This is a genomic window from Streptomyces sp. NBC_00019 (assembly GCF_045041015.1).
In the GTDB taxonomy this organism is placed as follows: Bacteria; Actinomycetota; Actinomycetes; order Streptomycetales; family Streptomycetaceae; genus Streptomyces.
This window is the reverse complement of record NZ_CP108302.1, coordinates 7,842,459-7,900,129: the sequence shown is the minus strand read 5'-3', so window position 1 is coordinate 7,900,129 and position 57,671 is coordinate 7,842,459. Positions and strand designations below refer to the sequence as shown.

47 protein-coding genes (2 of these 47 cut by a window edge) are annotated in these 57,671 nt (G+C 69.8%); 23 read left to right on the top strand and 24 right to left on the bottom strand.

The window, feature by feature from the left end; genetic code table 11:
• The 3 genes from OHU89_RS37080 to OHU89_RS37070 form a co-directional block, all read left to right on the top strand.
• Positions 1-362, top strand: partial view of a PhoX family protein gene (locus OHU89_RS37080; RefSeq protein ID WP_405649315.1) — the end only. It extends 1,006 nt beyond the left edge of the window; only the last 362 of its 1,368 coding nucleotides appear in the window; its start codon lies off the left edge, out of view; its stop codon occupies positions 360-362.
• Between the two features lie 245 nt (positions 363-607).
• Positions 608-1,450, top strand: a complete 843-nt coding sequence (locus OHU89_RS37075) for a polysaccharide deacetylase family protein (protein ID WP_405649314.1) — start codon at positions 608-610, stop codon at positions 1,448-1,450.
• An 18-nt stretch (positions 1,451-1,468) separates the two neighbouring features.
• On the top strand, positions 1,469-1,648 hold the full coding sequence (locus OHU89_RS37070; RefSeq protein ID WP_095046541.1) for a hypothetical protein: 180 nt from the start codon (positions 1,469-1,471) through the stop codon (positions 1,646-1,648).
• Here OHU89_RS37070 and OHU89_RS37065 read toward each other — a convergent pair.
• Together OHU89_RS37065 and OHU89_RS37060 are read right to left on the bottom strand one after the other, a co-directional pair.
• On the bottom strand, positions 1,640-2,311 hold the full coding sequence (locus tag OHU89_RS37065) for an ABC transporter (protein ID WP_405649313.1): 672 nt from the start codon (positions 2,309-2,311) through the stop codon (positions 1,640-1,642). The genes OHU89_RS37070 and OHU89_RS37065 overlap by 9 nt on opposite strands.
• Positions 2,308-3,168, bottom strand: a complete 861-nt coding sequence (locus OHU89_RS37060) for an ATP-binding cassette domain-containing protein (RefSeq protein WP_405649312.1) — start codon at positions 3,166-3,168, stop codon at positions 2,308-2,310. The genes OHU89_RS37065 and OHU89_RS37060 overlap by 4 nt, the downstream gene beginning before the upstream one ends.
• A 122-nt stretch (positions 3,169-3,290) precedes the next feature.
• On the opposite strand from OHU89_RS37060, the gene OHU89_RS37055 reads away from it, so the two are divergent.
• The 7 genes from OHU89_RS37055 to OHU89_RS37025 all read left to right on the top strand — a co-directional run bounded on the left by OHU89_RS37055 (position 3,291) and on the right by OHU89_RS37025 (position 10,565).
• Positions 3,291-3,992: an aminoacyl-tRNA hydrolase gene (locus tag OHU89_RS37055; RefSeq protein ID WP_405654811.1), complete on the top strand. Its 702-nt coding sequence runs from the start codon at positions 3,291-3,293 to the stop codon at positions 3,990-3,992.
• Entirely contained in the window at positions 3,989-4,627 is a 639-nt protein-coding gene (locus tag OHU89_RS37050; RefSeq protein WP_405649311.1) for a TetR/AcrR family transcriptional regulator, read from the top strand. Before OHU89_RS37055 ends, OHU89_RS37050 begins: the two co-directional genes overlap by 4 nt.
• A 127-nt stretch (positions 4,628-4,754) precedes the next feature.
• The gene (locus tag OHU89_RS37045) at positions 4,755-5,336 is read left to right on the top strand and encodes a TIGR03086 family metal-binding protein (protein WP_405649310.1); all 582 of its coding nucleotides are present in this window, start codon (positions 4,755-4,757) and stop codon (positions 5,334-5,336) included.
• 216 nt (positions 5,337-5,552) lie between these two features.
• A complete protein-coding gene (locus OHU89_RS37040; RefSeq protein ID WP_405649309.1) occupies positions 5,553-6,950 on the top strand; it encodes a DUF692 domain-containing protein in 1,398 nt (465 codons plus the stop codon).
• A 249-nt stretch (positions 6,951-7,199) separates the two neighbouring features.
• A complete protein-coding gene (locus OHU89_RS37035) occupies positions 7,200-7,967 on the top strand; it encodes a DUF4142 domain-containing protein (RefSeq protein ID WP_405649308.1) in 768 nt (255 codons plus the stop codon).
• Between the two features lie 85 nt (positions 7,968-8,052).
• Entirely contained in the window at positions 8,053-8,844 is a 792-nt protein-coding gene (locus OHU89_RS37030) for a TIGR04222 domain-containing membrane protein (protein WP_405649307.1), read from the top strand.
• 98 nt (positions 8,845-8,942) lie between these two features.
• On the top strand, positions 8,943-10,565 hold the full coding sequence (locus tag OHU89_RS37025; RefSeq protein WP_405649306.1) for an alpha/beta hydrolase: 1,623 nt from the start codon (positions 8,943-8,945) through the stop codon (positions 10,563-10,565).
• Here OHU89_RS37025 and hemQ read toward each other — a convergent pair whose 3' ends face one another.
• Both hemQ and hemG read right to left on the bottom strand, forming a co-directional pair.
• Positions 10,566-11,297: a hydrogen peroxide-dependent heme synthase gene (hemQ, locus tag OHU89_RS37020; protein WP_266886867.1), complete on the bottom strand. Its 732-nt coding sequence runs from the start codon at positions 11,295-11,297 to the stop codon at positions 10,566-10,568. It lies immediately after the preceding gene.
• 5 nt (positions 11,298-11,302) lie between these two features.
• Complete coding sequence (gene hemG, locus OHU89_RS37015) at positions 11,303-12,754, bottom strand: protoporphyrinogen oxidase (protein WP_405649305.1); 1,452 nt, start codon at positions 12,752-12,754, stop codon at positions 11,303-11,305.
• 157 nt (positions 12,755-12,911) lie between these two features.
• Here hemG and OHU89_RS37010 point away from each other — a divergent pair, with 157 nt between their 5' ends.
• Both OHU89_RS37010 and OHU89_RS37005 read left to right on the top strand, forming a co-directional pair.
• The gene (locus tag OHU89_RS37010; RefSeq protein ID WP_405649304.1) at positions 12,912-13,895 is read left to right on the top strand and encodes a DUF4349 domain-containing protein; all 984 of its coding nucleotides are present in this window, start codon (positions 12,912-12,914) and stop codon (positions 13,893-13,895) included.
• Between the two features lie 27 nt (positions 13,896-13,922).
• Positions 13,923-15,308 (top strand): FAD-dependent oxidoreductase, encoded by a 1,386-nt coding sequence (locus OHU89_RS37005; protein ID WP_405649302.1) that lies wholly within the window; start codon positions 13,923-13,925, stop codon positions 15,306-15,308.
• Between the two features lie 3 nt (positions 15,309-15,311).
• On the opposite strand, the gene OHU89_RS37000 is transcribed toward OHU89_RS37005, so the two are convergent.
• Positions 15,312-15,635 carry a hypothetical protein gene (locus tag OHU89_RS37000; protein WP_046260007.1) on the bottom strand — a complete coding sequence of 108 codons (324 nt, stop codon included), beginning with the start codon at positions 15,633-15,635 and terminating at the stop codon, positions 15,312-15,314.
• A 125-nt stretch (positions 15,636-15,760) separates the two neighbouring features.
• Here OHU89_RS37000 and OHU89_RS36995 point away from each other — a divergent pair, with 125 nt between their 5' ends.
• Positions 15,761-16,579, top strand: coding sequence for a rhomboid family intramembrane serine protease (locus OHU89_RS36995; protein WP_405649301.1), 819 nt, complete (start codon positions 15,761-15,763; stop codon positions 16,577-16,579).
• Position 16,580: 1 nt separating this feature from the next.
• On the opposite strand, the gene hemE is transcribed toward OHU89_RS36995, so the two are convergent.
• Positions 16,581-17,639: a uroporphyrinogen decarboxylase gene (hemE, locus tag OHU89_RS36990; RefSeq protein ID WP_267014673.1), complete on the bottom strand. Its 1,059-nt coding sequence runs from the start codon at positions 17,637-17,639 to the stop codon at positions 16,581-16,583.
• A gap of 123 nt (positions 17,640-17,762) precedes the next feature.
• Here hemE and OHU89_RS36985 point away from each other — a divergent pair, with 123 nt between their 5' ends.
• From OHU89_RS36985 to OHU89_RS36975, 3 genes are all read left to right on the top strand, one after another.
• Positions 17,763-18,431, top strand: coding sequence for a DUF3000 domain-containing protein (locus tag OHU89_RS36985; RefSeq protein WP_405649300.1), 669 nt, complete (start codon positions 17,763-17,765; stop codon positions 18,429-18,431).
• Between the two features lie 246 nt (positions 18,432-18,677).
• On the top strand, positions 18,678-19,340 hold the full coding sequence (locus OHU89_RS36980; RefSeq protein ID WP_046260003.1) for a response regulator transcription factor: 663 nt from the start codon (positions 18,678-18,680) through the stop codon (positions 19,338-19,340).
• A 169-nt stretch (positions 19,341-19,509) separates the two neighbouring features.
• Positions 19,510-20,814: a ribonuclease D gene (locus tag OHU89_RS36975; RefSeq protein WP_405649299.1), complete on the top strand. Its 1,305-nt coding sequence runs from the start codon at positions 19,510-19,512 to the stop codon at positions 20,812-20,814.
• 18 nt (positions 20,815-20,832) lie between these two features.
• Here OHU89_RS36975 and OHU89_RS36970 read toward each other — a convergent pair whose 3' ends face one another.
• Genes OHU89_RS36970 through OHU89_RS36960 form a run of 3 tightly spaced genes read right to left on the bottom strand, consistent with a single transcriptional unit; the run spans position 20,833 to position 23,930 of the window.
• Positions 20,833-21,663: a carbohydrate ABC transporter permease gene (locus OHU89_RS36970; protein ID WP_266886884.1), complete on the bottom strand. Its 831-nt coding sequence runs from the start codon at positions 21,661-21,663 to the stop codon at positions 20,833-20,835.
• Entirely contained in the window at positions 21,660-22,613 is a 954-nt protein-coding gene (locus OHU89_RS36965) for a carbohydrate ABC transporter permease (RefSeq protein ID WP_266886886.1), read from the bottom strand. The genes OHU89_RS36970 and OHU89_RS36965 overlap by 4 nt, the downstream gene beginning before the upstream one ends.
• A 3-nt stretch (positions 22,614-22,616) precedes the next feature.
• Positions 22,617-23,930 carry an ABC transporter substrate-binding protein gene (locus tag OHU89_RS36960; RefSeq protein WP_405649298.1) on the bottom strand — a complete coding sequence of 438 codons (1,314 nt, stop codon included), beginning with the start codon at positions 23,928-23,930 and terminating at the stop codon, positions 22,617-22,619.
• 161 nt (positions 23,931-24,091) lie between these two features.
• Here OHU89_RS36960 and OHU89_RS36955 point away from each other — a divergent pair, with 161 nt between their 5' ends.
• From OHU89_RS36955 to OHU89_RS36940, 4 genes are all read left to right on the top strand, one after another.
• On the top strand, positions 24,092-26,473 hold the full coding sequence (locus OHU89_RS36955) for a glycoside hydrolase family 2 protein (protein WP_405649297.1): 2,382 nt from the start codon (positions 24,092-24,094) through the stop codon (positions 26,471-26,473).
• Positions 26,470-27,507 (top strand): LacI family DNA-binding transcriptional regulator, encoded by a 1,038-nt coding sequence (locus OHU89_RS36950; RefSeq protein ID WP_405649296.1) that lies wholly within the window; start codon positions 26,470-26,472, stop codon positions 27,505-27,507. Before OHU89_RS36955 ends, OHU89_RS36950 begins: the two co-directional genes overlap by 4 nt.
• 122 nt (positions 27,508-27,629) lie before the next feature.
• On the top strand, positions 27,630-28,856 hold the full coding sequence (locus OHU89_RS36945; protein ID WP_405649295.1) for a thiolase family protein: 1,227 nt from the start codon (positions 27,630-27,632) through the stop codon (positions 28,854-28,856).
• Positions 28,853-30,991, top strand: a complete 2,139-nt coding sequence (locus tag OHU89_RS36940) for a 3-hydroxyacyl-CoA dehydrogenase NAD-binding domain-containing protein (RefSeq protein ID WP_405649294.1) — start codon at positions 28,853-28,855, stop codon at positions 30,989-30,991. Before OHU89_RS36945 ends, OHU89_RS36940 begins: the two co-directional genes overlap by 4 nt.
• A gap of 164 nt (positions 30,992-31,155) precedes the next feature.
• On the opposite strand, the gene OHU89_RS36935 is transcribed toward OHU89_RS36940, so the two are convergent.
• The gene (locus OHU89_RS36935) at positions 31,156-32,175 is read right to left on the bottom strand and encodes a hypothetical protein (RefSeq protein WP_405649293.1); all 1,020 of its coding nucleotides are present in this window, start codon (positions 32,173-32,175) and stop codon (positions 31,156-31,158) included.
• Positions 32,176-32,281: 106 nt separating this feature from the next.
• Here OHU89_RS36935 and OHU89_RS36930 point away from each other — a divergent pair, with 106 nt between their 5' ends.
• Complete coding sequence (locus tag OHU89_RS36930) at positions 32,282-32,653, top strand: NTP pyrophosphohydrolase (protein ID WP_405649291.1); 372 nt, start codon at positions 32,282-32,284, stop codon at positions 32,651-32,653.
• A gap of 6 nt (positions 32,654-32,659) precedes the next feature.
• Here the strand turns inward: OHU89_RS36930 and OHU89_RS36925 are convergent, their stop codons facing one another.
• The 9 genes from OHU89_RS36925 to ngcE form a co-directional block, all read right to left on the bottom strand.
• A complete protein-coding gene (locus OHU89_RS36925; RefSeq protein WP_405649290.1) occupies positions 32,660-34,183 on the bottom strand; it encodes an amino acid permease in 1,524 nt (507 codons plus the stop codon).
• A gap of 142 nt (positions 34,184-34,325) precedes the next feature.
• On the bottom strand, positions 34,326-36,245 hold the full coding sequence (dxs, locus tag OHU89_RS36920) for a 1-deoxy-D-xylulose-5-phosphate synthase (protein ID WP_405649288.1): 1,920 nt from the start codon (positions 36,243-36,245) through the stop codon (positions 34,326-34,328).
• Positions 36,246-36,460: 215 nt separating this feature from the next.
• The gene (locus OHU89_RS36915; protein ID WP_405649287.1) at positions 36,461-37,795 is read right to left on the bottom strand and encodes a sugar ABC transporter permease; all 1,335 of its coding nucleotides are present in this window, start codon (positions 37,793-37,795) and stop codon (positions 36,461-36,463) included.
• On the bottom strand, positions 37,792-38,583 hold the full coding sequence (locus OHU89_RS36910) for an ATP-binding cassette domain-containing protein (protein ID WP_405649286.1): 792 nt from the start codon (positions 38,581-38,583) through the stop codon (positions 37,792-37,794). Before OHU89_RS36910 ends, OHU89_RS36915 begins: the two co-directional genes overlap by 4 nt.
• Positions 38,584-38,826: 243 nt before the next feature.
• Complete coding sequence (locus tag OHU89_RS36905; RefSeq protein WP_405654809.1) at positions 38,827-39,906, bottom strand: sugar ABC transporter substrate-binding protein; 1,080 nt, start codon at positions 39,904-39,906, stop codon at positions 38,827-38,829.
• 133 nt (positions 39,907-40,039) lie between these two features.
• Positions 40,040-41,239, bottom strand: coding sequence for an ROK family protein (locus OHU89_RS36900; protein ID WP_405649285.1), 1,200 nt, complete (start codon positions 41,237-41,239; stop codon positions 40,040-40,042).
• Positions 41,240-41,433: 194 nt separating this feature from the next.
• Positions 41,434-42,369, bottom strand: coding sequence for a carbohydrate ABC transporter permease (locus OHU89_RS36895; RefSeq protein ID WP_327719951.1), 936 nt, complete (start codon positions 42,367-42,369; stop codon positions 41,434-41,436).
• 20 nt (positions 42,370-42,389) lie between these two features.
• Positions 42,390-43,319 carry a carbohydrate ABC transporter permease gene (locus tag OHU89_RS36890; protein ID WP_307024741.1) on the bottom strand — a complete coding sequence of 310 codons (930 nt, stop codon included), beginning with the start codon at positions 43,317-43,319 and terminating at the stop codon, positions 42,390-42,392.
• A 72-nt stretch (positions 43,320-43,391) separates the two neighbouring features.
• Positions 43,392-44,837, bottom strand: coding sequence for an N-acetylglucosamine/diacetylchitobiose ABC transporter substrate-binding protein (ngcE, locus tag OHU89_RS36885; RefSeq protein WP_405649284.1), 1,446 nt, complete (start codon positions 44,835-44,837; stop codon positions 43,392-43,394).
• 346 nt (positions 44,838-45,183) lie between these two features.
• Here ngcE and OHU89_RS36880 point away from each other — a divergent pair, with 346 nt between their 5' ends.
• Complete coding sequence (locus OHU89_RS36880) at positions 45,184-48,954, top strand: GH92 family glycosyl hydrolase (RefSeq protein WP_405649282.1); 3,771 nt, start codon at positions 45,184-45,186, stop codon at positions 48,952-48,954.
• 20 nt (positions 48,955-48,974) lie between these two features.
• Positions 48,975-50,927, top strand: a complete 1,953-nt coding sequence (locus OHU89_RS36875) for an alpha-glucuronidase (protein ID WP_405649281.1) — start codon at positions 48,975-48,977, stop codon at positions 50,925-50,927.
• 6 nt (positions 50,928-50,933) lie between these two features.
• Here the strand turns inward: OHU89_RS36875 and OHU89_RS36870 are convergent, their stop codons facing one another.
• The 5 genes in view from OHU89_RS36870 to OHU89_RS36850 are tightly spaced (at most 37 nt apart) and all read right to left on the bottom strand, a layout consistent with a single transcriptional unit that may run on beyond the window.
• Positions 50,934-52,934, bottom strand: coding sequence for a beta-galactosidase (locus tag OHU89_RS36870; protein WP_405649280.1), 2,001 nt, complete (start codon positions 52,932-52,934; stop codon positions 50,934-50,936).
• Positions 52,931-53,611: a hypothetical protein gene (locus OHU89_RS36865; RefSeq protein WP_405649279.1), complete on the bottom strand. Its 681-nt coding sequence runs from the start codon at positions 53,609-53,611 to the stop codon at positions 52,931-52,933. The genes OHU89_RS36870 and OHU89_RS36865 overlap by 4 nt, the downstream gene beginning before the upstream one ends.
• Complete coding sequence (locus OHU89_RS36860; protein WP_405649278.1) at positions 53,608-55,119, bottom strand: GH39 family glycosyl hydrolase; 1,512 nt, start codon at positions 55,117-55,119, stop codon at positions 53,608-53,610. The genes OHU89_RS36865 and OHU89_RS36860 overlap by 4 nt, the downstream gene beginning before the upstream one ends.
• Positions 55,116-56,771, bottom strand: a complete 1,656-nt coding sequence (locus OHU89_RS36855) for an extracellular solute-binding protein (protein ID WP_405649277.1) — start codon at positions 56,769-56,771, stop codon at positions 55,116-55,118. The genes OHU89_RS36860 and OHU89_RS36855 overlap by 4 nt, the downstream gene beginning before the upstream one ends.
• A 37-nt stretch (positions 56,772-56,808) precedes the next feature.
• Positions 56,809-57,671 carry the 3' portion of a carbohydrate ABC transporter permease gene (locus OHU89_RS36850; protein ID WP_405649276.1) on the bottom strand. It continues 10 nt past the right edge of the window, so the window shows 863 of its 873 coding nt (coding positions 11-873); the start codon falls outside the window, past its right edge; the stop codon is at positions 56,809-56,811.

The following is a 57,671-nucleotide window of genomic DNA, read 5'->3' as shown; positions in this document are numbered from 1 at the left end:
CGGACCACTTCGGCCAGATCTGGCGCTACGACCCGTCCTCGCGCCGCCTGACCCTGGTGATCGTCTTCGGCCCGGACACCGACATCCAGCTGCCCGGCGAGTCCCCCGACAACATCTGCCTCGCCCCCAGCGGCGGCCTGATGGTCTGCGAGGACGGCAACGGCGCACAGCACGTCTACGGCGTCACGCGCCGGGGCGAGGTCTACGCGATGGCCCGCAACGCCCAGAACATCGGCACACCCGAGGCGCCGGAGTGGGGCGAGTTCGCGGGGGTCACCTTCTCCCCCGACGGCGACACGATGTACGTCAACTGCTACACGCCGGGAACGACGTTCGCGGTGACGGGGCCCTGGCGCAGGTAGGGCCCCTGCGCCGGGAGGCGGACCCCCGCCTCCCGGCGCATGATCGAGGCACGACCGGACCGAAAGGGACGCCCCGCGGCCAAGAAGAAACACTGCCGTATCACTGGACCCGCAGTACCCGAAGGCAGACTTCGACGTGGCGGAGTGCCGGGAGCGGCTGCTGAAGGGGGCATGACGGGCACCTGAGCGGCGCGTGAGCGACCACAATCCGGGGCATGCCCGATTCATCCCGTTATGTTCATACGGTGATCATTCGAGTACGACAAGCAGCGGCCGCCTGCGCACTCGGCGCCGCGCTCACCGCCTGCACCGCCGCCCCCGAGGCACCCCGCGCCGCCCGTCCGGCCCCCTCCGCCCCCGCCGCGCCCTCCCGGCCTCCGACCCTCGCCCCGGGCCCCGCCGGGCTCACCCCCGTCTTCAAGAACGGCCCCCGCACGCACGGAAAGACGGTCGCGCTCACCTTCGACGCCGACATGACCGCGGACCAGGGACCCCGGGCCGCGGCCGGCGAGCGCTTCGACAACCCGCGGCTCATCGCGGCGCTGCGGACGCTGAAGGTGCCGGCCACCGTGTTCATGACGGGGCGATGGGCCGAGGAGTACCCGACGCAGGCGCGGTCGATCGGACGGGACCCGCTCTTCGAAGTGGCGAACCACTCGTACAGCCACTACGCCTTCACCGGCGACTGCTACGGGCTGCCGACCGTCTCGCAGGACCGCATGCGGGCCGATGTCGAGCACGCGTACGCCGCCTTCCGGAAGGCGGGCGTCCCGGACGCGCGGCCGTACTTCCGCTTCCCCGGCGGCTGCTACGACCGCGAGGCCCTCAAGACGCTCACCCCGGCCGGTGTCACCGCCGTGCAGTGGGACGTGGTCAGCGGGGACGCCTTCGCGACGGACGCGGACGCCGTGGCCCGGCAGGTGCTGGACGGAGTCCAGCCCGGTTCCGTGGTCGTCATGCACTGCACCCGCAGCGCCGCCCCGACGACCGAGCGGGCCGTACGGAAGATCGTGCCGGAGCTGCGGGCCAGGGGGTACCGGTTCGTGAAGGTGTCCGAGCTGATCGGGGCGGGCGGCGGTCGGCACTGACCGTCCTACGCTGGGGGTATGAGCGAGGACTACTGCACGATCAGCGCGGCGCCGAAGCCACCCGTCGCCGACGGTCCGCCGTACGCGGAGTGCGTGCTGTGCCGGAAGCCGACGGAGTATCCGGAGTCGTACAAGGGGATCACCATGTGCCCCGTCTGCGAGTGGCAGGAGGCCCAGCGGACCGCCTGCTCAGGGTGATCTCCGGGACGTCAGCACGCAGGCCACGGCGGCCGCGCCCGCGGTGAGCAGGGCCGCCGCGGCCAGGGGCAGCAGCGGCAGTGGAACCGTGCCCTCACGGGAGCCGGTGACCAGGCCCTGGACCGCCGCCTGGGCCGGGGAACCGGTCGTCACCATCGTCAGCAGAGCCGCGAGCAACATCGTGGGGACCGCCCGTCCCGGCGAGCGCAGCAGCGGCCACGTGGTGAGCGCCCCGACAGCCGTGCCGAGCAGGGCGCACGCGAGGGTGGCGATCAGCCCGGCCGCACCGGCAGGGAACCGTGGCACCCGCATCTGGTGGTCGGCGCTCACCGGATCGCTGATCAGCGTCACGACGAGAGTCGCCGCCGTGCCGAGCAGCGCCGCGGTGGCGAATGCCACCAGCAGAGCGGCGAGGTGCGCCCGCGCGGGTCCGACCGCCGCGGACACACAGGCACGGGCCGCGGGCGGCTCGTTGGACACACAGATCCGCACCAGCCAGGCGGCGACGGGCAGCAGCGCGGCGGCCGCGTACCCGAGCGAGTCGAGGATCGGCTGGCCGCTCTGCACACCGATGCCCAGGAACGCGACGTACAGGATGATCGGCGGCAGCCAGCGCTGGGAGCGTACGAGCAGGGCGGCCTGGTAGCGGAGCAGAGCGGTCATCGGCCGCCTTCCTGTGTCTCGTGGCTCACGCTCACCACATGCCACGGCGGACGGGCCGCCAGCAGGGTGCGGAGCAGGACGTCCGAGTGGGACGCGGGGACGGTGACCCGGTAGGTGCCCGGTTCCGTCTCCTCGGCGGCGGTGGCGGTCCGGTGCGCGTCCGCGGGCAGCCGGCCGCCGGCCGGACCCTGGGCCACGACGGTCACATGCGGGCCGGAGGGTGCGGCGGCTTGTGCCGTACGACGGTGGAGGCCGCCCTCGTGCACCGCGTACGTCGCGTCGGGCACCCCCGCCAGCCGGCTCGGGTCGTGGTCGACGAACACCACCGCTCCGCCCGCCGCGGTGCGCTCGGCGACCGCGCGCTCCAGTTCCGCCCGGGCGTCCGCGTCGAGGCCGGTCCACGCCTCGTCCAGGACGAGCAGCTCCGGTTCGGCGAGGAGGGCCTGGGCGACGGCGACCTTCTGGCTGCTGCCCTTGGAGAGCTGGGCCATGGGGGTGCGGGCGTAGGGGGTGGCGCCGAATCGCTCCAGGGTGTCGGCCGCGGCTCGCTCGGCCGAGGTTCGGGTGAGGCCGTGGATCGTGGCCAGGTGGGTCAGGTAGCCGAGGGCGGTGAACGGGAGGGCCGAGGGGAAGCGTTCGGGGACGTAGGCGGTGCGGGGGCGGCCTGTGATGCGGCCCTCCGAGGGGGCGTCGAGGCGGGCGAGTACGCGGAGGAGCGTGGATTTGCCGGAGCCGTTCGGGCCTTCTACGCGGGTGAGGGTGCCGGGGGTGAGGGTGAGGTGGATGCCTCGTAAGACCCAGGGGCCGCGTAGGCCGTAGCGGCGGCCCACGTTGTCCAGCTGTAGATCGCGTTCCATAGTGGTCATGATGTCGTGTGGCGGCCAACGGTTGTCTGTGGCTGGTCGCGCCCACGCGGCGGCAGCCGCAAATCGACACAGCCCCGCGCCCCTTAGGGTTGGCTGGTGTGAGCTCTGATTCCATGCCGCCCGGCGACAGTCCGTTCCAGCACTCGGCCACTGCCCGCGATCACGCGCCGCAGTTTGTGCTGCCGTTGGTCGTGCGCATCGAGCGGGATGCACCTCCCGCCCGTACCGACGCCCTCGAGACCGCCGCACGCGCCGTGCTCGTCATGCTCAGCGACTCGCGCTCCCTCGGGGACGGCGAATGGGCTCAGGTCATGCGGGACTGGCAGGACGCGCGTATCCGGAAGGTCGTGCGGCGGGCCCGTGGGGGCGAGTGGCGGAAGGCCGAGGCGCTGCCCGGGATCACGGTCACCGGGAAGTCCGCGGAGGTGCGGGTGTTTCCGCCGGTGCCGTTGGACGGGTGGCCCAAGGAGTTGGCCAAGCTTCAGGTGTCGGGTACCGATCTTGACGACCCCGAGCCGCCGGTGGACGCCGATCCGGGTGTCCCCGTGCTGTGGATGAGCCCGGACGTCGACATGTCGGCCGGGAAGGCGATGGCTCAGGCCGGGCACGGGGCTCAACTCGCCTGGTGGGAGCTGTCGGACGAGGAGCGGGCCGCTTGGCGGGACGCCGGGTTCCCGGTCGCCGTACGGACCCCTGGACGGGACCCTTGGCGTGAACTCGTGGGCAGTGGGCTGCCGTTGGTGCGGGACGCCGGGTTCACCGAGATCGCCCCGGGCTCGTGCACGGTCGTCGCCGACCATCCGGCGCTGCGGTGACCCGGCTCGACGGCAGGGTGGAACGGGGCAACCGGACCCGGCAGTCGGTGCTGCGCCGTACCGTCGAGATCGCCTCCGTGGAGGGTCTCGAGGCGCTGTCGGTGGGACGGCTCGCGACCGATCTGCGGCTCAGCAAGAGCGGCGTGTTCGCCCTGTTCGGCTCCAAGCAGGAGCTGCAGTTGGCCACGGTGCGGGAGGCCTCGCGGGTGTTCGTCGCGGAGGTCGTGGAGCCCGCCGCGAAGGTTCCGGCGGGGATCGGACGGGTGTGGCGGCTGTGCCAGGCGTGGCTGGCGTACTCGGAGGAGCGGGTCTTTCCCGGCGGCTGCTTCTTCTACGGCGTGATGGCCGAGTTCGACGCCCGGGAGGGGGCCGTGCACGATGCGCTGGTCGGGGCCCAGCGGTACTGGGGCGCGCATGTGGAGGGCTGTGTCGAGGAGGCGCGGGCCGCGGGTGAGCTGCGCGCCGACACCGATGCCGCGCAGCTCGCCTTCGAGTTGATCGCCCTCATGGAGTCGGCGAACGCGCTGTCCGTGCTGCATGGGGAGAACGTCGCCTATCGGCGGGCGCGGGTGGGGATCGCGGCGCGACTGCGGGCGGTGGCGGTGGACGTCGCGTCGGTGCCTCAAGTGGGCTGAGGACAAGGAACGTTGGCTTCTCGCCATTCGGTATCGGCCATCGAAAACAAGTAGCACGATCGTTCGCTTACTTTTATTCTTGGCCCTCTTGGGCCTACGCCCTGGACCTGATCGCCGAGGAGCAGTGATGGACGTCGTGGAACTCGACCGGATCGCCGTGTACGAGGCCCTGCGGGTGGTGGAACTCGCGCAGGACGGGGACTGGGAGCGGGACAGTCCCTGCGCCGGGTGGACGCTGCGGCGGCTGGTGGCGCACATGGCCGCGCAGCACCACGGGTTCGCGGCCGCCGCGCGGGGTGCGGGCGGCGATCCCGCGTACTGGACGGAGCCGGCGGACATGCGCGAGCCGGCCAAGGTGCATCGGGCGGCCGCGACGAGCCTCTTCGGGGCGTTCGCCGAACCGGGCGCCGTGGAGCGGGAGTTCACACTCCCCGAGCTGGGCGGGCGGTTTCCCGGGCGGCTCGCGATCGGCTTCCACTTCATCGACTACGTGGTGCACGCCTGGGATGTGGCCGCCACGCTGGGGGTCGGGCTCGAGCTGCCCGACGAGGTCCTGACGGCGGCCCTGGCCGTGGCCCGGTTCGTCCCGGCCGATCCGGCGGGGCGGGGTCCGGGGTTCGCGTTCGCCGCGACGCTGGACGTTCCGCCGGGCGCCGGGCCGCTGGAGGAGACGCTGCGGCTGCTGGGGCGGTCACCGGAGTGGGGGTGAGCGGTCCGCCCGCTTGAACGGGCGGCCGCTGCGTTACGTACCTCCTGGCACGGATGGGCCGGAACCTCAAATGTTCCTCTGAACGACGGGGTGGGGGGATTCGAGGCCGGACACCGGGGCCATACCCCCGTCACGCCGGAAACAGCGAGCCGTCGAAGGGGACGACACAGCGGATCCAGGTGGAGCGGAGAGTCGGCCGGAGGAGGGACGGGGACGATGGAGCGACTGGGTACGGGAATCGGATGGCGACCGGAGATCGCGGACGCCGTGGAGCGCATGCCGGGTATCGACTGGGTCGAGGCCGTGGCGGAGAACGTCTGCCCGGGGCACCTCCCCGAATCGCTGCTCCGGCTGCGCGAGCGCGGGGTGACCGTCGTCCCGCACGGCGTCTCCCTCGGGCTCGGCGGCGCGGACCGGCCCGACGAGGACCGGCTGACGGCCCTCGCCGAGCGCGCCACGGCCCTGGGCGCACCGCTGGTCACCGAGCACATCGCGTTCGTCCGGGCAGGCGGGCCCCTGACGGCCTCACCGCGCCTGGAGGCGGGTCATCTGCTGCCGGTGCCGCGCACCCGCGACGCGCTCGACGTGCTCTGCGAGAACGTCCGTATCGCCCAGGCCGCGCTGCCCGTGCCGCTCGCCGTCGAGAACATCGCCGCGCTGATCTCCTGGCCGGGCGAGGAGATGACGGAGGGGCAGTTCCTGTACGAGCTGGCCGACCGCACGGGCGTACGGCTGCTGATCGACGTCGCGAACCTCCACACCAACCACGTCAACCGCGGCGAGGACCCCGCCGAGGCCCTCGCCGACCTCCCTCTGGAGGCCATCGCCTACGTCCATGTGGCGGGCGGCTTCGAACGCGACGGCGTCTGGCACGACAGTCACGCCCACCCCGTCCCCCGCCCGGTCCTCGACATCCTCACCGACCTCGCCTCCCGCGTCTCCCCGCCGGGGGTCCTGCTGGAACGGGACGAGAACTTCCCCGAGCCGAGCGAGCTGGAGCGGGAACTGACGGCGATACGGGGCGCGCTGGAGAAGGGGCGCGAGCAGGCCGGGGGCAGCTCCGAGGAGGGCGGCGGGGAGGCCGTGACGGATGTCGCGGGGCGGGTCACGAGGACCAGCCCCGACACCACCGCCGACGCCCCCCTCGACACCACTGCCGATGCCCCCCTCGGCGCCGCTGATGGCGCTCCCACCACCGCCCCCGCCCGTCAGCGCCTCGCCCTCGCACAGACCGCTCTGCTCTCCGCGCTCGTCGCCGGGACGCCCGTGCCCGAGGGGTTCGACCGGGTGCGGGTCGGGGTGCAGGCGCGGGCGCTCGCCGGGAAGCGGGCGGATGTCGTGGCGAAGGTCGCGCCCGAGCTGCCGGAGATTCTCGGGGCTGGGTACCGGGCGGCGTTCCTCGGGTACGCCCACGGGCACCCGATGGGCGCCGGCTACCGGCGGGACGCGCTGGACTTCGCCGGGTACCTCCTCGGTTCCGGCCTGCCGGAGGACCCACACGCCCGGGCCGGGCTGCGGGAGTGGTGGCTGGAGCGGTCGGGCACGCGGCCGCGGTCCCACCGGCCCGCCGTACGGCTGGCACGGGCGACGCGGCGGGTGCTGCTGCGACGGTGACCAGCCGCCGTCGGTACCGACACCGCGGCCGAGTGTGCCGGGATTAACACCTCGCCTCGACACAGCTCCCACACACTCGGTTGGCCACCCTTTGATGCCATATGCCACCAACTCTCCCCTCACCATTCGCCCTTGGTGTCCGGGATGCAACCATTCGCTCCTGTACGGCAGTTGGCGCGGACCGCGCAGTAACATGCCAATCCCGCACTCGAAATCTCACTAGCGTGCGGTGCCGTAACAGGAGGCACCATGCGACCGCGACCCCCCGTCAACGGCCGAGGAATTCTCAGCGGCACGGGGCTCATCATCACCGGCCTGACAGCGACCCTGATGGCGCTGATCTTCCCGATCTGGTCGTACGCCGACCGGTCGGGGACCGCAGCCGACGTACTCAACGCCGATACCGTGTCGACGCAGTACGGGCCGCTGTCCGCTCTCGACCGGGAGTTCGTCACGAAGGTCCGGCTGGCCGGGCTGTGGGAGCTGCCCGCGGGCCAGCAGGCCCAGCAGAAGGGCACGACACAGGCCGTACGGACGGCCGGACAGCACCTCGTCGAGGGGCACACCTTCCTGGACGAGCGGGTCCGCGACGTCGCCTCGCAGCTGGGCCTGGCGCTTCCCAACGAGCCGAACGACCAGCAGAAGGGGTGGCTCGCCACCCTGAACGCGGCCCAAGGCGTCGGCTACGACCGTGAGTTCGCCAACATCCTGCGTCTCGCACACGGCAAGGTCTTCTCCGTCGTCGCCCAGGTCCGCGCGAGCACCCGCAACTCCCTGGTCCGCACCCTCGCCGACGACGCCAACACCACCGTCCTGGACCACATCAAGATCCTGGAGGCCACGGGCTACGTCGACTTCGACGCCCTGGCCCAGGACATGGCCGCCGGCAGCACACCCCCGATCACCAACTCCCCGGCCCCGCCCGCCTTCACGGCAGCCCCGACCCCGGCCGTCCCGGTGACCCCGAGCTACGCACTGCCCCCACCCGCCACCAGCCCACCCCCGCGCGAGCCCTAAGGGGAACGTCACATACCGGCAAACACTTGTCCGGATTGTGAACAAGGCATGGCGCAGTCCAGACCATCTCGCATAGAACAGCGTCATGTTCTGGGTCCTTCTCCTGCTGCTGGCCTGGGCCGCCGCCGGAACCGCGTGCACCCGGCTGTGCCTGGCCGCCGTGCACGCCGCGGCCGACGATGTGGACGCGGGCCACGGACACGACCTCACGCTGTACGAGGCGGCGTTCCTGTCCGGCGGCCCACGCCGGGTCGCCGACCTCACCCTCGTCTCCATGGCCCGCCAGCGCCGGCTGCTGCTCGCGCACACGGGCTGGGCGACGGTCGTCGACCCGCGCGGCCGGGACGAGATCGAGCGCTCCGTCATAGGGGCGATCGGACCGGAGGGGCAGTCCCGTATCGCCCCGCTCCGGGACGCCGCCGCCACCGCGGCCCCCGTACGCGGTCTTGCCGACGGTCTCGTCCGCGCCGGCCTCGCCGTGCCCGACGGGGCGCGCACGACGGTCGCGGACGCGGTCCGCCAGGTACAGATCGCCGCGGTCGTGGTCCTCGCACTGGGCGCGACGGCGCTGCTGACGCCCGCCCCGTCGGACGTACCGCGCCATCTGATCGCCGTCTGGTTCGCGCTCCCCCTCGCACTGACCCTGAGCTGCCTGGCCATCGCGCGCATCGAGGTGCACCCGTACTCGCGCTGGGCCTCCCCGGCAGGTCAGCGGCTGCTCGGCGCCCTGCCCCGGCGTGCCGCCGGCGGCGACGACCGTACGTACCTCACCACCGTCGCCGTACGAGGCGTCAGCGCGGTCGGCGAACCGGACCTGCGCGCGGCCTTCGCCGACCGCGAGCAGCACTGGCGCACCGGGCACACCAGGGGCGCATAGGGGGCATTGGCGCCGACACCGGCCGGGTGGTGCTTGCCTTCGCCGACAACCGAACGAAACATCCCTTTTGTTGCTGCCGTGCACCGAAGGGATACGCGATGAGAGCCCCCGCCCTCTACTCGGCCGCCGGGACCTTGCTCCTGACCACTCTCGCGGCCGCCCCGGCCGGCGGCGCGTCGGGCGCATCGGGTGCTCCCGCTGCGGCCGAGGTGCGCGGCACCGCGACGGCCGCCGCGCGCGCCGAGGCCGAGGGCATCGCCTTCGGCAAGTGCGCCGAGGTGGAGGACCTGCCGGGCAACGTCCAGTGCGGCACGGTGTCCGTCCCGCTCGACTACGCACGCCCCGACGGGAAGCAGATCAAGCTCACCGTCAGCCGCGTGCGGGCCACGCACAAGGACCCGCACAACAGCAAGCGCAAGGTGCCCCGGCAGGGCGCCCTGGTCTTCAACCCGGGCGGTCCCGGCGCCTCCGGCATGTACTTCCCGCTGATCGGCGTGGTGCCCGAGTGGAAGCGGCTCGCGGCCGCGTACGACCTCGTCGGCTACGCCCCGCGCGGGGTGGGCCGTTCGGCGCCCCTGTCCTGCCAGGACCCCCAGCACTTCTTCAAGGCGCCCTCGCAGGCGCCGACGCACCCCTCGGAGTCGTACAAGCGGGAGCGCATCGCGCAGGCGAAGGCGTACGCGCGCGGCTGCGCCAAGCGGGCGGGCGGCGCGCTCCGGCACTACACCTCGCTCAACAACGCCCGTGACCTCGACGTCCTGCGGGCCGCGCTGGGCGAGGAGAAGCTGACGTTCATGGGGGCGTCGTACGGCACCTACTTCGGGGCGCTGTACGCGACGCTGTTCCCCTCGCACGTACGGCGGATGGTGTTCGACTCGGCGGTGAACCCGGATCCGACGCAGGTCTGGTACCGCAACAACCTCGACCAGTCGGCCGCGTTCGAGGGCCGCTGGGCGGACTTGCGGGACTGGATCGCCAAGCACGACAAGGTGTACGGGCTCGGCGACACGGCGGAACGGGTGCAGCGCAGCTACGACAGGGCGGCGGCGCAGCTGGCGGCGGAGCCGGCGGGCGGGAAGGTCGGGCCCGGGCAGTTGCAGGGGGCGTTCCTGACGGCCGGGTACTACGACGACTACTGGCCGCACCGGGCGGAGGCGCTGTCGGCGTATCTGAAGGGCGACCCGAAGCAGCTGATCCTGCAGGCGGGTCCGCATCCGGAGGCGGCGAAGGAGGCGGAGAACGGCAACGCGGTCTACACGGCCGTCGAGTGCAACGACGCGTCCTGGCCGACGGACTGGAAGGTGTGGGACCGGGACAACACGCGGCTGGCGCGGGTGGCGCCGTTCGAGACGTGGGACAACGCCTGGATGAACCTGCCCTGCGCGTACTGGTCGGCGCCGCGTCAGGAGCCCCTGGATGTGCGGACCGGTCCCGGTGAGCTGCCGCCGACGCTGATCCTGGCGGCCGAGCGGGACGCGGCGACGCCGTACGAAGGCGCCCTGGAGATGCACCGGCGGCTGTGGGGCTCGGTCCTGGTGACCGAGCGGGACTCGGGCACGCACGGCATCGCGGGCGGCCCGAACCCGTGTGTCAACGGGCATGTGGACGCGTACCTGCTGGAGGGCAGCCTCCCGGTGCGGCGCGCGGCCTGCGCACCGCACCCGGAGCCCAAGCCGCGCGAGCACTCCCGGAAGAAGTCGGCCGCCCGGCCCGCGGCCTGATCAGGCGAGGCCCGCGACCAGCTCCGCGATGTCCTTGCGGCGGCCCGTGTAGAACGGGACCTCCTCACGGACGTGCATGCGGGCCTCGGACGCACGCAGATGGCGCATGAGGTCGACGATGCGGTACAGCTCGTCGGCCTCGAAGGCCAGCATCCACTCGTAGTCGCCGAGCGAGAACGAGGCGACCGTGTTGGCGCGGACGTCCGGGTAGCCGCGGGCCATCTTGCCGTGGTCGGCGAGCATGCGGCGGCGGTCCTCGTCAGGCAGCAGGTACCAGTCGTAGGACCGCACGAAGGGGTAGACGCTGACGTAGTTGCGCGGCGTCTCGTCGGCGAGGAACGCCGGGATGTGCGAGCGGTTGAACTCGGCGGGGCGGTGCAGCGCCATGTTCGACCACACCGGCTCCAGGGCGCGGCCCAGCTTGGTGCGGCGGAAGAGGTTGTAGGCCTCCTGCAGCTGGTCGCTGGTCTCCGCGTGCCACCAGATCATGAGGTCGGCGTCGGCGCGCAGCCCGGACACGTCGTAGGTGCCACGGACGGTGACGTCCTTGGCGGCGAGCTGGTCGAACAGCTCCTGGACCTCGTCGGCGTAGCCCGCGCGGTCCTCGGGGAGCACGTCCTTCAGCTTGAAGACGGACCAGAGCGTGTAGCGGATGACCTCGTTGAGGTCCTTGGCCAGCTTGCCCTTGTTCGGGATCCGGCCGGCCTCGGGGGTGGGGGCGTCGTTGCTCATGGTCCTTATTCTCCTGCTCCTCCGTGCAGACTCTGCACCGGGTTGGCGGTGAGCTCCTGCACACCGCGGTCGTCGCCGTACACCTGGTCCACGGCCGCGTACGCGCTCGCGATGCACGCCGGGATGCCGACGCCGTCGTACTGCGCTCCGCACACCGCGAGGCCCGGGAGCTTGGCCACGTGTTCGCGGATGCGGGCCACGCGCGCGTGGTGACCGACGGGGTACTGGGGCAGGCCGTCGGTCCAGCGGGTGACGCGGGTTTCGAGAGGCGTGGCGTCGAGGTCGGTGGCGGCCTTGAGGTCGTGCCGGGAGACGTCCACGAGCTCGGCGTCCTCGCGCTCCAGGATCGCCGTCTCGCCGTAGCGGCCGACGGAGGTGCGCAGGACGACGACGTCGGGGTTCTCGTCGGCGATCCAGCCCCACTTCTGGGAGGCGAACGTGGATGCCTTGATGGTGCGGCCGTCGACCGGCGGCACGAGGAAGCCGCTGCCCGCGGGGAGGGCGGTGTCGGTTCGGCGGTAGGCGAGGGTGATCAGGGCCATGGAGGCGTACTCCACGGTGGCCAGTTCGGCGGCGGCCTCGGGGGCTTCGGCGCGCAGGAGGTCCGCGGCGGCGGGAGCGGGGACGGCGACGACCACGGAGTCGGCGTGCAGGACGCGGTCACCGGCGACGACCCGCCAGCCGTCGGCTTCTTCGCGGCGCAGCCCGGTCACGGGTGTGCCGGTGAGGATCTCGCCCCCACGCGCGCGTACGGACTCGGCGACGGCGAGCGGCAGGCTGCCCACCCCGCCCTCGATGCCCATGAACACGGGCCCGGTCTGCTGGTTGGCGGGGGCCTTCGCCTGGATCTCGCGGACCGCTTCCGTCAGCGAGGTGTGGGTCTTGGCGGCCTGGAAGAGCTGCGGGATCGCCGAGCGCATCGAGATGCGGTAGGCGTCGCCCGCGTACACGCCGCCGAGCATGGGCTCGATGAGCCGGTCGACGACCTCGCGGCCGAGGCGCTCCGCCACGTACGTGCCCACCGCCACGTCGTCGCCGACCTCGGTGCGCGGCAGGTCGGCGTCGCGATCGATGCGGGCGAGGCCCTTGTCGGACAGGACGCCGGAGAGGGCGGCCGCGGTGCCGGGGACGCCCATCACATGGCCCTTGGGCATGGGGCGCAGGGCGCCGCGGGTCCAGATCGAGGCGGTCGCGGTGGAGGGCGACTGCAGGCGGCTGTCGAGGCCGACCTCGCGGGCGAGCGTGATCGCCTCCGGTCTGCGCGCCAGCATCGACTCGGCCCCTAGGTCCACGCGCGCCCCGGCGATCTCGCCGGGCAACAGCTTGCCTCCGACACGGCCGGACGCCTCCAGGACGGTCACCCGTGCCCCGCGCTGCAGCAGCCGGTGCGCAGCGGCGAGGCCCGCGATCCCGGCTCCGATGACGACGACGTGCTCGGGCGTACCTGATCCGCTCATGGCTCCACCCTCTCAGACGCCACCGAGAGTCCGGCCAGGGCCGTATGGCCCGTCCGAGTCCTGACCGTGACCGCATCGGGACCGTTGTGCTCCAACGTTCCGGTGCGTCCCGGCGTCGAAGGAGCGTCAGTTCGTCACGACCCTCGGGGGTAGGCCCATGCGCGCACGACGTTCCGTACGACCTGTCCGGGCCTTGGCCGGGCTCCTGCTGGCCGCGGCCCTCGCCCTGACCGGCTGCACCGGCTCGGGGGACGATTCCGGCGGCGCATCGGGTGACTCCGACGTCGCCCAGTCGCAGGCCAAGGAGGCCGCGCCGGGCGCCGCCGCGGACGACGCGGCCGGCGGCGGCACGCAGGCCACCACCGCGCCCGAGCTCCCGACGAGCCACATCATCCGCACCGCCGAACTGACCGTGCAGGTCAAGAACGTACCGAAGGCACTGGAAGCGGCCCGTACGGCCACCGTGAACGCGGGCGGCTACGTCGGCAAGGAGTCCACCTTCAGCGACAAGGAGGGCACCGAGGAGACGCAGGTGACCCTTCGGGTGCCCGCCGACCGGTACGAGGAGGTCCTGGCCGAGCTGGAGGGCTCGGGCAAGCTGCTGGAGCGTACGGCGAAGGCGCAGGACGTCACCGAGCAGGTCGTCGACGTGGAGAGCCGCATCAAGACGCAGCGGGCGAGCGTGGCCCGGATCCGGGAGCTGATGGACCAGGCCACCAAGCTGAGCGATGTGGTGACCCTGGAGGGCGAGCTGAGCACCCGTCAGGCCGACCTGGAGGCGCTGCTCGCCCGGCAGGCGTCCCTGAAGGACCGCACGAGCCTGGCCACGATCACCCTGTCCCTGTCCGAGAAGCCGGTCGTGAAGGCCACCGAGGACGACGACCCGGGGGTTCTCGACGCGCTGGCGGGCGGCTGGGGCGCGTTCGTGTCGATGCTGCGCTGGATCGTGGTCGCCCTGGCCGCGGTGCTGCCCTTCGCCGCGGTGCTGGCCCTGATCCTGCTGGTCTGGCTGCGCTGGGTACGCCCCCGGCTGCCCCGCCGCCCGGCTCCGGCTGGCGCGTCGAGCACGCTGGGCCCGCTGCCGACAGCCCGTCCGGCACCGCAGCCCGGACGCACCGAGCAGCAGGGTGAGCAGGACTGAAATGCCCTGCGCACGTAGCGTGTTCGCATGAACATGAGCGCTGCGAGCGAACGGCTTGTCGTGATCGGCGGCGACGCCGCGGGAATGTCCGCGGCGTCGCAGGCACGTCGGCTGAAGGGGCCTGGGGAACTGGAGATCGTGGCGTTCGAGCGGGGCCACTTCACCTCGTACTCGGCCTGTGGCATCCCGTACTGGGTGGGCGGCGACGTCGAGGAGCGTGATGAGCTGATCGCCCGTACGCCCGAGGAGCACCGGGCCCGTGACATCGATCTGCGCATGCGCACGGAGGTCACGGAGATCGACGTGGCCGGACAGCGGGTACGCGCGCGCGACGTCGATTCGGGGGCCGAGTCCTGGACGTCGTACGACAAACTCGTGATCGCGACCGGCGCCCGCCCCATCCGCCCCCAGATGCCGGGGGCCGACGCACCGGGCGTCCACGGCGTGCAGACCCTGGACGACGGCCAGGCCCTGCTCGACACGCTGACACGCACGCGTGGCCGCAACGCGGTGGTGGTCGGCGCCGGGTACATCGGCGTCGAGATGGCCGAGGCCCTCATCAACCGCGGCTACGAGGTGACCGTCGTCAACCGCGGCAGCGAGCCGATGTCCACGCTCGACGCGGACATGGGCCGCCTGGTGCACGAGGCGATGGAGGGCATGGGGATCACCATGGTCAACGACGCCGAGGTCACCAAGGTCCTGACCGGCGAGGACGGCCGGGTGCGCGCGGTGGCCACGGAGGACGCGGAGTATCCGGCGGACGTGGTGGTGCTGGGCATCGGCGTACGCCCGGAGACCTCGCTGGCCAAGGCGGCGGGTCTGCCCGTGGGGCACCACGACGGGCTCCTGACCGACCTGGCCATGCGGGTGCGCGGCCACGAGAACATCTGGGCGGGCGGCGACTGCGTGGAGGTCCTGGATCTGGTCTCCGGACAGGAACGGCACATCGCGCTCGGCACCCACGCCAACAAGCACGGCCAGGTCATCGGCGCGAACGTGGGCGGCGGTTACGCGACCTTCCCGGGGGTGGTCGGCACGGCGGTGAGCAAGGTCTGCGACCTGGAGATCGCCCGCACGGGTCTGCGGGAGAAGGACGCGCGCAGGGCGGGGCTCCAGTTCGAGACGGTCACCGTCGAGTCCACGTCCCGCGCCGGCTACTACCCCGGCGCCTCCCTCATGACGGTGAAGATGCTCGCCGAGCGCCGCACGGGGCGGCTCCTCGGTGTGCAGATCGTCGGGAGGGAGGGCGCGGGCAAGCGGGTCGACATCGCGGCGGTCGCGTTGACGGCCGGGATGACGGTGGAGCGGATGACGGCCCTGGACCTGGGCTACGCCCCACCGTTCAGCCCGGTGTGGGACCCGGTACTGGTGGCGGCCCGCAAGGCCGCGCTGAAAGTGCGGGCCGCCTGACGGCTATGCCGAGCCGTTGATCCTTTCGATGGCCTGGCGGGCCTGGTCGGCGGCCGGGCGCGGCGGCAGGGACGAGACGGAGGCGCTCGGGGCGGCCACCGCCGGCGGCTGCTCCCCCGCCGGTTTCGCGTGGGCCGCGGGCCGGGTCGACCGCAGCCGGTGGCTCACCGCCTCGTCGAGGGTCACGGGTCGCTGCATCTGCGAAGCGAGCCGCCCCGCGTCCTGGCCCAGCCGGGCCACGTCTTCCCAGGGCAGCCGCAGCACGACGGCGACTTCCGCCTCGCCGTCCGGCAGTGCGTGGATCGGAGGGGTAACTCGGTCGTTCATCGCCTGTTCCTCACGTTTACCCCGCGACCCGCCTTCCCCGTGTCGCGGACGGTTGAGGAGTCATACGCACGCGTGCGTGCCGGTGTTCACCGATTCGTGGACCGCATCGGGGGCAGTACTTCCTTGTGGTCATCCCCGTCCATGACGTGAACCCGGTGCGTCGCACCCCCGTGGTGACGTACGCGCTGATCGCCGCGAACGTACTGGTCTTCCTGTACATGCCCGGCCTCGCCGGCTCCGTGGCGGGCGACAGCAGCCTGTCCCAGCTCTGCCATCTGCAGGCGTTCCTGGATCACTACGCGGCGGTGCCGCAGGAGCTGATCCACCATCAGCTGCCGCAGGTGGTCCCCACGGGCGACGTGGGCCCGGGCGGCGCGGGCTGCGCGGTCGGCCCGCCGGCGTACGACAAGTCACCCGTGGTGTCCGTGTTCACCGCGATGTTCCTGCACGGCGGCTGGCTGCACCTGCTGGGCAACATGCTCTTCCTGCTGATCTTCGGCAACAACGTCGAGGACCGCATGGGCCATGTGCGGTTCGCGCTCTTCTACGTCGTCTGCGGCTACGCGGCGTCGTACGGCTTCGCGCTGCTCAACGACGACTCGGGCGACCCCCTGATCGGTGCGTCCGGGGCCATCGCCGGGGTGCTCGGCGCCTATCTGGTGCTGTATCCGAAGGCCAGGGTGTGGGTGCTGGTGCCGTTCCTGGTCTTCCTGCCGCTCAGGCTGCCGGCCTGGCTGGTGCTGGGGTTCTGGTTCGTGCTGCAGGCGGTGTACTCGTCCGGCGAGGGCGTCTCCGACGCCGGGACCGTGGCGTACGCGGCGCACATCGTGGGCTTCCTCGCGGGCATGCTGCTCGCCTGGCCGCTCAAGGCGGGCACGCCTCCGCCGCCGGAACCGCGCGGTCTGCTGTTCGGCAGGAAGGCGCGGCCCCGGCACACCTGGTAGATCAGTGGGCGGTCTGCGTGTGGACGTACTCCACGAGCCGGGTCAGCGCGTCCGGGTCGGTGGACGGCATGACGCCGTGGCCCAGGTTGAAGACATGGCCCTCGAGGCCCTTCGCCGTGTCCAGCACCTCACGGGTCTTGGCCTCGACGGCCTCCGTGCCGGCGAACAGGACGGTCGGGTCGAGATTGCCCTGCAGCGCCTTGCCGGGGCCGATCCGGCGGACCGCCTCGTCGAGCGGGACGCGCCAGTCGACGCCGACGACGTCCGCGCCGGCCTCGCCCATCAACCGGAGGAGTTCACCGGTGCCGACACCGAAGTGGATGCGCGGGACGCCGTACCCGGCGACCGCGTCGAAGACCTTGGCGGAGGCGGGCATCACCGAGCGGCGGTAGTCCACCGGGGCGAGGGCGCCGGCCCATGAGTCGAACAGCTGGACCGCCGAGGCGCCCGCCTCGATCTGCACCTTCAGGAAGGCGGCCGTGATCTCCGCGAGACGGTCGAGCAGGTCGGCCCAGAGCTCGGGGTCGCCGTACATCATCGCCTTGGCGTTCTCGTACGTCCGCGACGGGCCGCCCTCGACGAGGTAACTCGCAAGGGTGAAAGGTGCGCCCGCGAAACCGATCAGCGGGGTGGCGCCGAGCTCGCGGGTCAGCAGGCCGATCGCCTCGGTGACGTAGGAGACGTCCTCGGGGGTGAGGTCACGGAGCTGGGCCAGGTCGGCGCGGGTGCGGATCGGCTTCTCGACGACCGGGCCGACGCCGGGCTTGATGTCGAGGTCGATGCCGATGGCCTTGAGCGGGACGACGATGTCGCTGAAGTAGATCGCCGCGTCCACGTTGTGCCGGCGCACCGGCTGGAGGGTGATCTCGGTGACCAGGTCGGGCCGCATACAGGACTCGAGCATCCCGACGCCCTCGCGGACCTTGCGGTACTCCGGCAGTGAGCGCCCGGCCTGTCGCATGAACCACACCGGGGTGTGCGGCACGGGCTCGCGCCTGCAGGCCTTGAGGAAGGCGGAGTCGTACGTGGCGGTCGGTGGCTGGCTCTCGTTGGCACTCACGGGAGAAAGTCTCGCACGGTGCCAGGGCCGGTTCTCCACGCCGGTCTGCATCTGCGACGGCCCCCTCGCCGGGCCACGGGGTGTCTGGCCCGCGCCGAGCCATGGTTCCCCTAATCTTCCCGCATGGCTGCGGCTCAGGGACGACTGTCGGACGGCGCTGGCGGGATGGACGACGCGAAGGAGGGGGACCGGAATGCGAGCAGTGATGCTCCGCCACTCTTCCGGGCCGCCGTCGATGCATTGAGGGCGGCCCGGCTCCGACCGCAGATCGAGGTGGAGCCGACGCGCGCGCCGCAGCGGCTCGCGCCGTTCGCGTACGCGCTGGAGGCCGCGGTCGTCGACGGCGACCAGGATCTGGCCGACGGCCGGCTGGTGCTGCTGCACGACCCGGACGGCCATGACGCCTGGCGGGGCACGTTCCGGCTGGTGACGCTGGTGCGCGCGGAGCTGGAGCCGGAGATGGCGGCGGACCCGCTGCTGCCCGACGTGTGCTGGTCGTGGCTGACGGGTGCGCTCCAGGCGCGTGGTCTGGCGTGCGGTGAGCCGAGCGGCACAGTCACGCGTGCGAGCTCCCACTACTTCGGCGGCCTCGCCGAGCGTCCGGCCGCCTCCCAGATCGAGATCCGGGCGTCCTGGACACCTCGTGAGGGCCTGGGCGGCGCACCGGACACGGCGGGTCATCTGGCGGCCTGGTGCGATCTGCTGGCCCAGGTCGCGGGCCTGCCGCCGGCCGGTCCGGGCGACGCGTCGGTGGTGACGCTGCCGCAGCGGCGGGGACCGCAGTCCCGCTGACACCACCCCATCGGCATGGTCTTCGCGTCGCCTTTTGACGCCCTTTTTGACATCACTTTGTCGATACGGACACTTTCAGTCGCGAACGAGCCCTCGAACGAACCGATTCGCTCACCGAACGATCGACCGCCTGTCCGAATTGTACGGATTGTTACTCACTAGATCGTGATCTTTCTCTAAAGGCCTACGGGTTTGATGCCGAAGACGTCTGTGACCTCACAGCCGTCCCCCATCCCAGGAGGCCTGGTGTCCGTTCTCCTCGAGCAGCCCGCAAGCCTGGTCGCCTACCGCCCGAACAAGCCGACCGCGATGGTGGTCGTGGCCGACCCGCGCGTCCGCTCCACCGTCACCCGCCACCTCTGGGCGCTCGGTGTACGCGATGTCATCGAGGCCTCGTCCGTCGCCGAGGCCCGTCCCCGTATCGGCAACCCCCGTGACATCTGCGTCGCCGACGTCCACCTGCCCGACGGCTCCGGCCTGACCCTCCTGTCGGAGACCCGCGCCGCGGGCTGGCCCAACGGCCTCGCCCTCTCCGCGGCCGACGACATCGGCGCCGTGCGCAACGCCCTCGCGGGCGGCGTCAAGGGCTACGTCGTCACCGGCACCCGTACCAACGTCGGGCTCCCCTCCCGACCGGGCGCCGCGCCCATCGGCTCCCGTGCCGCCGGAATGCACCGCCGCCCCCCGGGCGCCCCGAGCCACCCGGGCGGCTACCGCGAGCTCTCCGGCCGCGAGGTCGAGGTGCTGCGACTGGTCGCGGAGGGCCAGTCCAACAAGGCCATCGGCGTCTCGATGGGCCTGTCCGCGCTGACCGTCAAGAGCCACCTCGCCCGTATCGCCCGCAAGCTGGGCACCGGTGACCGCGCCGGCATGGTCGCGGTGGCCCTGCGGACGGGCATCATCCACTGACTTTCCACCCTTCACGGACGTGAACCGGATCAGTCCTGGATCCGGGAGCACGCCCCCGATCGGTCGTGAACCCGAGGATTCACCGACCTGACTGGTTTACGACCCTCAGGCGCCCGTCGACGGAACGTTCCGTCGGCGGGCGCTGTCCATACACAGATACCCTTGACATGTGACCGACGCCCAAGAGACCGCAGCAGACAGCTCACTGCGAACCACCGGAGGCGCCCCTCCGGACGACGGCGGATCTTCTGTTACGGGGGCGCCCGAACCTGAACCGGGTCCAGAGCCGATTCCTTTGCTCGAACCGCGCGAGGGCATCCCTCCCGTGGTCGCCGACGAGGACACGCTCGCCCGGGTGATCGCCGCGTTCGCGGCCGGCTCCGGACCCGTCGCCGTCGACGCCGAACGCGCGTCCGGCTATCGCTACGGACAGCGCGCCTACCTGGTCCAGCTGCGCCGCGAGGGCGCGGGGAGCGCGCTGATCGACCCCGTGGCCTGCCCCGACCTGTCCGGGCTCGGCGAGGCGCTCTCCGGCGTGGAGTGGGTGCTGCACGCCGCCACTCAGGACCTTCCGTGCCTGCGCGAGATAGGTATGGTGCCCACCTCCCTCTTCGACACCGAGCTCGCCGGACGGCTCGCCGGGTTCCCCCGGGTCGGCCTCGGCGCGATGGTCGAGGGCGTCCTGGGCTTCGTACTCGAAAAGGGACACTCCGCGGTCGACTGGTCGACCCGTCCGCTGCCCGAGCCGTGGCTGCGCTACGCGGCGCTGGACGTGGAGCTCCTCGTCGACCTGCGGGACGCGCTGGAGAAGGAACTGGACCGGCAGGGGAAGCTGGAGTGGGCGCGGCAGGAGTTCGACGCGATCGCGGCCGCGCCGCCTGCCGAGCCGCGCAAGGATCCCTGGCGGCGGACGTCCGGGATGCACAAGGTGCGGCGGCGTCGGCAGTTGGCCGTGGTGCGGGAACTCTGGCAGACGCGGGACCGGATCGCTCAGCGACGCGATGTGTCGCCGGGCAAGGTGCTGTCCGACCTGGCCATCGTGGAGGCGGCGCTGTCGCTTCCGGCCGACGCTCAGGCCCTTGCCGCGTTGAACGGGTTCGGGCAGCGGATGGGGCGGCGGCAGCTGGAGCAGTGGCAGGCCGCGGTGGATCGGGCCAAGGGGCTGACCGAGGCGCAGTTGCCTGCGCCCGGGCAGCCGGTCACCGGGCCGCCGCCGCCGCGTGCCTGGGCCGACAAGGATCCCGCGGCCGCGGCTCGGTTGTCCGCGGCTCGGGCCGGGGTCTCCGCGCTGGCCGAGCGGCTCAACATGCCTCAGGAGAACCTGATCACTCCGGATACGGTTCGGCGGGTCTGCTGGGAGCCGCCGAAGGGTGTCGATGCGGACTCGGTGGGGGCCGCGTTGTCCGGGTACGGGGCTCGGCCCTGGCAGGTCGAGCTTGTCACTCCGGTTCTTGTGAGTGCCCTGTCCGCCTAGTCGCCGGGTGCGGGTTTCTCACCTCGTCGCTCCTCGCATGAAGCCGTTGTAGATGAAGCGTTGCAGGCTCAGGAAGACCACCAGCGTCGGCAGGATCACCAGCACCGCTCCTGCCGAGATGACCTCCCAGTGCGCCGCGTACGGGCCTCGGAAGCGGAACAACGACGTCGAGATCACGCCAAGATCTTCCGATGGCATATAGAGGAAGGGGATGTAGAAGTCGTTGTATACGGTGATCCCCTTCACGATCACCACCGTCGCGATCGCGGGCTTCAGCAGCGGGAAGATGATCCGCCAGTAGATGGTGAACGTGTTGGCCCCGTCCAGGCGGGCCGATTCGTCCAGGGAGATCGGGATCGATCGGACGAACTGCAGGAAGATGTAGATCGAGACGATGTCCGTGCCCATGTAGAGCGCGATCGGCGCCCACAGGGTGTCGAACATGCCGAAGCTATTGACGATCTGGAAGGTCGCCACCTGCGTCGTGACGCCGGGGACCAGCGCGGCGATGAGGAAGAGCGCCACCACCAGCTTGCGGAAGCGGAAGGTGAAGCGGTCGATGGCGTACGCGGTCATCGAGCCGATGAGGACCGTGCCGCCGATCGAGATCAGCAGGATGATCGCCGTGTTGGCGAAGGCGGAGAGCATCTCGCCGTCCCGGAACGCCGACGCGTAGTTGCCGAAGTTCAGCAGGTTGTCGGGGAGGTCCAGGGCGCCGCTCGAGTTCGCCATCTCCGTCTCCGACTTGAGGGAGGTCAGGAGGACGACGACCAGCGGCAGCAGGACCACCACGGTCGCGGCGATCAGGGACAGGTACACGAGGGTGCGGGACACCGCGTGGCGTGTCATACGAGATCCACCTTGTCGTCGGGCACGAGGCGCCGCTGGACCCAGGTCACCAGCAGGATGATCAGCAACAGGACCACCGCGGCGGCCGAGGCGAGGCCCGTCTTGTTGAAGCGGAAGGCCAGGTTCACCGTCTGGATCACGAAGGTCTCGGTGCCGGTGGCGCCGCCGGTCATGATGTACGGGATCTCGAAGGCGGAGAGCGAGCCGGAGATCGAGAGGATGACCGTCAGGGTCAGCACCGGCTTGATGCCCGGCGCGATGATGTAGCGGAACTGGTGCCAGCGGTTCGCGCCGTCCAGTTCGGCCGCCTCGTACAGCTCCCCCGGGATCGACTGGATCGCGCCCAGGAACAGGACGAAGTTCAGGCCCAGATAGCGCCACATCGAGACGCCGGCGAGCGAGGTGTTCGCGGAGACCGGGGTGCCGAGCCAGGCATGGTCGGTCTTCACTCCGAAGAGGCTCAGGACCGAGTCGAGGGTGCCGCCGTCCTGGAAGAAGTACAGGAAGACGAAGCCGATCGCCACGCCGTTGATCAGATACGGGAAGAACAGCACGCCCTTGAAGAAGTTCCGGAAGCGGATGTTGAAGCTCAGGATCGTCGCGAAGTAGAGCGCGGCGACGATCTGCAGGGCGGAGGCGGCCAGGTAGTAGCCGCTGACCCAGAAGACCTCGAAGAGTTCCGGGCGGGTGAAGATCTCCTCGTAGTTCCCGACGCCCGTGTAGTGCAGTTCGGGGCTCACGCCGTCCCAGTCGGTGAGGCTGTACGCCACCATGTTGGCGATCGGCGCGTAGGTGAAGGTGATCAGCAGGACGAGCGGGGCCAGGAGGAAGAGCCACGGGGTGACCCCGCGCCACACGCGGTGTCTGCGTGCGGCGGGGGCCGGGACGGGGGCGGCCGGTGCCGCCCCCGTGGCGGTCTTCACTGCCGCCTTCCGAGTGGTGTCCGTCATCGGTCAGGACCCCGCGGTCTTCTGGGCGTCCGTCCAGCGCTCGCTGAGGTCGGCGAGGAAGTCGTCGAGGCTGCCCTTGCGCGCGCCCCGGGCCAGGTCGACCAGGTTCTGGCGGTACTCGGGGGCGTAGATGCCGACCTCCGAGGTGTTGTCGATCTGCTTGACCTCGGCGCCCTTGGCGTCGTCCACCTCGATGAGCTCGACGCCCGCCTCTTCGTACGGCTTCAGGACCTCGGGCATGGAGGCGTCCTTGAGCGGGGAGATGGCCAGGTTGTCCTCGACGTAGCTCGACTTGTCGGTGAACCAGTCGACCCAGGCGCGGGCCGCTTCCTTGTGCTTCGAGTGGACGTTGACGGCCTGGTTGTAGTCCGGGGCGACGGTCGCGCAGTGCTTGCCGTTCGTCTGCGACGGGAACGGCATGAAGCCGATGTCGTCGGGGTTGGCCCCGGCCTTCTTGGCGGCGTCCTGGAACTGGACGATGGCCCAGGTGCCCAGCCACTGTGTCGCGATCTCGCCCTTCGCGGTCCGGGGCTTGGACTCCTCCCAGTTGCTCGTCGTGGGGTCCTTCTCGATGAGGCCCGACTTCACGATGTCGTGGAGCAGGGTGTCGCCGACGCGCAGGTCGGCGTCCTTCGCCCACGGGTCGCCCTCGGCCAGTTTCGTGGTCGCCTGCGGGTCGCAGTGGACGGCGCCGTCGACATACGTCCACGAGGTGAGCGTCCAGCCGGCCGAGAAGTTGGTGTAGTACGGGATGGCGTCGGTCTTGGACTTGATGGCCTTGAGGCTTTCGAGGAACTCGGCCGGGGTGGTGGGCCATTCGGTGACCCCGGCCTCCTTCCAGATGCGCTTGTTGTAGACGAACCCGGGCATCACACCGACCGGGCTCTGGCCGTAGACCTTGCCGTTGACGGTGGTGAAGTCGGTGAAGCGGTACTTCTTGCTCCGCTCGGCCTGGGTGCCGAGCGAGGCGAAGAACTTCGGGTAGTCGGCCTTCTTGATGACCGCGGGGATCAGCAGGACGTCGCCGTAGTTCTCCGTGTTCATACGGATCTTGACTTCGGCCTCGTAGTTGGTGAGGGCCTCGAACTCGACCTTGACCTTCGGGTAGGTCTTGTTGAACTCGGCGGCGTACCTCTTCATCGTGCCGTCCTGCACGAGGTCGGTCCGCACCGTGAGGACTTTGATCGTTCCGGTGACCTTTGACGGGTCGTCAGCTGCCTTTGCGTCGGCGCCTTTCGTGGAACCTCCGGTGCCGGTGCACCCCGGAATGAGCAGGGCGGCTCCCACGGCCATGGCCAGGACTGTACGGCGGTTCATGTGCGTCAGCTCCGTTCTTGGGACGGACGAGCACGAGCGGGTTGGCTGGTTCCGAACTCTGACAACGTTTTCTTAACCGGTAAAGTCCCTATCTCGCCAACGATGCCAAACTGTTTCCATCGCTTCTCGGCAACTGGACTTGATCGGTTTAGGGAGTGCGCATGCTTCAGGACACACCGCTCGGCGAGGGATGGATCCTGCGAAACTTCGATGGCACGGCGGGCGAGCTCCCTGCCGCGGTGCCGGGCTGCGTGCACACCGACCTGCTGGCGGCGGGGGTGATCCCGGACCCCTTTCTCGGGCGGAACGAGACCGAGGTGGCGTGGGTGGGGCGGCGGGAGTGGACGTACGAGAGGGAGCTGCGGGCCGGCTCGGGGCACTCTGCTCATGAACAGACCGACCTGGTCTTCGAGGGTCTCGACACCGCCGCCGAAGTCCGTCTGGACGGGCGGCTGTTGGGGCGGACCCGGAACATGCACCGCTCGTACCGCTTCGACGTGACCGGCCTCGAAGGGCGGCTGTCGGTGCGGTTCGCCTCCGCCTATGCCGAGGCCGAGGCGGTGCGCGGGAAGCTCGGGGAGCGGCCGGCCGCGTACCACGAGCCCTTCCAGTACATCCGCAAGATGGCCTGCTCCTTCGGCTGGGACTGGGGGCCGACCCTGGTGACGGCCGGGATCTGGCGGCCGGCACGGCTGGAGCACTGGTCGACGGCCCGGATCGCACGGGTGCGGCCGCTGGTGACCGTTGACGTCGAACGCGGTCTGGGTGTCGTGGAGTTGGCCGTCGAGGTCGAGCGGACCCGGGTCGAGGCGTCGCTCGCCGTCCAGGCGACGGTGGACGGGGTGCGGGTGCGCGCTTCGCTCGACGGGGCGAGCGGGGTCGTACGGCTCGAGGTGCCCGACGTGCGGCTGTGGTGGCCGCGTGGGTACGGCGAACAGCCGTTGTACAACGCCGAGTTGACGTTGCTGCACGGTGACGACGTGCTGGATGTGTGGCGTCGGCGGGTCGGTTTCCGCACGGTGGAGCTGGACCGGTCGGCCGATGAGCACGGCACCGGTTTCACCTTTGTCGTCAACGGTGAGCGGCTCTTCGCGCGGGGCGTCAACTGGATCCCCGACGACGTGTTCCCGTCGCGGATCACGCGGGAGCGGTATCGGGAGCGGCTGGCGCAGGCCGCCGGGGCGGGGGTCGATCTCGTCCGGATCTGGGGCGGCGGGATCTACGAGAGCTCGGACTTCTACGACGCCTGCGACGAGTTGGGGCTGCTGGTCTGGCAGGACTTCCCGTTCGCGTGCGCGGCCTATCCGGAGGAGCAGCCGCTGCGGGGCGAGGTGGAGGCCGAGGCGCGGGAGAACGTCGTACGGCTGATGCCGCATCCCTCGCTGGTGCTGTGGAACGGCAACAACGAGAACCTGTGGGGGTTCCGGGACTGGGGCTGGGAGGAGCGGCTCGCCGGGGACTCCTGGGGTGAGGGGTACTACCTGGGCGTACTGCCGCGCGTGGTGGCCGAGTTGGATCCGACGCGGCCGTACACGGCGGGGAGTCCGTGGTCCGGGTCGTGGGAGCGGCATCCGAACGATCCGGCGCACGGGACGCAGCACTCGTGGGAGGTGTGGAACCGGGAGGACTACGCGGAGTACCGGCGCGAAGTACCCCGGTTCATGGCCGAGTTCGGGTGGCAGGCGCCGCCCGCCTACGCCACGTTGCGCCGGGCGCTGCCGGGTGAGGAGCTGGTGCCGGACTCCCCCGGGATGCTGCACCACCAGAAGGCCGACGACGGGAACGGGAAGTTGCGGCGCGGGCTGGAGCGCCACTTCGCCTTTCCCGAGGGGGACTTCGACCGGTGGCACTACCTCACTCAGGTCAACCAGGCGCGGGCCGTGGCGACCGGGATCGAGCACTGGCGGTCGCACTGGCCGGTGTGCGCGGGGACGGTCGTGTGGCAGCTCAACGACTGCTGGCCGGTGACGTCGTGGGCGGCGATCGACGGGGACGGGCGGGAGAAGCCGCTCTATCACGAGCTGCGGAGGCTGTACGCGGATCGGTTGCTGACGGTTCAGGGGCAAGCCGTGGCTGTGGTCAATCAGGGTTCGCGCGCGTGGGCGGGTGCGGTGCGGCTGCGGCGGATGTCGGTCGAGGGGGCGGTGATCGGCGAGGCGAGTGTGGAGTTCACCGCCGCAGCACGGACCGTGGCGCTCGTCGACCTGCCGGGGGAGCTGGAGCCGGTCGGCGCGAAGGAGTTCCTGGTCGCGGACGCGGACGGGCTGCGGGCGCTGCACTTTCCGGCGCCGGACCGTGAAATCCCGTACCCGCGGCCGGATTTCGACGTCTCGGTGGCGCCGGGCTCGGTGACGGTGAGGGCCCGGAGTCTCGTACGGGATCTGCTCCTTCAGGCCGACCGGCTGGATCCGGAGGCGCGGGCCGACCGGGGGCTGGTGACGCTGTTGCCCGGCGAACAGGTGACCATCGGGGTCAGCGGCTGGAAGACTCCCGATCCGGACGCCGCCCGATCCGCCCTGTACTGCCTGGAGCCCAGCCGATGACAGCCCAACCGGCTTCTCGCGTCACCATCAAGGACGTCGCCGCGCGTGCCGGCGTGTCCAAGGGTGCCGTGTCGCTCGCGTTCAACCACAAGCCGGGTTTGTCGGAGCCGACCCGGGAGCGGATCTTCAAGGCCGCGCGGGAGCTGGGCTGGGCGCCGAACCTCACCGCGCGGACGCTGGCCGGGTCGCGGGTGGACGTGGTGGGCCTCGCGATCTGCCGGCCGGCGCGGCTGCTGGGCCTGGAGCCCTTCTACATGGAGTTCATCTCGGGCGTGGAGAGCGTGCTGACCGAGCATTCGTGCTCCCTGCTGCTGCGGCTCGTGCGGAACGTGGAGGAGGAGGTCGGGATCCAGGAGTCGTGGTGGCGGGGGCGGCAGATCGGCGGGGCGATCCTCGTCGACTTCCGGCCCGACGATCCTCGGGTGGCGTCGGCCGAGCGACTGGGGATGCCGGTGGTCGCGGTGGGGCATCCCTCGCTCACCGGGAGCCTGACGTCCGTGTGGACCGACGACGCCACCGCCGTGACGGAGGCGGTGCGGTATCTGGCGGCGCTGGGGCATCGGCGGATCGCCCGGGTCGGGGGTGCGGCCGCGCTGGGGCACACCGCGGCGCGTACGGCAGCCTTCGACGAGGCGGCGCGGACGCTGGAGCTGGCCGGGGCGTGGCAGGTGACGACCGACTACTCGGGGGAGGCGGGGGCGCGGGCGACGCGGTCCATGCTGGCCGCCGACGCGGCGGATCGGCCCACGGCGATCGTGTACGACAACGACATCATGGCGGTGGCCGGTCTTTCGGTCGCCGCCGAGATGGGACTCTCCGTGCCCGGTGATGTCTCGCTGCTCGCCTGGGACGACTCCCAGCTGTGCCGGCTGACCCATCCCACGCTGTCCGCGATGAGCCATGACGTGCACGGATTCGGTGCGGAGGCGGCCCGGACCCTGTTCGGAGTGATCATGGGCGAGGGGCCGGGATCACATCCTGTGCCCACCCCGACACTCACCCCACGCGGCTCGACCGCTCCCCCGCGGATGTGACCTTCACCGCTCCCCCCTCCAGGACTGTGCAGCTACGTTACCCACAAGTAGCATGGGCCTGAGCGCGCGCTCAGCGCTTGTGCAGTGCAGCAGTGCCATCCCGCATCTGGAGGAGAGCCATCGTGCCTCGTACCGTCAGGGACGTCGTCTTCGTCGACGGCGTCCGCACCCCGTTCGGCAAGGCGGGCCCGAAGGGCATCTACCACGAGACCCGCGCCGACGACCTCGTCGTGAAGGCGATCCGGGAGCTGCTGCGCCGCAACCCGGGTCTCGACCCGAAGAAGATCGACGAGGTCGCCATCGCCGCGACCACGCAGATCGGTGACCAGGGTCTGACCATCGGCCGCACGGCCGGCATCCTCGCCGGTCTGCCGCAGTCGGTGCCCGGCTACTCGATCGACCGCATGTGCGCCGGCGCCCTGACCGCCGTCACCTCGGTCGCCGGTTCGGTCGCCTTCGGCGCGTACGACATCGCCATCGCCGGTGGCGTCGAGCACATGGGCCGCCACCCCATGGGCGAGGGCGTGGACCCGAACCCGCGCTTCGTCTCCGAGAAGCTGGTCGACGAGTCGGCGCTGTTCATGGGCATGACCGCCGAGAACCTGCACGACCGCTACCCGCAGATCACCAAGCAGCGCGCCGACGAATACGCCGTGCGCTCCCAGGAGAAGGCCGCCAAGGCGTACGCCAACGGCAAGATCCAGGCCGACCTGGTCCCGATCTCCGTGCGCCGCACCAACCCGGAGGCCGGTGAGACGGGCTGGGGCCTGGTCACCGCCGACGAGCCGATGCGCCCGGGCACCACGCTGGAGAACCTGTCCGGTCTCAAGACGCCCTTCCGCGTCCACGGCCGCGTCACCGCGGGCAACGCCGCCGGTCTCAACGACGGTGCCACCGCCTCGCTCATCGCGTCCGAGGACTTCGCCCGCGAGAACAACCTCCCGGTGAAGATGCGCCTCGTCTCCTACTCCTTCGTGGGTGTGGAGCCGGAGGTCATGGGCTACGGCCCGATCCCGGCCACCGAGAAGGCCCTCGCGCAGGCGGGGCTGTCGATCTCCGACATCGGTCTGTTCGAGATCAACGAGGCCTTCGCCATCCAGGTCCTCGCCTTCCTCGACCACTACGGCATCGCGGACGACGACGCGCGCGTCAACCAGTACGGCGGCGCCATCGCCTTCGGTCACCCGCTGGCCTCCTCGGGCGTGCGTCTCATGACGCAGCTGGCCCGTCAGTTCGAGGAGCAGCCGGAGGTCCGTTACGGCCTCACCACCATGTGCGTCGGCTTCGGCATGGGCGCCACGGTGATCTGGGAGAACCCGAACCACAAGGACGCCGGAGGCGACAAGTGAGCACCACCGCTGAGCTTCTGAAGGGTGCGGCCGAGCTGTTCCCCGACGAGGTCGTGACGTCCGCGCACGTACGCCACCTCGACCTGCCGTTCGGCGCCGGGCGCTTCGCGCTCATCACGCTGGACAACGGCTTCGACCACACCAAGCCGACCACCTTCGGCCCGCAGTCGCTGGCGAACCTCGACGCCGCCATCGACCAGGTCGAGGCGGAGGCCACGGCCGGCGACATCGTCGGCGTCGGCATCACCGGCAAGCCGTTCATCTTCGCGGTCGGCGCCGACCTCAAGGGTGTCGAGCTCCTCAAGGAGCACAAGGACGCGCTCGCCATCGGCAAGGGCGGCCACGAGGTCTTCAAGCGTCTCGCCGGCATCGCGGTCCCGACCTTCGCGTACTACAACGGTGCCGCGATGGGCGGTGGCGTCGAGGTCGGTCTGCACTGCGAGTACCGCACGGTCTCCAAGGCGCTCCCCGCCTTCTCGCTGCCCGAGGTCTTCCTCGGTCTGGTGCCCGGCTGGGGCGGCTGCACGATCCTGCCGAACCTGATCGGTGCCGACAAGGCCGTCTCGGTGATCATCGAGAACAGCCTCAACCAGAACAAGCAGCTCAAGGGCCGGCAGGTCTTCGAACTGGGTATCGCCGACGCCCTCTTCGAGGGTGCGGACTTCCTGGAGCAGTCGCTGATCTGGACCGCCCAGGTGCTGAAGGGCGACGTCAAGGTCGAGCGTCCCGTGATCGACCGCGGTGAGGCCTGGGACCAGGCCGTCGCGCGCGGCCGGTTCATCGCCGACTCCAAGGTGCACGGCGCGGCCCCGGCCGCCTACCGCGCCCTGGACATCATCGCCGCCGCCAAGAACGGCGACCTCCAGCAGGGCTACGACGCCGAGGATGTCGCCCTCGCCGACCTGATCATGGGTGGCGAACTGCGCTCCGGCATCTACGCCTTCAACCTGGTGCAGAAGCGCGGCAAGCGTCCCGCGGGTGCGCCGGACAAGTCGCTGGCGCGTCCGGTCACCAAGGTCGGCGTCGTGGGCGCGGGCCTCATGGCCTCGCAGCTCGCGCTGCTGTTCCTGCGCCGCCTCGAGGTGCCGGTCGTCCTGACCGACATCGACCAGGAGCGCGTCGACAAGGGTGTGGGCTACGTCCACGCCGAGATCGAGAAGCTGCTCGGCAAGGGCCGTATCAACCAGGACAAGGCCAACCGTCTCAAGGCCCTGGTCACCGGTGTGCTGGACAAGGCCGAGGGCTTCTCCGACGCCGACTTCATCATCGAGGCCGTCTTCGAGGAGATCGGCGTCAAGCAGCAGGTGTTCGCGGAGGTCGAGGCGGTCGCCCCGGCGCACGCGATCCTCGCCACCAACACCTCCTCGCTGTCGGTCACCGAGATGGCGTCGAAGCTCAAGAACCCCGAGCGGGTCGTGGGCTTCCACTTCTTCAACCCGGTCGCGATCCTCCCGCTGCTGGAGATCGTCCGCGGTGAGCAGACCGACGACGCCTCGCTGGCCACGGCCTTCGGTGTCGCCAAGAAGCTGAAGAAGACCGCGGTGCTGGTGAAGGACGCCCCGGCGTTCGTCGTGAACCGCATCCTCACCCGCTTCATGGGCGAGATCCAGAACGTCATCGACGAGGGCACCTCCGTCGAGGTCGCGGAGAAGGCGGTCGAGCCGCTGGGTCTGCCGATGTCGCCGCTGGTCCTCCTCGAGCTGGTCGGTCCCGCGATCGGTCTGCACGTCTCCGAGACCCTCAACCGGGCCTTCCCGGAGCGGTTCACGGTCTCCCCGAACCTCGCGGCCGTCGTCAAGGCGGGCAAGCGCGGCTTCTACGTCTACTCCGCAGAAAACGGGTTCAAGCCGGAGCTGGATCCCGAGGTCGCCGCGCTGCTCAAGCAGGGCGACAACGTCCTGTCCGAGGAGCAGGTCCGCGAGCGGGTCCTCGACGCGGTGGCGCAGGAGATCGGGCTCATGCTCGACGAGGGTGTCGTCGCCGAGGCCCAGGACATCGACCTCTGCCTGATCACGGGTGCGGGCTGGCCCTTCCACCTGGGTGGCATCACGCCGTACCTGGACCGTGAGGGTGTCTCCGAGCGGGTGAACGGGAAGAAGTTCCTGGCGCCGGGTGTGGCCAGCGTCCCTGCGTAAGCGCTCCGCTGTGAACACCGGTGCCCCGTATGCCGTTTCGGTGTGCGGGGCACTCGGCGTCCGGGCCGGCCAAACAGTCTTCGCCCCCGCTGCCCCTACCCTTCCCGTCCCTGGGGGCTGTGCCCCCAGACCCCCCTCAAAGACTGCGCAGTTCCCCGCGCCCCTTAAACGGGTCGCCACGCCTCCAGTGCCAGGCCCGGCTCGTCCTTGCGTCGTGTGAACAGGAGTTGGCCGGACGACGGGGACAGTGTCGCCGCCGCTACCCTGCCGTCCTCGTCCGTCGTCAGTGACACCCCTGCGTCCGCGGGGAGCGCCGGGCCCGACTCCGTCCACCACGCGCCCGCGGACTCCTGCTCCGTCGGGTAAGCGGCGAAGGCCACGCGGCCGCTGGAGGAGCGTTGGGCGAGCAGGGTGCAGTCGTGGCCGTCGAGTTCGCAGCGGACGGTGGAGACCGGGCCGGGGCCGGCCGAGGCGAGGAGGGCGAGGGGTTTGGCGCCGGGGCGCCAGGCGCACAGGTCGCCGGAGTCGTCGGTGTAGAAGAGGGTGGTGTGCTCCGGGGAGGTCGACAGGGCGCGGAGGGTGCCCGGGCGGACCGGGGTCTCCAGCACCTCCGTCAGGGCGGGTTGGGCGCCCGGCTTCTCCTGGCGCCAGTACAGGACGCCGCCGGGGACGGCCCCGTACAGCTCCACGCGCCCCGCCTCGCCCGTCACCGCCGCCAAGTCCTCCTGGACGTCACTGCCCTTGAGGTCCCGCCACGGGTCCCAGCCACCCTTCTCCTTCTGGGCGACCATGCTCACCCCGCCGCCCTTGTTGCGGACGAAGACATGGGCGCGGCCCTGGGCGTCGACCGCGACGGCCGGCGTGCCGGTGCGGTCGCCCGTCTTGTTGGGATGGCCGATGGGCGTCCAGTCGAGGGCGGCGAGGCGCGGGCGGAAGTGTGTGGAGTGCACGAGCCCGGACTCACCGGGTTTGGTGGGCCGCCAGGAGACGAGATGGGCGTAGCCGTCGCCGCCCTGGCCGATCGCGAGGCCCGGGCGGAGTTTCTGGTCGCCGCCGACCTTGCGTGGAGCCGCTTCCCAGGGGCCGCCGGGCCCTTGCTCGGCCCGGCAGAGTACCGACTCGCCGGACGGCAGATAGACACTGAGCCGGCCGTCGCGGCCGCGGAGGAGCCAGTCGCCGTTCACCTGTTCACTCTATGCGTGGCCCCTTGAGCCCAGCCTTGTCACCCCCCGGGTGCGGCCGCCTGCCGTCTGCTTCGACGGGACGCCCGCCGCCTGACACCCTGGCCCCATGAACGCCGAAGCCCCGCTGCTCGTGATCGTCGATGCCGCCAACGTCGTCGGGTCGGTGCCCGACGGCTGGTGGCGGGACCGGCGGGGGGCGGCGGAGCGGTTGCGGGACCGGCTGGCGGCGGACGGGGTGCCGGGGCACGACGGGCCGGTGGAGCTCCTGCTCGTGGTCGAGGGGGCCGCCCGGGGCGTGGAGTCCGTGCCCGGTGTACGGGTCGACGCGGCGTCCGGCAGCGGGGACGACCGGATGGTCGAGCTGGTCGCCGAGGCGGCGGGGCGCCGCGTTCTGGTCGTCACCGCGGATCGTGAACTGCGGCGGCGTGTCACGGAGTTGGGGGCGGAGGTGGCGGGGCCGCGCACTGTCCGCCCCTGAACAGGGCTACTGCGCGCCGCCGTTCGGCGGCTTGACGACCTGGCCGACCGTCGTCTCCTCCTCCCGTCCGAGACGGCTGTGGGAGCGGCCGTAGAGGAAGTACACGACGAAGCCGAGGACCATCCAGATCGCGAACCGCAGCCAGGTCTCGGTCGGCAGGTTCAGCATCAGCCACAGCGAGGCGAGCACCGACAGGATCGGCAGGACCGGTACCCACGGGGTGCGGAAGGCACGGTGCAGGTCGGGGCGGGTGCGACGCAGGATGATCACGCCGATCGCCACGACGACGAACGCGAACAGGGTGCCGATGTTGACCAGTTCGGCGAGCTCGCTCAGCGGTGTGAAGCCCGCGACGATCGCGATGATCACGCCGAGCAGGATCGTCGGCCGGTGCGGGGTCCTGAACCGCGGGTGGACGTGGGAGAAGAACCGCGGCAGCAGTCCGTCTCGGCTCATCGCGAAGAACACCCGGGTCTGGCCCAGCAGCAGGATCATGCAGACCGTCGTCAGGCCGACCGCGGCGCCGAAGCTGATGAAGCCCGCGAACCAGGGATGCCCGGTGGCCTTGAAGGCGTCGGCGAGCGGTGCCGTGATGGACAGTTCGCTGTAGTGCTGCATGCCGGTCACCACGATCGACACGGCGACGTAGAGCACCGTGCAGATGATCAGGGACCCCAGGATGCCCCGGGGCATGTCCCGTTGCGGGTTCCTGGTCTCCTCGGCGGCCGTGGCCACCACGTCGAAGCCGATGAAGGCGAAGAAGACGACGGAGGCGGCGGTGAAGATGCCCATCACACCGAAGTTGGACGGCGCCCAGCCGAACATCAGCTGGATGAGCGGGGCCTGGAGATCCCCGCCGGCCTCCACGGCCTGCGCCTTGGGGACGAACGGGTCGTAGTTGTCGCCCTTGATGAAGAAGGCGCCCGCGACGATCACGGTCAGGACGACCGTCACCTTGATGGCGACGACGAGCGAGGTGACCCGGGCGGAGAGCTTGGTGCCGAGGACGAGGATGCCGGTGAGCACCAGGACCAGCGCGGCGGCGAGGATGTCGAACCCGAAGCCGTCGGCGCCGTCCCGGCCGCTGAGCGCCTCCGGCAGATGCCAGCCCGCGTTGTCCAGCAGCGAGGCGATGTACCCGGACCAGCCGACGGCCACCACCGCCGTGCCGAGCGCGAACTCCAGGACCAGGTCCCAGCCGATGATCCAGGCGGGCAGTTCCCCGAGGGAGGCGTACGAGAAGGTGTACGCGGAGCCGGCCACCGGGACGGTGGAGGCGAACTCGGCGTAGCAGAGTGCGGCGAGCGCGCAGACGACGCCGGCCACGACGAAGGCCAGGGCGACGGCGGGGCCGGCGTTGTTCCTGGCCACCGTGCCGGTGAGGACGAAGATGCCGGTGCCGATGATGACACCGACGCCGAAGACCGTCAGATCGAGCGCCGACAGGGATTTCTTCAGCGCGTGTTCCGGCTCCTCGGTATCGAGGATGGACTGCTCGACTCTCTTCGTCCGGAAGAGTGTGCTGCTCACGGGCGTACCTCCCACGCTGTGTCGTCCTCGACATGATCGAGAGGGGGCGTACTGCGTATGCCCCGGCGCGTGGTGATTCACGCAAATGGGCCGGTTCCACCACCCTTCGCGGTGGTGGAACCGGCCCATCCGGTCGTACGGATCAGTCGCGCGCGGGCTCCGGTTCGGCCGCCGCGCTGCCGTACTTGCCGTCCAGTTTGGACACCAGACCGGTGACCTGACGGGCGATGTCCGGGGCGGTCAGACCGATCTCCGCCATGACCTCGGCGCGGGAGGCGTGGTCGAGGAAGCGCGGCGGGATGCCGAAGTCGCGCAGCGGGACATCGACGCCGGCGTCGCGCAGAGCCTGGGCGACCGCCGAACCGACTCCGCCGACACGGGAGTTGTCCTCGACGGTGACGACGACGCGGTGGCGCTCGGCGAGCGGGGCCATGGCCTCGTCGACGGGCTTGACCCAGCGCGGGTCGACGACGGTGGTGGTGATGCCCTGCTTGTCGAGGAGGCCCGCGATCTCCAGGCACATCGGCGCGAGGGCGCCCACCGAGACGAGGAGCACGTCGGGCGTGTCCGTCCCCGGCTCACGGAGCACGTCCATGCCGCCCACCCGGCCCACCGCGGGCACGGCGGGGCCGACGGCGCCCTTCGAGAACCGCACGACGGTCGGCGCGTCGTCGACCTTCACGGCCTCGCGCAGCTGCGCCCGCACCTGGTCGGCGTCGCGGGGCGCGGCGAGCCGCAGTCCCGGGACGACCTGGAGGATCGACATGTCCCACATGCCGTTGTGGGAGGCGCCGTCGGTGCCGGTGACGCCGGCCCGGTCGAGGACGAACGTCACACCGCACTTGTGCAGGGCGACGTCCATCAGGACCTGGTCGAAGGCGCGGTTGAGGAAGGTCGCGTAGACGGCGAAGACGGGGTGCACTCCCCCGGTCGCCAGGCCCGCCGCGGAGACGGCGGCGTGCTGCTCGGCGATGCCGACGTCGTAGATGCGGTCCGGGAAAGCGTCCGCGAACTTCTTCAGGCCGACCGGCTGGAGCATGGCCGCGGTGATCGCGACGATGTCCTCGCGCTCCTTGCCGAGCTGGACCATCTCGTCGCCGAAGACGGAGGTCCAGTCGGCGCCGGAGGCCTTGATCGGCAGGCCGGTGTCGGGGTGGATGGGGCCGATGCCGTGGAAGCGGTCGGCCTCGTCCTGGAGGGCGGGCTGGTAGCCGCGGCCCTTCTCGGTGAGGCAGTGGACGATGACCGGGCCGCCGAAGCGCTTGGCGCGGGCCAGCGCGGACTCCAGGGCCTCGATGTCGTGGCCGTCGATGGGGCCGACGTACTTGAGGCCGAGGTCCTCGAACATGCCCTGGGGCGCGATGAAGTCCTTGAGGCCCTTCTTGGCCCCGTGGAGGGTCTCGTAGAGCGGCTTGCCGACGACGGGAGTGCGCTCCAGGAGGTCCTTGCCGCGGGCCAGGAAGCGCTCGTAGCCGTCGGTGGTGCGCAGGGTCGCCAGGTGGTTGGCGAGGCCGCCGATGGTCGGCGCGTAGGACCGCTCGTTGTCGTTGACGACGATGACCAGTGGCCGGTCCTTGGCGTCGGCGATGTTGTTCAGCGCCTCCCAGGCCATGCCGCCGGTGAGGGCGCCGTCTCCGATCACGGCGACCACGTGGTCGCCGCGTTTCTGGATCTGGTTGGCCTTCGCGAGCCCGTCGGCCCAGCCGAGGACGGTCGAGGCGTGGCTGTTCTCGATGACGTCGTGCTCGGACTCGGCCTGCGAGGGATAGCCGGACAGGCCGCCCTTCATCTTGAGCTTCGAGAAGTCCTGGCGGCCGGTGAGCAGCTTGTGGACGTAGGACTGGTGTCCGGTGTCCCAGAGCACCTTGTCCTTCGGTGAGTCGAAGACACGGTGCAGGGCGATGGTGAGCTCGACCACGCCGAGGTTCGGGCCGAGGTGGCCGCCGGTCTTGGAGACGGCGTCGACGAGGAAGGTCCGGATCTCCTCCGCCAGCTGGTCCAGCTGCTCCAGGCTGAGCCGGTCCAGATCGCGCGGTCCCCTGATGCGGGTCAGCAGCGGCACCCGTGCCTCCTTGCAGTAGAGCTGTTGCCGGGCTTGTCGAGTCTAATGTTCCGTCTTTGCGGACGAGACTCGGGCGGTGGGTGATACGTCACGCGATCGGCTGTACCCAAAATCACCCGGTACTACAACGCCGAGAAGGGGCGCGGGGAACTGCGCGACCAGTCACGAGGGACCGGTACCCGCAAGTTCACCCACGCCCCTGGGGCGCTTGGGCGCTAGCCGCGTCCCGCCGCCTTCTGGCTCTTGCGGGAGACGGAGTCGATGACGACCGCACCGAGCAGAACGCCGCCGGTGATCATGTACTGGATCGACGTGTTCATGTTCAGCAGGTTCAGGCCGGTCGTGATCGACTGGATGACGAGCATGCCCAGCATCGCGGACCACACGGAGCCACGCCCACCGAAGAGGCTCGTACCGCCGATGACCGCGGCGGCGATCGCCAGCATCAGGGTGTTGCCGCCACCGGCGTTCAGCGTCGCGGACGCCGTCTGACCTGCGAAGAACATACCGCCGACCGCCGCGAAGCCACCGGAGATGGCGAACACGGTGATCCGGACCATCGGCACGTTGATACCGGCACGCCGCGCCGCCTCGATACCGCCGCCGACCGCGAACACCTTGCGGCCGTACGTCGTACGACGCAGCACGAAGTCCACGATCACCAGCGCCGCCAGGAAGATCACCAGCGCGTTGGACACGCCCCGCGCGTTGTTCAGCACCGCGGCGGCGACGAAGGACGCGAGCGCCAGCAGACCGACCCGGACGAGGATCTCGCCGGTGGGCCGGAAGGGCACACCGGCGGCCTTGCGCCGGCGCTGCTCGCCGAAGTTGCCGACGAGCGACAGCACGACACCGAGGCCGGCCACCAGGTAGGCGCCGATGATGGCCTGGTCCATGAAGAAGGAGCCCTGGCCGAGGATGCCCACCGGGCCGTCGTCGTTGGGGATGTTGATGGTGCCGCTGGAGCCCAGCAGCCACAGCATCAGACCGTTCCAGCCGAGGAAGCCGGCCAGGGTCACCACGAACGCCGGTACACCGATCTTCGCGAAGAACCAGCCGTGCAGGGCGCCGATCCCGAGACCGGTCAGGACCGCGAGGACCAGGGCCAGCCAGGCGTTCACCCCGTGTTCGACCACGAAGACGGCGAACAGGGTGGACGCCAGACCGCTGACGGAGCCGACGGAGAGGTCGATCTCGCCGAGCAGCAGGACGAACACCAGGCCGATGGCGAGCATCCCGGTGGCCGACATGTAGTAGCTGATGTCCGACAGGTTGTCGGCACTCAGGAAGCGGTCGTTCTTCGCCTGGAAGATGATCCAGATGATGATCAGGCCGACGACGACCGGCAGCGAGCCGAGCTCGCCGCCCTTCACCTTGCGCTTGAACTCGGTCCAGTAGCCCTTGAGGCCCTCTTCACGGACCAGCAGGCGCGGGTCGACGACGGCGACCGACGCGGCCGTGGGGTCGTCGGCGGGGGCGACGGTGGTCTGGTCCTCGACCACGCCTCCGGACTTCTCTGTGACCTTCTCGGTCTTCGACGTGTCGCTCACTTTGCCGCCTCCGTGCTGCGACGCCCCGCACGACGGGTCACGGCGTTCTCCGTGGCGCCCGTGATGGCGGCGATGATCTCTTCGTGGGTGGTGTCCTTCACGGAGAAGGAACCGTTGTTCTTACCCAGGCGCAGCACGGCGACGGTGTCGGCGACAGCCTTGACGTCGGCCATGTTGTGGCTGATGAGGATGACGCCGAGGTTGCGCTCGCGCAGCCGCTCGACGAGGTCGAGGACCTGTGCGGTCTGCTCGACGCCGAGCGCTGCGGTGGGCTCGTCGAGGATGACGACCTTGGGGTCACCGATGAGGGCGCGTGCGATGGCGACGACCTGGCGCTGACCGCCGGACAGGCTCGCGATCGGGATGCGCACGCTGGGGATGCGGATGGAGAGCGTGCTCAGCAGTTCCCTAGCGTTCTTCTCCATCGAGACCTCGTCGATGACGCCGCGGTGCAGCAGCTCGCGTCCGAGGTAGAGGTTGCCGACGACATCGAGGTTGTCGCAGAGCGCGAGGTCCTGGTAGACCGTCGCGACGCCGAGTCCCTGGGCGTCGTGCGGCTTGTTGATGCTGACCGGCTTGCCGCCCCACTCGATGACGCCCTCATCGATGGGATGCACACCGGCGATCGTCTTGACCAGCGTGGACTTTCCGGCGCCGTTGTCGCCGACCAGGGCGACCACTTCTCCGGCGTGGACCTCCAGTTCGACATCGGTGAGGGCCTGGACCGCACCGAATCGCTTGGAGACTCCGCGCAACGCCAGCACGGGCGTAGCGGACACGTGAACCATCTCCTTCGCCGCCTGACCGGCGGGGATGCCGCGCTATGGGGTTAGGCGCGGAGGGTTGTGCTCAGAGCACGGATTTACTGGATGAACTTGCTCGCAGCCCATACGACTTGGCAACGGCTGCGACAGCCATGTTTCCGTCCGGCGCCCGCCCCGCAGCGGGGTTTGAGAGTGGGGCGGGCGCCGGACAGGCTGGTGCCTGCCGAAGGGGCGTGTCCCGCGAAGGACACGCCCCGAGGGCGGGTGTTACTGGAGACCGGCCTTCTTGCACGCGGCGGCGTACGCCGAGGTGCAGATCTGGTCGACGGTGTACAGCTTGTCCTTGATCACCGTGTCCTTGATGTTGTCGACGGTGACGGAGACCGGGGTCAGCAGCTGCGACGGAACCTTGTCGCCGGAGCCGTTGGTCATGGTCTGCGTGGCGAGAGAGTCGATGCTCTTGCCCTCGAGCAGGTTGACCGCGAGCTGGGCGGCCGCGTCGGCCTCCGGCTTGAAGGCCTTGTAGACGGTGCTGGACTGGGTACCGGCGACGATGCGCTGGATACCGGCGAGCTCGGCGTCCTGGCCCGTCAGCGGGATGCCGCTGATCTTGGCGCCCTTGAGGGTGTTGGCGATACCACCGGCCATGCCGTCGTTGGCCGCGTAGACGCCCGCGATGTTCTTGGCACCCAGCTGGGTGATGGCCGCCGACATCTTCTCCGCGGCGACGGAGTCCTTCCACAGGCCGGACTGCTCGTAGGCGATCTTGACCTTGCCGTCGAGGACGCTGTGGGCGCCCTTCTTGAACAGCGCGGCGTTCGGGTCGGCGTCGTCACCGTTGATCATGACGACGTTGGCCTTGGGAGTCGCCTTGTCGCCGAGGGAGTCGAGCAGGGCCTGACCCTGGAGCTGGCCGACCTTCTCGTTGTCGAAGGAGACGTACGCGGAGACCGGGCCCTGGGCCAGACGGTCGTACGCGATGACCTTGACGCCCTTGTCGACCGCGGCCTGGATGGAGGACTTGATCGCGGCCGAGTCCTGGGCGGAGACCACGATGACCTTCACGCCCTTGGTCACCATGGTGCTGACCTGCTGGGCCTGCTTGGCGGCGTCGGCGCCGGCGTTGTTGTAGGAGACCGTGCAGTCGTCGCACAGCTCCTTGACCTTGGCCTCGAAGAACGGCCGGTCGAACTGCTCGTAACGCGTGGTGACACTGTCGGGCAGGAGCAGGCCGATCGACTTGTTGTCGGAGCTGCCGCTGTCGTTGTCGTCGTCTCCGGCCTTGCCACAGGCGGCGGCGGAGAGAGCAAGAGCCGAGACCAGAACGGGTACGGCCGCACGACGCATAAGCGTGTTCACTTTTGAAACCTCCCTGACGAGGCCGCGTCGTTGCGGCCGAGGTGGCTGGAAGTCAACTCGGCCGTACGTGCGACGTCAAGAAGTAAATACTTAACGGGTTGGCAACGGCGGGTTTCGTTCTCTAAGTGAAGGCAGGGGCTGCTGCATGCAGTGTGCCGTCCAAAAGGGTCGAATCACCCATCTCACTGAGTGCGAGAGCGAGCGCTCCGAGCACCTCCGCACGACCCCCAAGTGCCCCCGGGAGAACGGAGAGTTGACGTGCCGCGCTAGGGATGGCGTACCGGCCCACGGACTCCCTGATGGGGCCGAGCACCAGCTCACCTGCCTCGGCGAGATCACCGCCCAGGACGACCCTGCTCGGGTTCAGGAGATTGCAGAGATTGGCCACTCCACTGCCGATGTGTCGGCCGACGTCGGCGATCACCCGACGGCAGCCCGGGTCTCCGTCCCTGGCCAGCCGTACGACGCCTTCCATCGTCAGGTCGGTGCCATGACTGGACTGGAGGAGCGGCAGCACATAGCGCGCGGCCGCGAAGGTCTCCAGGCAGCCACGGTTTCCACAGCGGCAGACCGGGCCGGACTCATCAAGAGTAATATGCCCGATTTCTCCCGCTGTGCCACCCGGGCCCCGGTAGATCTTGCCGCTGATGACCAGACCGGCGCCGACACCACTGGCGACCTTGATGTACGCCAGGTCCCTGGCGCCTCTGCCGGCGCCCCAGACCATCTCGCCGAGGGCGCCCAGGTTGGCGTCGTTGTCGACGTGCACGGGGACGCCCAGACGGCCTCCCAGCTCCTCGGCGGGCTTGGTGCCGATCCACCCCGGCAGGATCGCGGAGGAGCCCAGGGAACCGGACTCCAGGTCGATCGGGCCGGGGACGCCGAGACCCACCCCGGCGATCTTGGAGCGGTCGACGCCGGTGGCCGCGATCAGGCGGTTGACCAGCTCTTCCGCCCGGTCGAAGCCCTGCGTCGAGGAGGCGTCCACGTCCAGCGGCTCGGACTCCTCGGCCAGCACCTGGTGGGCGAGGTTGCCGACCGCGACCCGTAGGTGCGTATGGCCGAAATCGACACCGATCACAATGCCGGCGTCCCCGCTGAGCGAGACGCTGCGGGCCCGCCGGCCGCCCGCCGAAGTGGGCGTGACCTCGACGGTTCCGCCCTCCTTGAGCTCGCGGACGATATTGGAGACCGTCGCCGCGGACAGACCGGTGGTCCGGGCGATCTCCGCCTGGGTGAGCGACCCGGCCAGCCGGACGGCCCGGACCACCCGTTCCAGGTTGGCTCGGTGCAGCGACGACTGCGACCCCGGAGTCTCCACGACGACCTCCTGCGCGCGGGACCGCTTCTATGAGGCCCCGTGAATGTCCAACTAGTGAACTCTAAGCTGAGCCGTTCGGGTCGCCTTCCGTCAAGAGGTTGAACAGTATCCGCGGCTCTGGGCACGCGCGCGTACGCCGCTCCCAGGGCGGGGAACGGCGTGCGCACGGTCGGTTCCGGAGCGCTACGCGCCCTTCACTTCAAGGTCGCAGATGTCAGCCCTGCCTGCACCTGGCGCTGGAAGGACAGGTACACGACCAGCATCGGGATCATCGCGATGGTCACGCCCGCGAAGAGAACCGGAAGATCGGAGGCGTACCCCTGTTGCTGCTGGAGCTGGATGAGCCCCTGGGTGAGGACATAGCGCTCGGGATCGTCACCGCTCTGCGGCTGCATGAGGACCGTCGGCAGGATGAACTGGTTCCACTGGCCCAGGGTGTTGAAGATGCCGACACTGAGCAGACCCGCCTTCGCCATCGGCAGCATCACCTGGAAGAACGTACGGGTGTGCGAGGCCCCGTCCAGGACCGCCGCCTCGAACACCGCGGTCGGCAGGGTCCGGAAGAAGGCGTGCATGAAGAAGACCGTGAACGGCATCGAGTAGGCGATGTACACCAGGATCAGCCCCTGGTAGGTGTTCAGCATGTCCAGCCGTTTGACCATGAAGAACAGCGGGACGAGGGCGAGGAACACCGGGAACATCGCGCCGGCCACGAAGAAGTAGTACAGGAAACGGTTGCCCCAGAACTCGTAGCGGGCCAGCACGTACGCCGCCATCGAGCCGAACAGCATCGTCAGCGGCACCGAGAAGACCAGCACGATGACGGTGTTGACGAAGTAGTCGCCGATGCCCTTGTCCCAGGCACGGGAGAACACGTCCAGCGACCAGTTCTGCGGCCAGCCGAAGGCCGAACCGCCGATCTGGGCATCGGTCCTGAAGGAACTCAGCACCAGCCACAGCAGCGGCAGCACGATCAGCAGCGCCCACAGGGCGAGGAAGCCGTGCGAGAAGACGTTCAGTGCGAGGCCTTCACCGCGCGGGTCGCCGGGACGTGCCGGGGTCTTGCCGACCGAGGGCTGGGCGGGGACCGAACCGCCCGAGGCGGCGGTCTCCTTGAGAGGTGCGCTCATGAGGTGTCTTCTCTCCCCGCTCAGAACTCGACGCGGTCGCGGCGGGTGGCGCGCAACGTGAACACGGACACGATCAGGGTGAGAACGAGCATGACCACGCCCATGGCGCAGGCGTACCCGCTCTTGCCGTACAGCAGGAAGTTGCGCATCATCACGGTCGCCATGACCTCGCTGTGATGGTCGGGACCGCCTCCGTAGTCGCCGGAGGTCATCGTGGAGACCAGGATGAACATGTCCATCGCCGCGATGCCGAGATAGACCCAGGCGGTCTGCACCGACTCCCAGAGCAGGGGCAGCGTGATGCGGAAGAAGGACTGCGAGCGGCCGGCACCGTCGATGAGCGCGGCCTCGTAGATGTCCTTCGGGATGGACTGCATCGCGGCGGAGAACAGCACGAGGTAGAAGCCGACGCCGTGCCAGACGACCACCACGAGCAGTGCCCACAGCACGAGGTCGGGCTCGTTGAGCCACTCGATGGGGCTCTGGGCGTCGACCAGGCCCAGCTTGATGAGGAGCCCGTTGAGCATGCCGCCGCCGTCACTGCGGTAGACGGCCCCGAACAGCACCGCCATGATCGCCAGCGACAGCACCTGCGGGAAGAAGTAGATGATCTTGTAGTACTTGGATCCGGCGACCCCCGCGACCCCGCCGGCCCGGCTGCGCCCGCCCACGTTGAGCATGAAGGCGAAGAACAGCGCGAGCAGAATGGTGACCAGGGGAATGAAGATCAGGAACAGGATGTTGTGCCAGATCGCCCCCATGAAGATGTCGTCCTGGAACAGCGCCTTGTAGTTGTCCAGGCCGACGAACTTGAAGGTCTGGGACTGCCCCTTCCAGTCGGTCAGCGAATATCCGAACGTCTGGATGTACGGCCAGATCACGAAGGTCACATAGAGCGCCACGGGAGCGAAAAGAAATCCCGCGACGAACCGGTACTGCCCTTTGCGCATTGGCGTTTCCTGCCCCTGGTCTCCCGGCGGTACGCCCGCGCCCCTTTCCGGGGGCGCGGGGCACTGTGTGATCTAGTCCCGGTGGTTCTTCTTCGACTCCGGGTCCTTGGCCTGCTTGTCGACGGCGGCCTGGGCCCGCTTCAGCCACTCCGCCGGCTGGATGCGCTTGGCCATCAGCTCGTTGGACGCGTTCTCGATCGCCGTACCCATCTCGCTGTACCACTCGGTGTACAGGAAACGGAAGGTGTCGTCACCGGCCGCCTTGGACGCCTCGACCGTCGACTGGGTGCCCGGCCGCAGCTGGACCCCGGTGTCGACGCCGTCCTTGACGATGGTCAGCGAGTTCGCCTCCTTGGCGAAGGTCGTCGACCACTCCTTGGACAGCATCATCCGCACGAACTCCTTGGCCGCGGGCAGGTTCTTGGCCTTGGCCGGGATGATGAAGGGCTCGCCGGAACCGGCCCGGATCGCCTCGAAGGGCAGCTTGCTGCCGGGCAGCAGCGGCATCGGCAGGAACTTCATGTCGAAGTCGGACGGGGTCGTCTTGAGCTGCTCGTTCTCCAGCCAGGAGCCGCTGGTGATGAACACGGCCTTGTACTGGTTCCACCGGGTCTGGGACTCGGTGTGGGTCAGGCCGTTCGTGCCGGGCATCAGGTAGCCCTTCTCGACGACCTCGTAGATCGCCTCGACGGCGGCCTTCGCGGCGTCGGAGCCCACGAACGCGTTGGGCTCGAGGTTGTCGATCGCCTTCATGGCCTCCAGACCGCCGGTCTTGGCGATCAGGTCCATGATGGCGACGTTGATGTAGTACGGGTACTTGCCCTGGTGAGCGAGGCCGCCGATGCCCTGGGACTTGGCGTCCTTGCAGATGGCGAGGAACTCGTCCCAGGTCTTGGGCTCCGTCCAGCCCTTCTCCTTGAAGAGCTTGCCGGAGTACCACAGGCCCCACACCGTGTAGATGTAGTTCAGGGCGACGACCTTGCCGCCCTGCATGCCCGCGTCGAGGGTGCCGGGGATCAGCGTGTCGCGGACCTTCTTGGCCGGGTCGTCGATCGACGGGGCGTCCAGGACCACGGCGAGGTCGAGCAGTTGGCCGTTCTTGTACAGCACGTCGATCGGGATCTGCTGGGCACCGGAGTCGTCCACGATGTCCGGCGGGTTGCCCGCGTTGAAGCGGGGCTGGAGCTTGCCGGTGATCTCCTGGGTGCCGGTGTGGACGGAGGTGACGCCCCACTTCTTCTTGAAGCTCGCCTCCCAGGCCTTGGCGTAGTCGTCGCCGTAGCCGCCCTTGAAGATGACGACGTCGAGCTTGCTGCCGTCCTTCACGCCGAAGGGATTGGACTTGGAGGTCTTGCCTCCGGTGTCGTTGTCGGAACTGTCGTCCCCGCCGCCGCTCGCGCAGGCGGAGAGGACGCTCATGGTGGGTACGGAGATCAGACCGAGCGCGGCGGACCGCTTGATCAGATCGCGGCGGCCGACGGAGCCTTTGTTGCTGTTCTCGGCGGAAGTGGATCCCATGCTCAAGTCCTCGCCTTCTCCAGGACTCAGGCGGTGAACCGGATCCTCCCGGGCACCGCGTTCGGGTCACGCTGGGTCGTGCAGGAAGTGCGGTGAATCGCCGACAGGTATAGTCCACTTCCCGCCAGCGGAGCAAGATCGAATGCAAGGTTGGCCATGGGTCTTTTCCGAGTTGAGACCTCCCGGAAATATGTGCGGGCTGTGCGCTACCTGACGGAAAAATGCCCGCCATTATGCCCGAATGCCACACCCAACACCCTTGACATCGCTGACCACTTGGGTCACAACTGATCCTTGCGCATCGAAGTTGACAACGTTGTCCGCGATGGCAGGAGGGTGCTGGCGCATGCGGCACAGAGCTCGGTACAGACGAGGGCCGGCGGTCGTTCTCACGACCGCCTTCGCTTTGGCCATGGGTTCCCAGGGGGCCGCGACCGCCCTGCCGGAGGCGCCCGGCGCCGACCGGGAGTTCGCGTCCTCCTTCGAGGCGGACGATCCGGTGCCGGACTGGACCGACACGGTGGAGCGCGCCTCGGGCGTCGACGGCGGCTACAGCAGCGGTATCCCGGGCAATGTGACCGACCGGGTCACGGACGTCCGCGCGAGCGCCGAGAACGCCTCCGGCGGCGAGGTGAAGGAGAACCTCGTCGACGGCGAGCCGGGCACCAAGTGGCTGGCGTTCCAGCCCACCGGCTGGGTGGAGTTCGACCTGGACAAACCGAGAAAGATCGTGACGTACGCCCTTGTCTCGGCCAACGACCACGCCGAGCGCGACCCCAAGGACTGGACGCTTCAGGGCTCGGCGGACGGCAAGGACTGGAAGACCCTCGACACCCGCTCCGGGGAGTCCTTCGCCGAGCGCTTCCAGACGAAGTCGTACGACCTCGCGGAGCCGGCCGAGTACCAGCACTTCCGCCTCGACGTCACCGCGAACAACGGCGCCTCCGACATCCTGCAACTCGCCGACGTGCAGTTCTCCACGGGCGGCGGCAACGGGCCCGTCCCGCCCGACATGCTCTCGCTGGTCGACCGCGGCCCGAACGGCTCCCCCACCGCGAAGGCACGGGCGGGATTCACCGGGAAGCGGGCGCTGCGGTACGCCGGGCGGCACACGGCGGACGGGCGGGCGTACTCGTACAACAAGGTCTACGACGTGAACGTGGCCGTCGGCCGGGACACCCGACTGGCGTACCGCGTCTTCCCGTCGATGGCGGACGGCGACCGGGACTACGCGGCGACGAACGTGGCGGTGGACCTGGCCTTCACGGACGGCACGTATCTGAGCGGCCTCGGGGCCCGGGACCTGCACGGCTTCGAGCTGTCGCCGCAGGGGCAGGGCGCCTCGAAGGTGCTGTACGTCAACCAGTGGAACGACGTGGCCTCGCGGATCGGGTCGGTGGCGGCCGGGAAGACGGTCGACCGGATCCTGGTGGCCTACGACTCCCCCGGCGGCCCGGCGAGGTTCCGCGGCTGGCTGGACGACGTACGGCTCGGGCCCGTGGCGCCCGAGAAGCCGAAGGCCCACCTCTCGGACTACGCGCTGACCACCCGCGGCACCAACTCCAGCGGGGCCTTCTCCCGCGGCAACAACTTCCCCGCGACCGCCGTGCCCCATGGCTTCAACTTCTGGACGCCGGTCACCAACGCCGGCTCGCTGAGCTGGCTGTACGACTACGCGCGGGCCAACAACGACGACAACCTGCCGACGATCCAGGCGTTCAGCGCGAGCCATGAGCCGAGCCCCTGGATGGGCGACCGGCAGACCTTCCAGGTGATGCCGTCCGTGGCCGCCGGCGTCCCGGAGACCGGCCGCGAGGCGCGGGAGCTGGCCTTCCGGCACGAGAACGAGACCGCGCGGCCGTACTACTACGGCGTGCGGTTCGAGAACGGGCTGAAGGCGGAGATGGCACCGACCGACCACGCGGCGGCGCTGCGCTTCACCTACCCCGGCGACGAGGCGAGCGTCCTCTTCGACAACGTGACGGACCAGGCGGGGCTGACGCTCGACAAGGCGGCCGGGGTCGTCACCGGGTACTCGGACGTGAAGTCCGGGCTGTCGACCGGGGCGACGCGGCTCTTCGTGTACGGGGTCTTCGACAAGCCGGTGGTCGAGGGCGACTCCAGCGGGGTCAAGGGCTATCTGCGGTTCAAGGACCGGACCGTCACACTGCGGCTGGCGACCTCGCTCATCAGCATCGACCAGGCGAAGGACAACCTGCGCCAGGAGATCCCGGACGGCACCTCCTTCGAGACGGTGAAGTCGCGCGCCCAGCGGCAGTGGGACCGGCTGCTCGGCAAGGTCGAGGTCGAGGGCGCCACCGAGGACCAGCTGACCACGCTGTACTCCAGCCTGTACCGGCTGTACCTGTACCCCAACTCCGGCTTCGAGAAGGTCGGTTCGAAACACCAGTACGCCTCGCCGTTCTCGCCGATGCCGGGGCCCGACACCCCGACGCACACCGGGGCGAAGATCGTCGACGGCAAGGTGTACGTCAACAACGGCTTCTGGGACACCTATCGGACGACCTGGCCGGCGTACTCGCTCCTGACGCCCTCTCAGGCGGGCGAGATGGTAGACGGGTTCGTGCAGCAGTACAAGGATGGCGGGTGGACCTCGCGCTGGTCCTCCCCCGGCTACGCGGATCTGATGACCGGCACGTCCTCGGACGTCGCCTTCGCCGACGCGTACGTCAAGGGCGTCGACTTCGACGCCGAGTCGGCGTACGAGGCGGCCGTGAAGAACGCGACCGTCGTGCCGCCTACGTCGGGCGTGGGCCGCAAGGGGATGGAGACCTCCCCGTTCCTCGGCTACACCGGCACCGAGACGCATGAGGGCCTGTCGTGGGCGCTGGAGGGCTACCTCAACGACTACGGCATCGCGCGGATGGGACAGGCGCTGTACGACAAGACGGGTGAGAAGCGGTACGAGGAGGAGTCGGAGTACTTCCTCAACCGGGCCCGGGAGTACGTGAACCTCTTCGATTCCCGGGCCGGCTTCTTCCAGGGGCGGGATCTCGCCGGTGACTGGCGGGTGGAGTCGTCGAAGTACGACCCTCGTGTCTGGGGTTTCGACTACACGGAGACCAACGGCTGGGGGTACGCCTTCACCGCCCCGCAGGACAGCCGCGGCCTGGCCAACCTGTACGGCGGCCGCCGCGGGCTCGCCGAGAAGCTCGACGAGTACTTCGCCACCCCGGAGACGGCCTCGCCGGACTTCGTCGGCTCCTACGGCGGGGTCATCCACGAGATGACGGAGGCCCGGGACGTCCGCATGGGCATGTACGGGCACTCCAACCAGGTCGCCCACCATGTGAACTACATGTACGACGCGGCCGGCCGGCCGTGGAAGACCCAGCGCAACGTCCGTGAGGTGCTGTCCCGGCTCTACACCGGCAGTGCGATCGGGCAGGGCTATCACGGTGACGAGGACAACGGCGAGCAGTCGGCGTGGTTCCTCTTCTCCGCGCTGGGCTTCTATCCGCTGGTGATGGGCAGCGGCGAGTACGCCGTCGGCTCACCGTTGTTCACCAAGGCGACCGTGCATCTGGAGAACGGACGGGACCTCGTCGTCAAGGCGCCGAAGAACAGCACCCGCAATGTGTATGTGCAGGGCCTGAAGGTCAACGGGCGTACCTGGACGTCGACTTCGCTTCCGCACTCGCTGATCTCGAAGGGTGGCACGCTGATCTTCGACATGGGTCCGCGGCCCTCGTCCTGGGGCACGGGCAAGAACGCCGCCCCGGTGTCGATCACCAAGGACGACAAGGTGCCGACGCCTCGGGCGGATGTGCTGAAGGGCCCGGGCGAGCTCTTCGACAACACGTCGGCGAGCGAAGTGGCGGTGACGGAGACCGAGTTGCCGGTCACCGAGGAGGTCGAGGCGGTGCAGTACACGCTCACCTCGCCCTCGGACCGGACGAAGGCGCCCAAGGGCTGGGTGCTCCAGGGGTCGGCCGACGGGACCTCGTGGGAGACGCTGGACGAGCGGTCCGGTGAGTCCTTCGCCTGGGACAGACAGACACGCGCGTTCACGGTGGGGTCGCCGGGTACGTACGAGAGGTACCGCCTCGTGCTGGACGGCGAGGCGACCGTTTCCGAGGTCGAACTGCTGGCCTGAGCCGCCTAGTTGGGAGTCCCGTGCCTCATCTTCCGGAAAGTGTCGACCCTGCCTGGCTGACCCCCGGCGCCTTCCGGCCGATCGGCAGCCGCCGGACGCTCATCCGTGGTGGTGAGGGTCCGGCCGTGGACTCGGTGCACGAGGAAGTGGCGCAGGCCTGCGCCCGGTTCGGGGGACACGTCGAGCGCGACGCGTCCTCCGGACCGTACGACCTGCTGCTGGACCTGACCGGCGACGACGGGTCCGAGGGGTTCACGTTCGCACGGGAGGACGGCCGGACGACGGTCACCGCGTCCGGCCGGCCAGGCCTGCTGTACGGCCTCTTCCACGTCGTACGGCTCGGCGAGGACGCCTTCCGGGGCGAACCCCGTCGGGAGACGCATCGCCCGGCCTTGGGCCTGCGCATGCTGGACCACTGGGACAACGTGTCCGTGCACCCGGTGATGGGCCAGGTGGAGCGCGGGTACGCGGGTGGCTCGCTGTTCTGGGAGGACGGGCGGGCGCGCGGGGATCTCGAGCGGGTCATGGCGTACGGCAGGCTGCTCGCCTCGTGCGGGATCAACGCCGTGGCCGTGAACAACGTCAACGTGCACCGGGCCGAGGCGCGGCTGCTGACCGAGCGGATCGGCGAGGTCGCCGCGATCGCGGGCGCGTTGAGGGCGTACGGGATCCGGACGCATCTGTCCGTGAGCTTCGCCGCGCCGGTCGTGCTCGGCGGGCTCGCGACGGCCGACCCGCTCGACGAGGGGGTGCGGACGTGGTGGGCCGAGGCGACCGCGCGGGTGTACGAGGCGATACCTGACTTCGGCGGGTACGTGGTGAAGGCCGACTCGGAGGGGCAGCCGGGGCCGTTCGCCTACGGCCGCTCGCACGCCGAGGGGGCGAACATGCTCGCCGCCGCGCTGGAGCCGTACGGCGGCACCGTGCACTGGCGGGCCTTCGTCTACGACCACCGGCAGGACTGGCGGGACCGGACGACGGACCGGGCGCGTGCGGCCTACGACCATTTCGTGCCGCTGGACGGGGAGTTCGCGTCGAACGCCGTGCTCCAGGTCAAGCACGGGCCGATGGACTTCCAGGTACGGGAGCCGGTCTCACCGCTGATCGGCGCGATGCCCGGCACCCGGCTCGCGGTGGAGTTGCAGGCGACGCAGGAGTACACCGGGCAGCAACGGCATGTGTGCTGGCTGGGGCCGATGTGGAGCGAGGTGCTGCGGTTCCGGCCCGACGGCACGCCGGTGGCGGAGCTGGCGGATGCCCTGGTCGCCGTCTCCAACGTCGGCGACGACCCGTTCTGGACCGGGCATCCGCTGGCCCAGGCGAACCTCTACACCTTCGGACGGCTGGCCTGGCGGCCGGACGCGGACCCGCTGGAGATCCTCGACGAGTGGATCCGGCTCACCTTCGGGACGGAGCCGGCGGCGGGGGTGCGCGCGGTGATGGAGGGGTCGTGGCGCACGTACGAGAGGTACACCGCGCCGCTCGGGGTCGGTTTCATGGTGCAGCCCGGTCACCACTACGGGCCGAGCGTGGACGGATACGAGTACAGCCCGTGGGGGACCTACCACTTCGCCGACCGGGACGGCATCGGCGTGGACCGCAGCGCGGCGACCGGCACGGGGTACGCGGCGCAGTACGCCAAGCCCTGGGCCGAGGTGTACGAGTCGCCGGAGACCTGCCCGGACGAGCTGCTGCTGTTCTTCCACCATGTGCCGTACGGGCATGTGCTGCACAGCGGTGAGACGGTGATCCAGCACATCTACGACACCCATTTCAAGGGCGTGGAAGAGGTGGAGGCCGCCCGGCGGGTGTGGGCCTCGCTGGTGGAGGTGGTCGACGCCGAACGCCACTCGCGGGTGACGGAGCGGTTCGAGGAGCAGCTCCGCTGTGCCCGCGAGTGGCGCGACCAGATCAACAGCTACTTCTTCCGGAAGTCCGGTGTGCCCGACGCACACGGGCGCCGGATCCACTAGCCGCGTCTACTGGATCCGCAGGATCGCCGTGCCCAGCGGGTCGAGGGTCAGGGGCTCGCCCTTCTCGATCCGCTTGCCGGTGAGCAGGTCGGTGGCGGTGGTGTGGGCGGTGAGGCGGGCCGGTTCGCAGGTGTGGTTGAGGAGGAAGAGGAGGCGCGTGCCGTCGGGGGCGATCCGGGCCGCTGTCTCGACGGCCGGGTGGTCGGCGTAGGGGCCGAGCAGGTCGTGGCGGGCGAGGACGCGGCGGACCACCTCGTCGACGCCGGGCTGGTCGAGGGCGGTGGCGACGTACCAGGCCTCGCCCTCCCCGAACGCGTTGCGGGTGACGGCGGGGGTGCCCGCGTAGAAGTCGGTGCCGTAGGTGGCGACCGGCTCGGCGCCGCGCAGTTGGACGATCTCGAAGACGAGGCGGGCTTGCGACCCCAGCTCGGGTACGGGCTGGGTGAACTCCGGTTGCCGGGAGTCCCATTCGTCGATCCGCACGCCCATCAGGGGCGCGAGCGGGCCCGGTACGTCGGTGAGGAACGCCCGGTCGTACTGGTCGCCGCGCCCCGAGAGGAACGTCGTCAGTACGGTGCCGCCGCGTGCGGCGACCGCTTCCAGGCGCTCGGCGAGGTCGCCCTTGACCAGGTGCAGGACGGGGGCGAGCACCACGTCGTAGGAGGTCAGGTCGGCGGTCTGCGGGACGACGTCCACGTCGGCACCGGCCTCGCGGGCGGCGCGGTAGTAGGCGTGGACCACCTCCTGGTACTTGACCAGCCGGGAGGGGCCGTCGGAGATCTCCAGGGCCCACCAGCTGTCCCAGTCGAAGACCAGGGCGGTGCGGGCGGGGGTGCGGGCGCCGAGCGTGGAGTCACCCAGCGCCTCCAACTCCCTTCCCAACTCGGCCACTTCGCCGAAGACCCGGGTGTCGTCGCGGCCCGCGTGACCGATGACCGCGCCGTGGTACTTCTCGCAGGCACCACGGGAGGCGCGCATCTGGAAGTAGAGGGCCGCGTCGGCGCCATGGGCGATGGCCTGGAACGTGGCCAGCCTCAACTCCCCGGGGCGACGCAGGGGGTTGACGTCCCGGCACGCGGTCGTGGACGGCGTCTGCTCCATCAGCCAGAACGGGGCGCCGTCCTTCAGGCCGCGCATCAGGTCATGGGCCAGGGCGGGCCAGGTCGGCGGGGCGTCGAGGGGCGGGTAGCTGTCCCAGGAGGCGAAGTCGAGGTGCGGGGCCCAGCGGTGGTAGTCGAGGGGGCGAAACATGCCCATGAAGTTGGTGGTGACGGGGGTCCGCGGGTCGTGGGCGCGGATCACCTCCTTCTCGGCGAGGAAGCAGCCGAGGAGGGCGTCGGTGGTGAAGCGGAAGTAGTCGAGGGTGGTGCCCTGGAAGGCGGTGTGGTCGGGGCCGCGCCAGTGCTCGGTGAGGGCGCTGGGGGGTTCGATCTCGGCCCAGTCGGTGTAGCGGTGCGACCAGAAGGTGGTCCACCAGGCGTCGTTGAGGGCGTCAAGGGTGACGTATTCGGTCCTGAGCCACTCGCGGAAGGCCTCGGCGCAGTGCTCGCAGTAACAGGCGCCGCCGTACTCGTTGTTGATGTGCCAGGCGAGCAACGCCGGGTGCTCGGCGTACCGTTCGGCCAGCCGGGCGGCCACAGCCGTCGAGAGGCGGCGGTACGCCGGTGAGCTGGGGCAGAAGTTGTGGCGCTGGCCGTAGCGGTGGCGGCGGCCCTCGAAGTCGGTGCGGTTGACCTCGGGGTACTTCTTGGCGAGCCAGGGCGGGAGGGCGGCGGTGCCGGTGGCGAGGCAGATCTGGCGGCCCTCGGCGGCGGCACGGTCGAGGATCCGGTCCAGGACGGTGAAGTCGTGGGTGTCCTCGGCGGGCTGGGTGAGCGACCAGGAGAAGACGCCGACGGTGAGGGTGTCGATGCCGGCCCGGGTGAAGAGCCGGTGGTCCTCGTCCCAGGTGGACTGCGGCCATTGCTCGGGGTTGTAGTCGCCGCCGTACCGGATCTTGCGACTCATACGGTGAAGTCCTCCTGGGTCTCGGCGATCACCGGGCGGCCGCCGTGCAGCAGGGACAGCAGCAGCGGGGCGGCCAGCAGGGCGGGCAGGGCCTCGGTGAGCAGGGCGGTCCCCGCGGCGGTCAGGACGAGCAGCGAGGCGCTGGCGAGGGTGGCGCGGCCGTGCCGGAAGAGGAAGTAGCCGGCGAGGCGGGCGGTGTCGCGGGCCCGGAAGCTGAAGAGGGAGGTCAGGACGAGTGCGTGGGCTCCCCAGAGGAGGGAGCCGAGGCCGATCGCCGCGAGCAGCACCGCCCACCAGCCGGGCAGGCCGGTCGCGGAGAAGTGGGTGAGCGTGAAGGCGATGACCGTGAGCCAGGTGAGCAGGGGCGTCCACAGTTTCAGGACGGGGAACGCGTTGAGCCGCCAGCCGCGCCAGTAGGTGCGGGCCGGGTGGAGGTCGGTGAGGTCGCGGTCGCGGTGGTGCAGGGCATAGAGGGCGGCGGCGCAGGCGGGGCCGAACGGGAGCAGGCAGAGGGCGGCGAGGGGGATGTTGGAGGGGTCGGGGCCGAGCAGGAAGAGGCCGGCCAGGCCGGGGGCGGCCGCGACCAGGAGGAGGGCCTCGACCGTGACGAGGGTGTGGATGAGGGCGGCGGCCCGGGAGAGGGGGCCGATGCCGAAGGCGGTGGACGGGGTGCTCATCGCGCCTCCCTTCCGAGCAGTCTCCGCTCGTCCGTCCAGGGCGGTGCCTCGTCCACGACCGCGCTGACCTCGACGAGGGTCACCTCGTGGCGGCTCAGCGTCAGATCCAGGCCCACCCGGCCGTCCTCCACCGGCAGCCGCAGATGCCGCCGGGCGGGTTCGGCCGCTTCACGGAGAACGTCGAGCTGGTCCGGCCGGGGTGAGCGGGGGCTGCCCATCCGCTGCCAGGCCGTGCGCGCGTTGCCGTGCTCCTCGTCCACGCCGGACCGGCGCACGAACGCCTCCCCGGCCCCCTCCACCGGTACGGACAGCCGCAGCCGGTGCTGCGACGGCCCGAGTGTCTCGCCGCTCGCGTCGACCGGCGCCCACGCGAGGACCGTGACCCGGCCGTCCGGGTGCCGGGTGACCAGGTGGTCGTCGCCGCGCCGCAGGAGCTCGTCGCCCATCCGGGCCATGAACGCGTACAGGTGGTACGTCGGCTTCTTCACCTGTCGGTGGGTGAGCAGGCCGAAGCCGCCGTGGAAGAGCGCGGTCGGCGGGCCGGCCTCCTCGAACATGTCGCTGAACGTCCAGTACGAGAAGGAGTCCACGTGGTCGCCGCCCGACGCCAGCACGGGGGCCAGGTACGCGGCGTGGAAGGCGGTGTCGTGGACCGGGTTGTCAGGGCGGTAGGAGGAGTTGAACTCCGTGATGTGGACGGGCAGTTCGGCCAGCCGGGTGCCCTTCAGTCGCTCGCGGGGGGTGGCGAACTGGTCGATCAGGCCCTGCGCGGGACCCAGCGTCTGGTGCACGCCGAACGGCACGTGCTGGGCGGGCCCGGAGGTGTAGGCGTGCTTCGACACGAAGTCGACGGGGACGTCGTGCCGCTCGACGAACTCGGCGAAGCGGTCCAGCCAGTCGTCGGCGCCGGGCGAGAGGGCCGGACCCCCGACCCGGAGGGACGCGTCCACCTCCTTCACCGCCCGGGCGGTCACCTCGTACAGCCGGTGGTAGGCCTTCTCGTCCGCGCCCTCCCAGAAGTCGGGGAGGTTGGGCTCGTTCCACACCTCTATGGGCCAGGTGCGGACCTCGTCGAGGCCGTAGCGGTCGACGAGGTGGGCGAGGGTCGCTCTCACGAGCGCCGCCCACTCCTGGTGCGAGCGGGGCGGGGTGACATTGCCCCGCCACCAGAACACCGTCCGCTCGCCCGACGCCAACCCCGCGGGCATGAAGCCGAGTTCGAGGAAGGGACGGATACCGAGCGCCAGGTAGGCGTCGACGACCTGGTCGACGTAGGTGAACGAGTGGTGGACGCGCCGGGCGCCCTCCCACTCGTAGGGCCGATGGACGCCCAGGCCGTCGCTCAGCAGCCCGTGCCCCCGGATGTACCGGAAGCCGATCTCGTCCTGGAGGAGCTTCAGCGAGTCCTGGTAGTCCCGGCGCAGGGCGAGTTCGACGCGGCCGGTGCCGACGCAGTGGCGCCAGGCATCGGGGAACCGGCCGGTGCCCTCGATCGGGACGCGGATCACCCGTTCTCCTTCTTGAACCGTTCGTACGCCTTGTTGTGGAGGTCGACGAGCTGCTGCATGTTCTTCGACTTCAACTCGCTGACGTAGTCGTCCCATTCGGACATCGGGCGCTTGCCGAGGACGAACTGGAGGGTGTTCTGGATGACGGTGTCCTTGAGCGGTGTCTCCCAGAGGGTCGCCTGCTCCTGCTCGACGGACTGCAGGGGGTGGGCGGGGTCGATGGGAAGCTCGGTGCGCTCGGCCATGGCGTCCTGGAACTTCTTCTCGTCCGGGCTGAAGTTGGAGGAGACCAGGGCCCAGCTGCCGCCGTAGGTGAAGACGCCGTTGAAGAAGCCGAAGTCCTTCTGGAGGTCCTTCGGGGCGTCCGGGTCGGAGCCCATGAGGGTGATGCCGGGCTCCAGCTTGTACTGGCCGCCGGACTCCGTGTAAGTGGTGCCCTCCACACCCCACTTGCAGAACTTCTGGCCCTCGTCGGAGTACCAGAGCCAGTCCACGAACTGCATCATCGCGACGAAGGTGTCGGCCTTGAGCGCCTTGCTGGAGACCATGACGCCGTTCTCCAGCCGGGTGCCGCCCAGCACCACCGGGCCCGCCGGTCCGAGGGGCACCGGCACCATCTCGATCTTCGCGCCCTTGACCTGCTTCTCCAGGTTGTAGCGGTAGTTCTGCACCAGCTCCTGCGGATTGGCGCTGATCGCATAGGACTTCTCGGCCAGCAGCTTCTGCACGGCCTGGTCGTCCTGCTGGGTGAAGCTCTCCGGATCGAGCAGCTTCTCGGTGACGATCTTCCTCAGGTACTCGACCATCTGGCGGTAGGCGTCCGTCGCCGCGTTGAAGACGAACTTCTGCGCCTTGGTGTCGAAGGTGATGTTGTTGTACGACCAGCCCGCTTTGACCCCGTACGCCTGGCCGAGATAGCCGAACAGCGCGCCGCACGGGAAGGGGGTGTTAGTGCTCCAGCGGTCGGTCCAGGGGTATTTGTCGGGGTACTCCGCCTTCAGCGCCTTCAGGACGTCGTACACCTCGTCCCAGCTGGCGGGCAGGGTCAGACCGTGCTTGTCGAGGATGTCGGTGCGGAAGGACAGCGAGTAGCCGGACTTGACCTTCTCGTGCAGGCCGGGCAGCAGGTAGTACTTGCCGTCGGACTGGCGTATGGAGTCCAGCTCGGGCTCCAGCTGCCACTTCTTCACCTTGTGCTGGTAGTTGGGCATCAGGTGCACGTACTCGCTGACCGGGAGGATCGCGCCGGAGGACACGAAGGCGACCTCGCCCGGGTGGTACGTCTTCGGGATCAGGAAGGGGGCGTCGCCCGCACCGATGAGGACGCTGCGCTTCTTCTCGTAGTCCGCCAGCGGGACGTCGACCGGCTTGATGGTGATCCCGGTGCGCCTGGTGACCTCCTTCCAGAACAGCCAGCCGCTCTTCGTCGGGTAGACCGGGTTGTTGTTGTGCAGCATCGAGAAGGACAGCGGCTTCGCGGCCTTGAACTGCTGGCCGGCGCGGTACTCCTTCATGGCGCCGTTCTGCTTCTTGGAGAGGTCCTTGCTGTCCCCGCCGTCGTCGCCGCTGCCGCACCCGGTGAGGCCGGCGAGTCCGATGAAACCTGCGGCCGCCAGGATCTGACGCCGCGACAGCTGCCCTTCGTTCCTCACGGATACTCCCTTGTTCCGTAGGTGAATTGAGTGAGCGTCAGCCCTTGACCGCGCCGAGCATCACGCCCGAGACGAAGTAGCGCTGGACGAACGGGTACACGCAGAGGATCGGCAGCGCGGTGAGCACGATGGTGACCGCCTGGATGTTCGCCCCGACCTGGCTGAGCTGTTCCGTGCCGGCTCCGGCGTTGGAGCCTCCGGTGGCGCCCTGGATGAGGTTGCGCAGATAGACGGTGACCGGCATCAGATCGGTGCTGTCCATGTAGAGGAACGCGCTGAACCAGGAGTTCCAGAAGGACACGGAGTAGAAGAGCACCATCGTCGCGACGACCGCCTTGGACAGCGGCAGCACGATCCTGAACAGGATGCCGTAGGTGCTCAGACCGTCGATCTGCGCGGCCTCCTCCAGTTCGGTCGGCAGGCTCTCGAAGAAGGCCTTCATCACCAGGAGGTTGAAGACGCTGATCGCGTTGGGCAGCGCGATCGCCCACACACTGTTCTTCAGTCCGAGACTGGTGATCAGGACGTACTGCGGGATGAGGCCACCGGTGAAGAACATGGTGAAGACGGCGATGCCGACGAGTGCGGTGCGCCCCTTGAGCTGCTTCTTCGACAGGACGTACGCGTAACAGGTCGTCAGGGCCATGGCCACGGCGGTCGCCACGACCGTGTAGAACACCGTGTTGCCGTAGTTGCGCCAGAACATCGAGTCCTGGAACACGATCTTGTACGTGGTGAGGTTGAACCCCTTGGGCCACAAGGTGACTTCACCGGCCCGGATCTGCCGCTCCCCGCTGAAGGACCGGGCGACGATGTTGACGAAGGGGTACAGGGTCACCAGCACGACGAGGCTGAGGACCACCCCGTTGACGCCCTGGAAGACCCGGTAGGAACGGCTCG

Coding starts and splice junctions, on each gene's coding strand:
- OHU89_RS37070 (WP_095046541.1), top strand. CDS start 1,469: ATGAGCGAGGACTACTGCACGATCAGCGCGGCGCCGAAGCCACCCGTC.
- OHU89_RS37065 (WP_405649313.1), bottom strand. CDS start 2,311: ATGACCGCTCTGCTCCGCTACCAGGCCGCCCTGCTCGTACGCTCCCAG.
- OHU89_RS37060 (WP_405649312.1), bottom strand. CDS start 3,168: ATGGAACGCGATCTACAGCTGGACAACGTGGGCCGCCGCTACGGCCTA.
- OHU89_RS37055 (WP_405654811.1), top strand. CDS start 3,291: ATGCCGCCCGGCGACAGTCCGTTCCAGCACTCGGCCACTGCCCGCGAT.
- OHU89_RS37045 (WP_405649310.1), top strand. CDS start 4,755: ATGGACGTCGTGGAACTCGACCGGATCGCCGTGTACGAGGCCCTGCGG.
- OHU89_RS37040 (WP_405649309.1), top strand. CDS start 5,553: ATGGAGCGACTGGGTACGGGAATCGGATGGCGACCGGAGATCGCGGAC.
- OHU89_RS37035 (WP_405649308.1), top strand. CDS start 7,200: ATGCGACCGCGACCCCCCGTCAACGGCCGAGGAATTCTCAGCGGCACG.
- OHU89_RS37030 (WP_405649307.1), top strand. CDS start 8,053: ATGTTCTGGGTCCTTCTCCTGCTGCTGGCCTGGGCCGCCGCCGGAACC.
- OHU89_RS37025 (WP_405649306.1), top strand. CDS start 8,943: ATGAGAGCCCCCGCCCTCTACTCGGCCGCCGGGACCTTGCTCCTGACC.
- hemQ (WP_266886867.1), bottom strand. CDS start 11,297: ATGAGCAACGACGCCCCCACCCCCGAGGCCGGCCGGATCCCGAACAAG.
- hemG (WP_405649305.1), bottom strand. CDS start 12,754: ATGAGCGGATCAGGTACGCCCGAGCACGTCGTCGTCATCGGAGCCGGG.
- OHU89_RS37010 (WP_405649304.1), top strand. CDS start 12,912: ATGCGCGCACGACGTTCCGTACGACCTGTCCGGGCCTTGGCCGGGCTC.
- OHU89_RS37005 (WP_405649302.1), top strand. CDS start 13,923: ATGAACATGAGCGCTGCGAGCGAACGGCTTGTCGTGATCGGCGGCGAC.
- OHU89_RS37000 (WP_046260007.1), bottom strand. CDS start 15,635: ATGAACGACCGAGTTACCCCTCCGATCCACGCACTGCCGGACGGCGAG.
- OHU89_RS36985 (WP_405649300.1), top strand. CDS start 17,763: ATGGCTGCGGCTCAGGGACGACTGTCGGACGGCGCTGGCGGGATGGAC.
- OHU89_RS36970 (WP_266886884.1), bottom strand. CDS start 21,663: ATGACACGCCACGCGGTGTCCCGCACCCTCGTGTACCTGTCCCTGATC.
- OHU89_RS36965 (WP_266886886.1), bottom strand. CDS start 22,613: ATGACGGACACCACTCGGAAGGCGGCAGTGAAGACCGCCACGGGGGCG.
- OHU89_RS36960 (WP_405649298.1), bottom strand. CDS start 23,930: ATGAACCGCCGTACAGTCCTGGCCATGGCCGTGGGAGCCGCCCTGCTC.
- OHU89_RS36955 (WP_405649297.1), top strand. CDS start 24,092: ATGCTTCAGGACACACCGCTCGGCGAGGGATGGATCCTGCGAAACTTC.
- OHU89_RS36950 (WP_405649296.1), top strand. CDS start 26,470: ATGACAGCCCAACCGGCTTCTCGCGTCACCATCAAGGACGTCGCCGCG.
- OHU89_RS36930 (WP_405649291.1), top strand. CDS start 32,282: ATGAACGCCGAAGCCCCGCTGCTCGTGATCGTCGATGCCGCCAACGTC.
- OHU89_RS36910 (WP_405649286.1), bottom strand. CDS start 38,583: ATGGTTCACGTGTCCGCTACGCCCGTGCTGGCGTTGCGCGGAGTCTCC.
- OHU89_RS36905 (WP_405654809.1), bottom strand. CDS start 39,906: ATGCGTCGTGCGGCCGTACCCGTTCTGGTCTCGGCTCTTGCTCTCTCC.
- OHU89_RS36895 (WP_327719951.1), bottom strand. CDS start 42,369: ATGAGCGCACCTCTCAAGGAGACCGCCGCCTCGGGCGGTTCGGTCCCC.
- OHU89_RS36890 (WP_307024741.1), bottom strand. CDS start 43,319: ATGCGCAAAGGGCAGTACCGGTTCGTCGCGGGATTTCTTTTCGCTCCC.
- ngcE (WP_405649284.1), bottom strand. CDS start 44,837: ATGGGATCCACTTCCGCCGAGAACAGCAACAAAGGCTCCGTCGGCCGC.
- OHU89_RS36880 (WP_405649282.1), top strand. CDS start 45,184: ATGCGGCACAGAGCTCGGTACAGACGAGGGCCGGCGGTCGTTCTCACG.
- OHU89_RS36870 (WP_405649280.1), bottom strand. CDS start 52,934: ATGAGTCGCAAGATCCGGTACGGCGGCGACTACAACCCCGAGCAATGG.
- OHU89_RS36865 (WP_405649279.1), bottom strand. CDS start 53,611: ATGAGCACCCCGTCCACCGCCTTCGGCATCGGCCCCCTCTCCCGGGCC.